Here is a 57,671-nt window from a genome sequence, read left to right on the forward strand (position 1 = left end):
GCGCGGCGTTCCCGCGCGGCTTGTTCGCGCTCGCGCGCGACGTCCTGTTCGCGCGCGGCGCGGACGGACTCTGGGCTGGGACCGGCGTCGGTGCTCGACGTCATGGGGTCGCTCCTGCGGGTGGATCAGGCCTTTACGGCAGGCGGGAGGGGCTGGCTCGCGCCTTCGGTATTCAACGGCCGGGATGTCGGCGTCGAGAATGGACGCCGGAGTCGGAATGCGCCGAGCTACCGGAGGCGATCCGGCAGACAGCGGTCACTGCAGACACGCTTGTAGTCGACGTGGCGTCGCGCCACCAGTCGTACTCCAAGCCCAGTCATGGAGCCTATTGTGCCATGTCAGCGGGGTCGTTCGGACCACGGGCCCATATTTTCCGCAGATTCGGGGGAAATTCCCTGGACGGCCGCTCAGTTTTGTGAAATAGCTCATAGATCAATGCGCCGAAACCGCCGCGGCGGTCTCGGTATTGACCTCGAGTTAAGTTCGGGTTGCAGGATCGTTCGCATGACAACGACACAGACCGATGAGCTCGAGGCGATCCGCGATATCGTCGCCACCGTCGAGCACGCGCAGCAGAACGAACTGGTCGACGAGTTCGTCGCGCTGTTCCATCCCGACGCCATCTGGACGACCGGGCACGGGAAGCTGCTCGACGGCCGCGACGCCATCGCCGAGTTCACCGCCAAGGCGCTGCCCGGTGCCATGCGCGACGGCACCGCGACCTACGAGGTGGTGCTGGTGCGTTTCCTGCGCCCCGACGTGGCCGCGGTCAAGATCCGCCAGCGGTACCTGGACCTCTCGGGCAAGGTCACGGCCGAGGGCTCGCCCCTGTACGTGATGACCAAGGTGGATGGCCGCTGGCTCCTCACCGTGTGCCAGAACACGGTCGTGCAGGGGGACTGACGCGGCTACTGCATCAACGCGACATGCGGGTGGTCCGGGGACTTCGGGCACGTACGGATGATCTGGTCGTAGCCGCCGCGGATATCGACGCCGCTCGGGTGCGCCCAGTTGGGGTCCACGAAGTCGATGATGCCGCCGGGAAGGAGTTCGCAGGGAATCCAGTGCGGGAATTCGGTGCGCCACTCCTCGTAGGCGATCGTCAGGAGCGGTTCGGTCGGGGTGCCGCAGGCCGGGCAGGGCTGGGGATAGGGGTCCTGCATCCCCCACCTGATCCCGCCGCCGACCTTCCATCCGGGTGCGATGCACAGCTCGCGGTATACGCCGGCGCCGTCGTCGAAATCGTCCTGTCCGGTACCGGGGATCGGAGGTGCGATCCACTGCTGTACCCGGTTGTACAGCTCGGTCTCGAGTTCCAACTGGTGGGGGTACTCGACGATCCGCTCCGGGTCGATCACACACGGCTCCGGTACGTAGTCCGGGCTCTGGACCGATGTCGGTTCCGGGGGATCGGAGAGAATGTCGGTGACCGACGCGGCCGACCGCCAGAACAGCACCGTCTTGGGCATACCCGCGTACACGGGACCGTCGTCGTGGTCGAACGGGCACCAGAGCACCTGCAGCAGGTCGGCGCCCGCGGGCGGGCGTAGACCGGGCACGTCTCGCGTGTACAGCTGGGCGACCGGCAACATCGCGATCGGCCCCCGCGGCATCGCGTACCGATAGTCGAGCCCATCGAGTACGTCCTGCTCCTGCGGAGTGCGTTCCCTGCTGCGTGAGGCCACCTCGATCCGCCTCTTCAGCCGTGCATCCGAAGGCGACAGCAACCGGAAGTACCAATCCGGGTGCCCGGCAACACCACCGGGCCCGGCCCCTCGTCGTGCGGGCCGCTGCAATGGGGCCACGGTTCCGACGCGGGCCACAGCAGCGGTCCACCGACCGAACTGTCGTGCGCGGTGGGTTCGCCGGGGCTCGGATGCAGGCGCGTCGCGGGGCGGGCCAGCGGCGCCAGATCGGGGAAGACCGCCTCGAGGTCGACCGGCCGGGGCGGAGTTGTGCGAGTCATGAATTCCGTTCGAGAGATAGCGGGCGGTGGTAGGTTTCCTCCACATTGTGATGAATTGGCGACAGATCATGGGGGCGGCGGTCGATCCCGCTCGAAATCGGTACCGGGAGTTCGTGCGCCGGGGCCGGGCCCGTGTCTCCTGGCAGCTCTCCCGCATCCGTGAAATGAATTCGGTTGCGCGGGTGCGGTTTCCGCGACTGCCGGTCGAGGAGCGGTGGCCGACGGGGCGTTCGGTGCTCGTGACCGTACCGCTGGCCGGGCTGTTGGTCGGCATCGCGGTGACGATCTTCATCCGGGCGATAGTCGTGGTATCCGGTTGGGGCACAGAGCCGCTCGTGGTGACCGCGGGTGGTGTGGGCCTCGCCGTCGCATCGATGGGCCTGCTGACCATGGGGCTGGGCATATTTCGCGAGGTGGTGCCGCGATCGTCGATCGTGTTCGGCCATCCGGTGCGCAGGTGCTCGGATGTGGACCGGGGCGCGGGTGTCCGGGTGAGCCAGCCGACCAGGATCTTTCCGCTGGTCTCGACTCTGCTGGGGTTCATCGTTTTCGGGCAGGCATGCTGGTGGGCGCGATCGGTCGGCGGCGAATTTCCGGCACTCGGCTACGACTGGTCGACCGCCGCCCTGGTCGGCTCGGTGGTGCTGCTCGTCGCCCTGGTACTGGTGCTGTTCGCCGCCCGCTCGCGCATTCATGTCGAGCTGTATCCGTCGGGTGTCGTCCGGCGTAATCCCTTGCGGGACTTGCGGGAAAAGGACCGCTTCGTGTCCTGGGACGATATCGCGGGAGTGGACAGCAGAACGCAGTACGTCGCGAGTTACCTGCGCGAGGGGCCCACCATCGTCCTGCGTCTCACCGATTCGGCGGCACCGGTGGCCAACCGATTGTTCGACAGGGTCGGCGAATTCGGTATCCCGGCCTACACGGCGAGATGCGAGTCCAACCTGCTGCTGACCCTGTTCGAGCACCTGGTCGAGGAGCCCACCGCCCGCCGCCTGCTGGCCGCCGAGGGCGTGCAGAAGTGGTTCGACACGCACCACCATTTCCCGGCGCGGCCTACCGCGCCGGAACCCGCCGCGCTGGGTCGGTAGGCGGGCCGCAGCGATTCACCGCAGGGCCAAGGGTTTTCGGGCTGAGCGGCCGTCGCCGGGCGCGACGGCCTGCCCGGGTCGGCCTACGCAACCGGCGCGGCCGCGTTGTCGCCCTTGGCCCGCAACAACTCCGGACGGTGCTTGCCGTCCTTGAACCAGTGGTGCTTGCCGGGCTTCTGCGCCTCGGTCGCCAGGTGGTTGATACCCGCCTCGCAAGCGAATTCCTTGAGCTTCTTTCCCGTGAAACCCTTGAAGTACAACCGCATTCCGGTCTCGTCCTTATGACCGAGCTGGTAGATCCCGGCGTTCCGGCCGATGCTCAGGCACATGGCGGGGAACGACATGTCGATCGGCGCGGGCTGCTCACCCGCGATCCGGTGCAGCAGGGTGTCGGCGGCATGCGCCCCCAGGCAGTACGCGGTGTAGGCGCTCATCCGGAACGGCAGGTCCGACGGTGCCGACGAGTCGCCCGCCGCGACAATGCGCTCGTCGTCGACGCTGGTCAGCGTCTCGTCGGTGAGCAGACGGCCGACGGCATCGGTGCTCAGCCCACTGCGCGCGGCCAGGTCGGGTACGCCGAATCCTGCGGTCCAGACGGTGACGTCACTCGCCAGCGTCCGGCCGTCGGCGAGCTCCACGGCGTCGCGGGTCACCGCGGTGACGGTCGCATCGGCGCCTTCGATCACGGTCACGCCCAGCTTCGCCAGGTACTTGTGCGCCGTGCGCCGCGCCTTGGGGTGCAGGTACGGGACGAGCGCGCTGCCGCAGACCAGGGTGACCTTGCGTCCCTGCTCGGCCAACTCGGCGGCGGTCTCGATCCCGGTCGGGCCGCCGCCGATCACGGTCACCGCGGCCGTCATGGGCGTATCGAAGAGCGCCGAACGCAGTCGCTGGGCCGCCTCCAAAGTCGCTACGGGATAGGCGAATTCGGCAGCACCCGGTACCCGCGGGGCCGGAGTTCCGCTGCCCACCGCGTAGACCAGGTAGTCGTAGCCGATGCTGTCGCCCTCGGCCAGGATCACCTTGCGTTCGTCCGTGTCGATCCGCGTCACGTTGTCGACCACCAGCCGGACGCCGTCGGCCAGGATGTTCCTGTAATCGACGACGGCGTCATGGGTTCCGCCCACCACCTGATGCAGCCGCAGCCGCGGGACGAAGACCTGGCGGGAGTTGATCACGGTAACCCGCACGTCGTCGCGCTGGGTCAGGCGGTTGGCCGCCATCACACCGGCGTATCCGCCACCGATCACGACGACTTCGTAGGTGTTGCTCATTGTCTTTCCTTCGTTCGGTGAGGCGTTCGGGCACAAGACACCGGGTTCCCCACCGCTGTGACAGGTGGTGACGGGGGTCACAGTTGTCGGCGTTGAAGTCGCGCTGCATCCCCGATGGCGGGGCACGATCGCTGGAGAGGGCGCGAAGCTGAACTAAACCGCCGACGAATGGGACGCGTTCGCCGAAGGTATCGCCGACGGTCAGTTCGACCGCCGCTGAAGGCGGACCGTCACTTTTCATCTCGAGATTCCTGTTCCCGTTCGCCTGAGCCGGGTTTGAACGGGCCGGGCGCCTTGGCTCAGCTTGCTTCGTTCACACGGCGGCACAGGACGTCGGCGTCGTCGGTGCTGGCGAGGATGGTGCGGGCCCGCACTCGCTTCCACCCCTGCGTGCGGGCCGGGACCTCGGTGGCCAGTTCGATGCGCACGAGCGGAGACGACGGGGCGCGGACCACGGTCAGCAGGGCCGATTCCTCGTCGAAGTCGAGACCGAGTTGGGCGGGGTTGCGAAGGTCTGCTTTGTAGGGGCGGATGTTGACGACGGCTGACAGCGGGATGTCAACGGAGGCAAGCCATCCGAACCGGAGTCGCAGAGTGGTGGAGTCCAGGCGGAACGAGCCCCACAGGGGTGAGACCAATGCGGCGATAACCAGCAGGGTGAAGGCCGCCGCGACGGCGTCTACGGCAGTGGCCGGTGCAGGCGGCAGGTATGCGGTTGCGAGGAAGTGCAATACGGCGGCCTCGAGTAGGCCGAGGACAACCACTCCGGCAGCGAGCGCCGCCCAACCACCCCTGTGCCCCAAACCTATTCGCGTCATAGACCTGCATCTCCTGCGCTTGCTGATGATCGATGATCAGCGTTCACGCGATAGCAACTTCACCCACCGGCCACCTATCCGACTCCTCGACCCCCAATTGTCCGGCGAATGCCGCCAAACCGGTACTGAGGGCGGCGCTTCCGCCCTGCTCACTTCGAGCCCGCGAACGTCCACCTACCGGTCGGCAGAGCCGACATTCCCGCACCCCCTGTTCGTTCCCGCACCCGTTGCAAACGCGTGTACGGCGTGCGAGAACCTGTACGGGGTGCGGGAATCGGGTCTCTGCCGACCGGTAGATGCGTGTCGCACAAGTGATCCAGTCGGCGGAGCGAGCGGGACCCTGGATGTGGCTGCGATGGTCGCCCGGCCGGTGATCGACCTGAACAGCCTATCGGTCGAGTCGTTTCCGGTAGGCGCGCTGCTGGCAGGCTCGTGAGCAGTAGATGCGCGGCCTTCCCGAGGTCGGTTGCTGCATCGACTTCCCGCACATCGAACAAGTTTCATCACGAGTTTCGTCACTTTGGCTGGCGATGAGCATTCCGATGCCATCGAGCACCCGGGCCAGCCCGAACTCGAACGGAGTCTCCGGGTCGTCGTAGCCGCCCTCCTCCCACAGGGCCGTGAGCGTCGGGTAGCTGTCGAGCCGCTGGTAGAGCGTGTCGCGAGCACCCCACCAGGCCTGCTCGCTCACCCCGCTCTGCCGTTCCTGCCGTGCCGTTTCCACCAGCGTCCGAGCCTCGGCGTCGACGAACCGGCCCACCAGATTCACCGCGGCGATCACTTGCGCGGTCGTGAGGCCGGTGCCCACGAGCGTGCTGAGCATGTGGTCGTAGTAGGCGATGCCGTTGGGGCCGGGCAGGTGGCGGCTGCCGCGCACCTCGGCCATCCATGGGTGCCGTCTCCGCAGCTCCCATCCGCTGCGGGCACACGACTCCAGTCGCGACCGCCAGCCGTCTTCGGCGGCGGCCGGAGGGTGAATCTCCCCGTACGCGGTATCCACCATGAGATCGACGAGCTGGTCGCGTCCGGGCACGTGACGGTAGAGCGACATGGTGGTGAAGCCGAGCCGTTCGGCGATCTTGCGCATCGACAGCCCGTCCAGACCCTCGGCATCGGCCAATTCGATGGCGGCGCGCACGATCCTGCTCGGGCTCAGTCCAGGGCGCGGCTCGGGTTCATGCTCCCGCCACAGCAACTCCACCCCGAGGTCGGGGTCCTCGGCACTGCCATCGGCCATTGACACTCCTTTCGTCTATAGTGTTATATCGTGTGTACACCATATACACACGAAGGGTGGCTCTATGTCGGAGTTCTATGTCGATCCCCATGGTGACGATTCGTGGCCGGGAACCGAAGGTCAGCCGTTCGCCACGCTCGGCAGGGCTGCGCGCGCCGCCCGAGAGGCCGCCGACACGGCCGTGGTTCAGCTCAGGGCAGGTCGGCACGTCCTGGACGAACCTCTGGAGGTCACCGCGGGGAACGTCGTCTTCCAGGCCTACGGCTACGGGACCGCCGAGCAGGAGGAAGTCGTCGTCAGCGGCGGCCGACGCATCACCGGCTGGCGCGTACGTGACGGGGTCTGGCTGGCCGATGTCGGCGAGCTGGATACCCGCCAGCTCTACGTCGACGGTCGCAGGGCCGAGCGCGCCGGCATCGATATGCTCCCCGGCGCTGTGACCAGTACCGAAGCGGGTTACGTCACGGACATCACGCTGAACTGGCGGAGCCCGGCCGATGTGGAATTCGTCTACCGGGGGATCTATCCCTGGACCGAGGCGCGCTGCGCGGTCGCCACGACCGTCACCGCACACGGCTCCACAACCATCACGATGGCGCAGCCGGCTTTCGCCCGCGCCAAGGACCTGTACAACTTCGCTTGGGAGGGGCACACCTCGCGCGGCCCGGGCTTACCCACCCGGGTCGAGAACGACCCCGCCTTTCTCACCGAACCCGGCACCTTCGTCCTGGACCGTTCGAATCCCGGCCACCACGTCCTGCACTACCTGCCACGTCCTGCGGAAGACCCTGAACAGACCCGGGTGATCGCCCCTGTCCTAGAGGTGTTGTTGCACATCACCGACGCGACGGGCGTCGCATTGCGCGGGCTGGTCTTCGCCGAAGCCACCTGGCGGCGCCCCCGCGCGGACGGTTTTCTGCACTATCACGGCGGCGGCTACTACGAAGGCGGCCCGGTCGACACGGTCACCATCGCGGAAGGCCAGTGGGTGACCGTCCCGCGGGAATCGGCCACGATCCCCGCCTGCGTCCGCGTCGAGGACAGCACGGACGTCCGTGTCGAGGGCTGCCGGTTCACCCGATTGGGCGCCACCGGGCTCGGGCTCACCAAGGGCGCGAACCTCATCGTGCGCGGCTGCGACTTCGGCACTCTCGCGGCCTCCGGCATCACGGCCACCGGCAGCCAGGACGTGCTGATCGAAGACAACCGCGTCCACCAGATCGGTCTGGACTACTCCGGTTCACCCGGCATCGCTGTCAGCGATACCCGCGACTGCACCGTGAGCCGCAACCAGATCACGAACGTCCCGCACTGCGGCATCGTCGGCGGTCCGGCGCGCGGCACTCGCATCCTGCACAACCTCGTCACCGACACCATGACGACTCTGGCCGACGGGGGCGGAATCTACGTGTCCGGCCCCCAGGGCGACGGCCCGGACAACGGCGCGCTCATCCGCGGCAACGTCATTGCGGACACCCGTACCCCTTACAACTTCGGCCTCTACACCGACTACGGCGTCTGCTGGGCGACCGTCGAGAACAACGTCGTCGTGCGCGCCGACAACACCGCTGTCCTGCACGTCGCGCCGCCCCTGGAGAACGTCGTCTACCAGGACAACTTCTGGGACGCCGACCCCTTGGGCAGCGACGACGTGCCCGCGGGCGTCACCTACGAGCGCAATACCACCATCACCGAACCACACGACCTGGACACCGCCACCCACACCATCCAAGCCCAAGCGGGCCTCCTGCACCCCCGCTGAACACGGAGGTACACGGTCGCGTGCCGCCCGGCCGGTGTACCGGGCGGCTCAGCCACCGAGCGAATGTCGAAACGACGTCAGGCATTGGCTTTTCATTGCTCGTTGCTGATGGGGGCAGCCATGAGTTCGATCCGGTCGACGAGGCGTGAGCAGTCGACCGGGCCGGTGGTGTCGACGACCAGGGTGGCTGTGAGTTCGAGTGGCGCAGCCTGCGCGACCCAGGTGTCCCAGTCGTTGACGAGCCGTTGTTCGTCTTGATAGACGGCAGAGCGGTTTCTGCTGGCGTAGCGGGCTTTTGCCGTGTCGGCGGGGACGTCGCACCAGATCTCGACGGCGTGCGAGGCTCCGGTGTTCCGGATTCCGGTCCGGGCGAAGTGCAGGTCGCGTGGTTTGAACCACCAGGAGTCGATGACGACGGTGCCCGGGATGGCTTGTGCGAGAGCCCAGACGGTGTCCATCGCGATTCCGCCGAGTGCGTCCAGATCGGCGGCGTCGTGCATGCAGGCCGCGAGGGCCTCCTTGACGGTGTCCTTCGACAAGAACTCGGCATTCAACGCCCGGGCAAGCGACCGGCCCAGCGTCGACTTGCCCGAGCCGGGAAGGCCGTTGACCAGCACCAGGAGTTTGCCCATCGAATCATCATGACGAACCGACCGGGGGTGGCGCGATGGTCGTCGAGCGTGATCGGGCCACCGCTGCGGACGTCCGGCCCGAATGAGCTCGATCGGTGGCCGGAGGCAGTGACGAACCGCGGGTTCTGCCGGTAATGCGATGGCTCGTTACCTTTGCGCGGCGATGACCTGCCCGGTACCGTCAGATCGAGCTTTGACGGGGGCGGAAAGCCGGTCCGACCCCAGTGGTACGGCACCGGCGCGAGAGGACGAGATGGCGAGCTGGGGGAAGGTAGTGCGGGGCGCGGCTCTCGGGGCCGGGGTTGTCGCACTGGTGGCGGGGTGCAACTCTGACGGCGGCGGGACGGACGGGACCACGAAAGCGTCGGCGACATCGACTGTCGCGGCGGATGTTCCGGCGGGGTTCGATGCGTGCAAGGACATCCCACAATCGGTTCTTCAATCGGAGCAGTTGAAGAACAAGGGCGTCGATAGCAAGGATGGGAACGGTGGGGTCAAATGGCGCGGCTGCATCTGGGTCCAGTCCGGAGGGGACGGCTACGGCGGAACGATCGACACCACCAACATCACGTTGCCAATGGTTCGCGCCAACAAGGAGTTCACGGTTGCCGAGGAATTGTCGGTTTCGGGTCGGCCAGCACTCACGTATGCCCTTAGCGGGCAGGACCTTCGCGCTCACTGCATCCTGAGTGTCGAGATGAAAGGCGGCAGCCTGGAGGTGAGCATCGATAACCCGTCCTCTGCGAAACAAACTGCGGGACAGCACTCCTGCGACATCGCGAAGCGCCTTGCTGGACAGATCGTTCCGGCAATTCCGGCAAGTCTCTAGCTTGAAGCTCGGCACCGGTCGGTCACGACCGGAGGTTACTGGGGAGGACCGCAAATTATGGCTGATGACACCAAGCCGCCGGGCCCGTTGACCGACTTGATCAAGGACGCCCAAGACGGAAACCTGACGGTCACCTTCGGTGGGGGCGGTCAGGGAGCGGACGCGGTTCGAGTCAACGCAGACGAGTTCGTCTACATAGACCGTGACTGTGACGCCTTCAAGGAAGAGATCAGAGCATTGCAGATTCTTGCGCAGCGGATCTCGGATCGGAATCCTTGGGGTCTTGGGGAGACCACGGACGGACTGACGTCGGCGAGCGCTCTGGTCGGCCGTTTCCGCGGCAAGGCAAAGATCGTCGATGGCGCCAAGGATGGTTCCAACAATGTCTACGACATCCTCGAACAGCACTATCAGATAGTCGATGAGATCCAGACCCTGCATAGAACCATCGCCCAGAAATTCATAGAAACCGATCAGGCGTTCGCAGCCGAGTACAACAAACTGATGGCAGACAAGCCTCCAAGTCAGATCGGGACGACGCTGGTGCAGCCAGGGGTCACGGCGCCACCTGCCGTAGGAGCACCCAAGTGACCGGTGAGAACGAGCCTCCGAAGATCACCGGCGGCGGAGAGCATACCGACAGCTGGAAGCACTCGCGGATCTACAACGCGTTCAACCCGTTGGTCACAGACGAGGCGAACAAGAGTGTCGCTGAGTACGCGGAGATCTCGCGGCGCTGGAGTTCGGCTGCGGAGCTGTTTGCCAACAGGATTCGGCACTCCAGCGAGGCCGCCTGGGAAGGCCAGGCTGCGACTAAATCGCGCGAGGCGATCGGCAATTACGCCCAGCGTGCTCTCGACCTATCGCTGCCACTGCACAACCTCGCTCAGCGGATCTCCACTGCGATCGATGGCGTCAACAATACGAAGAACGCCGTGGACAAACCCCCGGATGGCGGGTCCTGGTACAACCCTCGGAGCTGGGCGGTCGGGCCTTTTCACGGCCCGAGTTCCCAGAGTGTGCGCAACGACTGCGAGAATGCCGCGCGGGAGGCGATGAAGAACCATTACGTCGCTAATTTCCTGCAGGCGGATCAGCAGATTCCTGTGCTTCCGGTTCCGGACAGCCCGACGAATCCGCTGTACAAGCCGCCGGAGAAAACGGACCAGCCCTATGTCCCGCCGACGGGGGACGGGACGGACGACCCCGGCGGTACCGGGGGCACCGGCGGGACGAGCGGGACCAGTGATCCGACGCAGCAGACCGGTGAAGAACCCGCGGGAACTACCGAGGACTCGTCGACCACCGACTCGTCGACCACCGACTCGTCGAGCGACGACTCGTCGACGAATCCGGCGAGTGCGGCGGCTACCGAGCCGACCTCGACCACGCCGAGCGGCGCCGGCACACCGACCACGTCCAGCGGCTTCTCCGGCGGCACGGGCGGCTCGGGCGGCGGTGCCGGAGGCGGTGCGGGCGGTGGCATCGGCGGGCTCGGCGGCGGCGTTCCCGGCGCGGGGACGGGCGGGCCCGGTCGCAGCGTGGCCGGTGGGCAGCCCGGTGCGGGTACGGGCCTGGCCGCTGCCGCCGGTGGGGGAGCGGCGGCCGGCAAAGGCATGTCGGGCATGCCGCCCATGGGTGGAATGGGCGGCGCCCGCGGCAAATCCGAGGACGACGAGAAGGACCGCGACATCCCCGAGTGGCTCCGGAACATGGAGAACGCCGAGGAACTGCTCGGCCCCGACCCGAGGACGATTCCCGGCGGCGTGATCGGCGGCGACTACGCCGATCCACCCCCGTCCAGCTGATCGTGGCGCGGTGACCCGCGAGACCGCACCGCCACGAGACCGCGCCCGCCACAACAGTTTCCACGCGAATTTCCTCGTCTCGATGTCCGCCCCACTTCGGTGACATCGGTTCACGCACGATCTGATTGGACGACCACCACGATGGCCGAATGGAGTTGGGACCCGGACGATTTCGCTGTGCTCTGGTACAGCGACGCGAACGACCGCTTCCCGCATCCGCTGCACTACACCAGCCGTCTGGCCAGCAACGACGAGGTCGCGGCGCATCGCAACGCCGTGCGCGCGCGGTACGACGCCGACGAGACCGAGCGCATCACCCTCGCGCTGCACACCCTCACCTCCTGCGACCTCCGCATCGAAATCGGCGGTGAGTCAACGGTTCTCGGTAAGGGTAAGCCCCGGGAGTACCGCATTCTCGGGGCGAGGACGCCGTATCACGCGGTGATGCTCACCCAGACGGCCGCCGACGGCGTCGACGGCCCCATCCGCTGCCGCCTGTTCCGCCCCGAACAGCTCCCGGCGCGCCTGGCCGCCATCCTGCCGTCGGTGCCGCCCGGCAGCGGCAAGCCCGACACCTTCCACGTCGACGAATTGCGTTCCCGCGACGACGGTTACAGCAGCCGCAACAGTCCGCGCGAGCGCTTCGACCGGCTCACTCAGCGCCCGTTCGACGGCAGCGGCGCCGCGGGTCTGCTCGCCGGATATCTGCACAGCCGCCCCGACCCCTGGTACGCCATGGGCTGGTTCGATGTCACCGGCGACGGCCGCTACGTACAACAGCAGACCCGCGAACACATCACGGTCCGCCCCGCCACCACCCAGGACCTCACGAGCCACTTCGAAACTTGGATAGAACGTTCCCTGCAACGCCTCCGCGAAGACGAACCAGCCACCTGGTAGCGGATGATCCGAGGGGATTCTCGCTCCCTGTTCTCGTGCGCCGTTTGTGGCACACGTCATAGGCGGAAACGAACTCCGTTGCCGAGCTGTTGGCGGTGTCGCGTACTTGAGCAGCGTCGGCCGTTGTCACAAAACAGCGGTATCCGGTGTCTGGTGGGTGACACTGACCAGAACGAACAGGAGCCGCCATGCCCGGCACGTCCCAGACCTCGCCCGAACATCGTGAGGGCCCGGACCCCGCCACCGAGGCGTTCGTCACCCACCGCAGGCTGCTGTTCACCGTCGCCTACGAGATGCTCGGTTCGGCCGTCGACGCGGAGGACGTGCTGCAGGAGACCTGGTTGCGCTGGGCGGGTGTCGATCTCGGCATCGTGCAGGATCAGCGCGCCTACCTGGTCCGGATCGCCACGCGCCAGGCGCTGATCCGGCTGCGCACGCTCGGCCGCCGCCGGGAGTCCTATGTCGGCCCGTGGCTGCCCGAGCCGTTGCTCACCACGCCCGACGTGGCCGAGGACGTCGAGCTGGCCGACAGCGTCTCGATGGCGATGCTGCTCGTGCTCGAGACGCTCGCGCCGACCGAACGCGCGGTCTTCGTGCTGCGCGAGGTGTTCGACCTCGGCTACGACGAGATCGCCGAGGCCGTCGACAAGAGCCCGGCCGCGGTCCGCCAGATCGCCCACCGCGCACGGTCACACGTCGCCGCCCGCCGTCCGCGCGGGGAGGTGTCCCCGGCCGAATCCCGGGAGGCGCTCGAGGCGTTCCAGCGCGCGATCGAGACGGGCGACCTGCAGGGCCTGCTCGACCGACTCGCGCCGGACGTGGTGTTCCTGGGCGACGGCGGCGGAGTCGAACAGGCCGCGCTGCAACCGATCGTGGGCGCCGACCCGGTGGCCGGACTGCTCACCGCCGCGCTGCCACGGATCGGCCGCGAGCTGTCGGTCGAACTCGCGCAGATCAACGGCTACCCCGCCCTGGTGCTGCGACGGGACGGCGAGATCGACACTGTCATGGCGGTGCGGCTCGACGACGGCCTCATCACCGGCCTCTACTCCGTGCGTAACCCCGAGAAGCTGTCGCATGTGGACCAGGAGATCGCGCTGGGCCGCTGATACCGCTTCTCTGGCGGACCCGCCCGGGATCGCGCGGATGAGGCGGGAGGCGCCGGGGTGATGCGCCCCCTACGCGGCGCGCGGTGCGGGCTCGGGCTTGCCGAGCAGTTCGGCCCTCAGGTCGCGGTGCGCCGCGCACCGGTGGAACGGCCCGGGCGTGACGAACGCGGGGTCCAGCCGCTGCACGAAGGTGAGATTGTCACGGCGCCAGCAATCGATGCACACCAGCTTGTCCATGTCGCTCTCCTCGGCTCGCGTCGAACATGAATCGTGTGGGTGGAGTTCCCGCTGCGCCGCCGGAATCGGACATCCGTATCCATCAAGCGGCCGGATTGTTACCGACTCCCCGTCCCCGTCGCAGATCACAGTCGGCCGCTGGGCAGACTGGAGAGGTGACTGCGATTGCCGGTGAGCGCGTACCCGAGCCCGACTCGTCCGAGTTCGTGCTGCGCGATTTCGGCGGCGGGCCCTTCGGCATCTACATCCACGTGCCGTTCTGCGCCACCCGGTGCGGGTACTGCGATTTCAACACCTATACGGCCGGTGAACTGGGCAGTTCCGCCTCTCCGCAGTCCTGGATGGCGGCGCTGCGGGGCGAATTGTCCACGGCCGCACGACTGTTCGGCGAGCTGCCGAGCCCGCAGCCGGCGGTGTCGACGGTCTTCGTCGGCGGCGGGACGCCGTCGCTGCTCGGCGGTGACGGCCTGGCCGAGGTGCTCGACGCGGTCCGCGCGGACTTCACGCTCGCCGCCGACGCCGAGATAACGACCGAATCGAATCCGGAATCGACCTCGCCCCGATTCTTCGAGCGTATCCGGGAGGCGGGCTTCACCAGGGTGTCGCTGGGCATGCAGTCGGCGGCCGAACATGTACTGCGGGTGCTCGACCGCACCCACACGCCCGGCCGCGCCGTCGACGCGGCGCGTGAGGCGCGGGCGGCCGGATTCGACCATGTGAATCTCGACCTCATCTACGGCACGCCCGGCGAGACCGACGCCGACCTGGACGCCAGCCTGGACGCCGTCCTCGCCGCCGGTGTCGACCACGTGTCCGCGTACTCGCTGATCGTCGAGGACGGCACGGCCCTCGCCCGCCGGGTGCGCCGCGGCGAACTGCCCGCCCCCGACGACGACGTCCTCGCCGCCCGCTACGAGCGCATCGACGCCCGCCTGGCCGCGGCCGGTCTCACCTGGTACGAGGTATCCAACTGGGCCGCAACCGATTCCGCCCGCTGTCGCCACAACCTCGGCTACTGGGACGGCGGCGACTGGCTCGGCGCGGGCCCGGGCGCGCACAGTCATCTCGGCGGTATCCGGTGGTGGAATGTGAAGCATCCGTCCCGGTACGCGCACCGGGTGCGCGAGGGCGGGCTGCCCGCGGCGGGGTGGGAGGCGCTGACCGCCGAAGAGCGGCACACCGAGCGCGTGATGCTCACCGCGCGGCTGCGCACTGGCCTGCGGCTCGCCGACCTGGAGGAATCCGAACGCCGGTCCGCCGATCGGGTGATCGCCGACGGCCTGGCCGTGCGGTCCGGCGACCACCTGCTCCTGACCGATCGCGGGCGGCTGCTGGCCGATGCCGTGGTCCGCACACTGCTGACCTGATCGTGCCGCCCGCTCTGCACCGATCGCGCACCACAAGGGCGACGGACAGGATCCGGGAGCTGCCACAGGGCGGGTTCGGTTTGGATCGTTGGGCCGGAGCGACCGGGCCCCGGGGTGTAGCGTTCGGTGCAACCCCGAGGAGTCTCATGTCCCAGGCACGTCGCATCACCCTTGTCCACGAGCAGAGCGAGTTCGCCGAAACGCGCGCCGCGGAGAAGGCCGAAGCCGCACGTCGCAGTGCGATGGCCGCCCGAGCCGTCGCCAGTTACGCCACCGACGCCGACGACTGCACATCGCTGCTGGCCATGCTGGGGCTGGACGCCGCCGCCGGCAAGCTCGCCGGCTCCGACTAGACCCGCCGAATCCGGCCGCCGCGCCGTCGCGACCCGACGGGGCGAACGGCCGCGCGCCGGGCCACCGAACCCGCACCGGACCCGCCGAGTGCCCTCCGACGCCGAAGCCACGCAGGTCAGGACGCATGCGCAGGTGATCTGCCCGCGTGCAACTAAACTGGAGTTCGGATGAACCCGGATCCGCGTGATCGTGCTGTGCCCTGACACGACTCACGCACCCGGCGGACCGAGGGCGAGAGCAAGGAGGTGGGGCCGATGCCGAGCACGGAGCAACGGCGGATCGAGGTCCTGCGTGCGATCGTCGCCGACTACATCGCCACCAAGGAGCCGATCGGCTCGAAGACCCTGGTCGACCGGCACAACCTGGGCGTCTCCAGCGCCACCGTGCGCAACGATATGGCCGTGCTGGAGGCCGAGGGCTACATCACCCAGCAACACACCAGTTCGGGCCGCATTCCCACCGACAAGGGCTACCGCCAGTTCGTCGACCACATCGCCGAGGTGAAGCCGCTGTCGCCCGCGGAGCGCCGCGCCATCATGGAATTCCTGGAAAGCGGCGTCGACCTCGACGATGTGCTGCGCCGCGGGGTGCGGCTGCTGGCCCAGCTGACCCGCCAGGTCGCGATGGTGCAGTATCCGACCGTCTCGGCCTCGACGGTCCGCCACCTCGAGGTCGTCGCGCTCAATCCGGCGCGGCTGCTGCTGGTGGTGATCACCGACACCGGCCGCGTCGATCAGCGGCTGGTCGAGCTGGGCTCCGTCGTGGACGACGAGGACCTGGCGGTGCTGCGCGCGATGCTCGGCCAGGCCATGGACGGCAAGCGCCTCGCCGCGGCCTCCGCGTCGGTGGCCGAACTGCCCGAACATGCCCCGGTGCGGTTGCGTGACGTGCTGGTGCGGGTGTCGACGGTACTGGTGGAGACGCTGGTCGAGCACCCGGAGGAGCGGCTGGTACTGGGCGGCACCGCCAATCTCACCCGCAACGTCGGCGACTTCGGTTTCCCCGGCTCGCTGCGTTCGGTGCTGGAGGCGCTCGAGGAGCAGGTGATCGTGCTGAAACTGCTGGCCGCCGCGCAGCAGCCGGGCACCGTGACGGTGCAGATCGGTGAGGAGACCCAGGTGGAGCAGATGCGCGGAACCTCGGTGGTGTCCACGGGGTACGGTGTGTTGCCGGGTACCGTGCTCGGGGGGATGGGAGTGCTGGGACCCACCCGCATGGACTACCCCGGGACCATTGCTTCGGTGGCTGCGGTCGCCCGATACATCGGCGAGGTACTCGCCGAGCGTTGAGCCAGCCGCGGCCGCGCGGCCGCGAACGGAACAGATTCGGAACAGGACTAGAGACACAAGTGGCACGGGACTACTACGGAATTCTCGGCGTCGGCCGCAATGCGAGCGACCAGGAGATCAAGCGCGCCTACCGCAAGCTGGCGCGGGAACTGCACCCCGACGTCAATCCCGACGCCGACGCGCAGGAGAAGTTCCGCGACGTATCGACCGCCTACGAGGTCCTCAGCGACCCGGAGAAACGGCGCATCGTCGATATGGGCGGGGATCCGATGGAGTCCGCGGGCGCCGGCGGCGGCTTCTCCGGTGCCGGATTCGGCGGCCTGGGCGACGTGTTCGAGGCGTTCTTCGGCGGCATGGGTGCCGCCGGTGGTCAGCGGCGGCCGCGCGGGCGGGTGCAGCCGGGCGCGGATTCGCTGCTGCGGACCCGGTTGTCGCTGGCCGAATGCGCGGTCGGCGTCACCAAGCATCTGACCGTGGACACCGCGGTGCTGTGCGACCTGTGTCAGGGCGCGGGCACCAACGGCAACTCCAAACCGGTGCGCTGCGAAACCTGCGGCGGCGCGGGCGAGGTGCAGACGGTGCAGCGGTCGTTCCTGGGCCAGGTGATGACCTCGCGTCCGTGCCCGACCTGCCGCGGCACCGGCGAGACCATCCCGGATCCGTGCCGCAAGTGCGGCGGCGACGGCCGGGTGCGGTCACGCCGCGAGATCGCCGCGCCGATTCCGGCGGGCGTCGCGAACGGCATGCGGGTGCGGCTGGCCGCGCAGGGCGAGATCGGGCCCGGCGGCGGCCCCGCCGGTGACCTGTACGTCGAGATCGTCGAGCAGCCGCACGACACGTTCGTCCGCGACGGCGACGACCTGCACTGCACGATCCGGGTGCCGATGGTGGACGCCGCGCTCGGCACCACCGTCGTCATCGACACGATCCTCGACGGCCCGACCGAGCTGTCGATCCCCGCGGGCACTCAGCCCGGCGAGGTGTCGGTGCTGCGCGGGCACGGCATGCCGAAGCTGCGCTCCAGCGCGCGCGGAGACCTGGTCGCGCACCTGGACATCGTGGTGCCGACGAAGCTGGACAACAAGCAGTCCGAACTGCTGCGCAAGTACAAGTCGACGCGCAACGGTGAGCGGACCGAGGTGCTGTCGGCGCAGTCCGAGCACAACAGCGGCCTGTTCGCGCGGCTGCGGGCCTCGTTCAGCGGACGCTGAATCCGGCGTGGCCGCAACCGTTTTCTACCTCGACGAGATTCCCGAACCGGGTGCGGTCGCGGTGCTGGACGGGCCGGAGGGCCGCCATGCCGCGACGGTGCGTCGGATCCGGGTCGGCGAGCCGATCACCCTGTCGGACGGGGCCGGGGTGGTCGCCGCCTCGGAAGTGGTTGCGGCACAGAAGGACCGCCTCGAACTGAAGATCCTGGACCGGGTCGTGGCCGAGCGGGTGTCGCCGCCGGTGACGGTCGTGCAGGCGTTGCCGAAGTCGGATCGCTCCGAGCTGGCCGTCGAGCTGATGACCGAGGCCGGGGTGGACGCCATCGTGCCGTGGCAGGCGGCGCGCTGTGTCGCCAACTGGGAAGGTAAGGCGCGCAAGGGGGTCGACAAGTGGCGGGCGGCCGCGCGGGCCGCGGCGCGGCAGTCTCGGCGGGCCTACATCCCCGAGGTGGGGGAGTTGCACCGCACGCCGGATGTGCTGGAGCTGGTGCGGAACGCGAAGGCGGACAACGGGGTTGTCGCCGCGCTGCACGAGTCGGGCGAGTCCCGGTTCGTCGATCTGCCCCTCGCGCGGGCCTCGCGGGTCGTGTTGATCGTCGGCCCGGAAGGGGGATTGGACGACGTCGAGCTCGAGGCTTTGACTGCCGCCGGTGCCGAGGCGGTCCTGCTGGGGCCCACCGTCTTACGCACGTCTACGGCCGCCGCCGTCGCACTGGGCGCGCTGGGCGCCCTCACGCCGCGCTGGGCGTGACGGCCGCGAGGTCGTGCACGGATATCGGTTGTCGGGCGTCCGGGCTCGAGCCGTTCATGCTGCCTGACCCGCACTGTGCCGCTGGGCGACTGGTGGACGGCAGTCGGGTGTCGGGCATCCGGGGCCGATGAGCCTGCTGCGGGAATCCGGTCGGCCGTGCGCGTATGTGGTTCACGGCTCGCACGCGCATCGGTATTGCCGTTATCGTTGAGCGTGTTCGTGAATCGGAAGACCCGTCGCCGATCCGGGACGGGGGCGCTCGAGGAGAAGCTCGCGACGACGCTGGCGAGCCTGCCGATACCCGAACCGTGGGACCGGGGGCGATTTATCGAGGGTGTGGCCGAGCTGCGCGGGCGGCCGATCACGGTCATTCCCGCGGGGCGGCTCGAACTGCCCGAGCTCGGCGAAAGCCCTTGCGGCCTGTGGTTACTGCGCGAACACGACGACATCATCGTCCACGAGGACGCCACCTCGGAGTACCACATGGATCAGATCGTGTGTCACGAGATCGGGCATATGGTGCTCGGGCACGGGCAGGCCGAGCCGCCCGCCGACGGCGAACTCGGTGATCCGCGGTACGCCGCCGTCCTGCCCGATCTCGATCCGTCGACGGTCCGCGGTGTCCTCGGCCGCTCACACTACGGAGACGATCTGGAGCGTGAGGCCGAGACGTTCGCGAGCATGCTGCTGGTCGCCGCGGTGTCGCGGCGGCAGGGCGGCGACGTTCGACGACTGTTCTTCGGGCAGCGGTGACTTCGTCGGTACCGGCCGCGGTGGCGTGGCCGATCCTCGGGGTGTCGGCAGTGGTGCTCCTACTGCGGTGGCTGTGGTTCAGCGGCAGTCCCGTCGAGCGCTATCTCAACGGCGGGCTCACTGTCGTCCTGCTCACTCAGTTGTTGCGCGAGGATGCGGTGCAGCGCGCCGTTTCCGGTCGGACGGGGCTGAATGTGGGGTCGATTCAGCAGCTTTCGCTGGCGACCATCGTCTGTTCGATGGTCCCGTTGCTGTGCGTCGTGGGCTTGCTATCCGGTATGTCGCCGAAAGCTGTTGGGCGGCAACGTAATGTGCTGAGTGGGCTGACGGCGCTGAGCCTGGCCGTCATGCTGGTGGCCGGGACTCGGGCGCGCCGTGCGGACCTGCCGATATATGTGAGCGGGGGATGGGACGGCGTGCTGTTCTGGGTCGCCTTCTCGGCGGTGCAGCTCGTATTCGCGTGGGTGGCGATCCGGCAGTGCCTGGTGGAGTTCCGGCGGCCCGGCGCTCCCCGGGGTGTGCGGGTCGTCGCGGTCTTTCTCGCGGTCGTGGTGACGATCATCGGAGTGCAGGTGTGGCTCGAGCCGGTGTTCGCGCTGCTGCAGGAGGTGCGGGTGGTCGACTCCCTCGGATACCGGCTCCGCGCGGAGGCGCAGAACTACTTCTGGAGTGCCACGGCGGGTTTCGCCGTCTCCATGGTGCCGATGGCAACGGCGTTCACTCGATACCTCGGCTGGGACGCGACGACCAGACGATGGCGGCGGCTTTCGGTCCTGTGGCAGGCGATGATCGCGCTGTTCCCCGGCAGTCGGCTGCCGCTGGACACCGGGCGGCGGATGCGCGGAGTCACCACGCTGCAGTTGCAGCGCGCCACGGTCGAGATCCGTGACGGCTTGCTCGAGCTCCGTCCCTACTGCACCGCCGTGGATCCGGCGCGGCTCGCGGAATTCCTGGCGTACGAAAAGGTTCCGCGGTCGGAGCGTGAATCCGCCGAATGGGCGTTGCAATTGGCGACGGCCGCGCGGGACAGGGCGCGGTCTTCGAATCCGCCGAGCGCTGCCGGTGTTCCGCAACCCGTGTCGTCGGCCGCGAACCTGGACGACGAGGTGGCGGAGCTGCTGCGACTCACCGAATGGTGGCCTGCCGCCGAACGTTTCGTCGCGAACAAGGGGAATGGTGTTCCTGGGGGAACACCGGCAGCGACTTCGTCGTCACGAGGCGACCCGGTCGGCAGGCCGTGACGCAGTGGGCAGGCCGTGAGGCAGGGGCGGGCCGTGAGGCAGTGGGCAGGCCGTGAGGCAGTGGGCAGGTCGAGCTCTGGTCGGCAGGCTGTGACCCGATCGGCAGGTGGTGCGTCGGTCGGCAGATCGTGATCCGGTCGGCTCGGGGTTGGGTCGGTCGGCAGATCGTGATCCGGTCGGCTCGGGGTTGGGTCGGTCGGCAGATCATGACCCGGTCAGCCCGGGGTGGGTCGGGCGGAGGTGGCGATCCGGTCAGCCGGGGCGAGCCGTGGCCGGTCGAGGCTGGATGGGCCGAAACCCGCTGTGCGGTAGGAACTGTGCGGTCAGCGACCGTGCCGGGCCGGGCACATCGGTGCCCGGCCCGACAATCCCGTATTCGATGCGGGAGGCGTATCAGGCTCCGGGCGGCGGCGGGAGCGGTTTGCCGTCGGGGCCCATCGGGGGCGGGCACGGCTTGCCGTCGGCACCGACCGGCGGGGGCAGCGGTTTGCCGTCCGGGCCCAGCGGCGGGGGCAGGGGCTTGCCGTCCGGGCCCATCGGGGGTGTCGGGCACCCCTCCGGCGCGGTGTGGTGGTCGGTCTGCACGACATGCGGAGCGGCCGTGGCCGCCCCGGCGCCGACCAGGCCGAAGCCCGCGACCGCGGCGGAAACGAGGATGGTTGCCATCCGAAGCTTCATACAACTTCCTTCTCTCGAACGGTATTGCCCGTCAACGCATTAGACGTGCTGACCGGGACCCGGTTCCGCTTTGCTGCGAGGTGTGGTCCAAACCACAACTGTGGGTGCTCGTTCTCGAGGAGGACAGCCCTCGTTCCCGCGGCCGGAACTGCGGCTCGGTAGGGGAGTCGGGTGCGGGCCGGGGATCGGAGGCTTGACGGACAAGGGAATTCGGGCCGTCAGGAGAATCGCGATGCGGGAATTCGATCGTCGGGCGGTGCTTCGGCACGCCGTGACCGGGGCGGCCGTCGCCGCGGTGGCGGGGGTGGCGGGCGCGACGTTCACGGGATGCGCCGAGCCCGAATCATCCCCGGTAACGCCGCGGAAGACCTATCTCACCGGGGTGCTGGCTCCCGTGGGCGAGGAGACCACCGCCGAGAACCTGACCGTGGACGGGCGCATCCCGCCGGAGCTGTCGGGCCGGTATCTGCGCAACGGCCCGAATCCGAAGCCCGGCACCGACACCGGGCTGTGGTGGAGTGGGGCCGGGATGATCCACGGCGTCCGGCTGCGGGACGGGCGGGCGGAGTGGTATCGCAATCGCTGGGTGCGGACCGTCGACGCGCCGCAGCGGACTCCGGACGGCAAGCGGGACTTGCGGGTCGGCGCCGCGAACACGAACATCATCGCGCACGGAGGTCGGATTCTGGCGTTGTACGAGGTGTCCTACCCGTACCGACTCAGCCCCGATCTGGATACCTTGGGCCCCTACGATTTCGGTGGTCGACTGCACACGCCCATGACGGCGCATCCGAAGGTCGACCCGGTCACCGGGGAGTTGCACTTCTTCGGATTCTCCCAGCGGCCACCGCAATTGACCTACTACCGCGCCTCGGCCGCCGGGCTGCTCGAGCACAGCCTGCCGATCACGCTGCCCGGTCCGGAGTCGCCGTTCGTCCACGACTTCGCGATCACGGCCGACTATGTGATCTGGCCGGACCTGCCGGTCGTCTGGGATCGCGCCGCGCAACAGGCAGGCTTCCCGAACTGGAGCGACACCCACCCCGCCCGCCTGGGTGTGATGCCGCGAAATGCCGCCTCCGACACCGAAATACGCTGGTACCCGGTCGATCCGAGATGGGCCTTTCACATCGGCAACGCCTATCAGCTGCCCGACGGCAGGATCGTCGTCGACGGGATCAGCGGAGACCGCGAAGCATGGCGGGGCGTGGACGCGATCTTCAAGGGCACCGCGGAGCGACGCGGCGCCGGATTCGCCTACCGCTGGATCCTGGATCCCGCGACGGGCACGTCCGCCGAATACGCATTGGACGACACGGCAACCGAATTCCCCACCATCAACGACACCCACCTGGGCCGACCCCACCGCTACCTCTACAGCCCCACCTCACCACTGGCCCCGACCCGCGACAACGTCATCACCAAGCTGGACACCGGCGCCGGTACCCGGTCCGTCCACCGCCTGGCACCCGACATCGTCTCGGGCGAAACGGTTTTCGCACCCGCCGCCCAGCCGACCGGCGAGGACGGCGGCTACCTGATCTCGATCGTCCACAACGCGGCCCGCGACCAATCCGCCCTGCTCATCCTCGACGCCACCGCCCTCACGAGCCGCCCCCTCGCCACCGTCCACCTCCCACACCGAGTCCCCTACGGCTTCCACGGCCACTGGATCCCCGACCCGCAATGAGGATCGAGCGGTCGACACGGACCGCATGCCCGCGGCACCCCATGGTGTGGTATCTGTCCTGGTATCATCTGCTCATGGCATGGACTATGCGCCTTCCCGACGACGAGGATGCTGCCCTCGACAAACAGGCCAAGGTCGAAGGGCGGTCCAAGCACGAGATCACCCGGGATGCCCTGCGTCTGTATCTGCTGCGGAATCGCACCTGGGAAACCCCGCTGTTCGCCGATGACGAGGGCGTCGACCTGGGCGGTCCGATCACCAAGGAAGACATCCGGAACATCATGCACCGGTCCGCATGATCGTCATTGCGGATACCTCCGGAGTTCTCGCGCTGCTGAACCGTAGTGACCCCGAGCATCTGGCGGCGCGCCGTGCGGCAAATGCGGCCAGCACCCTGGTGGTGAGCGCGCTGTCGCTGACAGAGGTCCATCATGTGGCCACCGCGCGTGCCGGGCGCGCCGTTGCGGACCAGCTGTTGCTGCTGCTGGCCGACCGCATCGCAACTACACGCGTCGAGGTCGCCAACACCGACGCCGCACAGATCAGGACGGCGGTCGGGATCCGGAGTCATTACGGCGGACTGGATCTGGACCTGGTCGATGCCGTCTGCGTCGCATTGGCAGCCGAATACGACACCGACACGATTCTGACCCTGGACCGGCGCGACTTCCGCACCCTCCGCCCACTGACCCGTTACCCGGCGTTTCGTGTCCTACCCGACGATATGGACTGAGCCTGCGTGAGTGGCGCCGCCACGAACTGCGCGGCGGCGACATCGAATCCCGCTATCCCGGCGTGCTCACCAGCATCATCGCCGCCGCCCGCGACCGGGTGTGAACCTCTGGGAACCAGATACGGCTACATCGGCGGCGACCGTTCCGCCGCTCGAATCGGCTGCTTTACGCGCGGGCCAGGCGTCGCCCGAGGGCCATCAGCAGAGCTACTTCCAGGCCGATGGTGATCAGTCCGATGACGGCGCTGATCGGCGAGGCGGGCATCATGAACGCGGTGTGGGAGACGAGGATGCCTCCGATGAGCCAGAGACGATGGCCGTCGGTCCAGTTGCCCGCCCTGCGCCAGCGCAGGACCAGCCAGCCGAACGGGATCGCCGCCATCGCTGCGACGATCAGCCGGAGCCCCGGCGACATCATGTCGCCGAACAGCAGGTCCGGCCCGAGACCGAGCGGTAGCAGCGTGGTCAGGAAAGCCATCGTCAAGTACGCCGACACGATGCCGACCACCACGGGTCGCGGCGCCCGCCGATCGCTGCGGACTCCGTCCGGCAACCGGAGTCGAGGCAGCACCCGCAGGGCCGTCCAGGCCAGCAGCGCCAGCGCCACGACGTAAGCAACCGTCAATCCCCACGGGGTTCGGTATCCGGGATCCTCCGTGGCCGAGACGATGCCTCGCAGCCCGAGCACGCCGAGGACTGCCAGTACTCCCGTGACAACGAATCCACCTGTGCGCAAATAGGTTTGATTGCGCAGGTTGGGGAAGAGCAGGTCGGCGATCATGATGGGCAGCAACACACTGAGCACGACATGGACACCGATTTGCGATTCCCAGTAGGTCCAGTTGATGCCGAAGGCGCGCAGGCCCCAGTCGGCGGCGCCATACATCTGCGGACTCGTCAGCGCCTGCAGGCCGAGACCGTCCTCTGCCACCTGGTAGGCCAGACCGAGCACCACCAGGCTCGGCCAGCCGCCGCCGACCCGGACGACCGCCTCCCGAATGACCAGGATCCCCGCGCCGTACATCACCATCAACAGTGGCAGGAGCAGCCAGGTTATCGGGACGGCGACGGCGGTGAAGGTCAGTTCCGCACACAGTGTCGTCAGCAGCACCAGGGTCCACGCGGCACGCAGTCGGCCCCGCTCGAATCGGGTGTGGCCTGGTCGAGGGTCGGCGGCCGTGGCGCGATCGGAGTTCATTCGCGCGCGTCGATCAAGGTTCGGATGTCGATCTTTCCCATGGCGTGGACGGCGTCGAGGACCCGGTCGGCGGCCTCGGGTTCGGCGTCACTCAGCAGTTCACCCAGGGCCTTCGGGATGACCTGCCAACTGACCCCGAAGCGGTCCGTCAGCGAGCCGCCCGGCCCGGGCTTTCCGCCGTCGGTGAGGGCTGCCCATATCCTGTCCACCTCTTCCTGAGTGTCGCAGTCGACATAGAGCGAGACAGCTCCGGTGAAGGTGAACTGCGGGCCGCCGTTGAACGCGATGAATCGCTGGCCGGCCAGTCGAAAGGTGACGGTCGTGGCGCGGCCGTGGCGATCGTGTTGGATGTCGACGATTTCGGAGTCGGCGAACAGGCTCGTGTAGTAGTCGGCGGCCTGCTCGGCACGGCCGTCGAACCACAGGAATGTGCTGACGTGCATGGTTGTCTCCTCGATATCGGGTTCGCGGGTGCCCGGGTTCATCGGTGTGCCGGGGCGGGGTAGTCGTCGAGTTCGACCGTGTTGGCCAATCGCTGCATGCCGCGGCCGGTCAACCGTTTCGGCAGATAGGGCAGCATTCGGATGGATCGGTTGCGCAGCCACAGCTGCACCGGCGAGTCCGGCATCAGGCCGCCGTCGCCGGCGCCGCGGGCGAATTCCTGTGCCTGGCGGGCGAATCCGCGCATCTTGCGTTCGTAGGTGGGATAGGCGAGGTGGTGGTCGCCGTCGGCGGTCACGAGTTCACCGGCGAGGATATACGCTCCGACCAGCGCCAGGCTGGTGCCGATACCGGACATCGGTGAGGCGCAGTAGGCCGCGTCCCCGAGCAATACGGACCGGCCGCGCGACCAGGCCGGCATCTGGACCTGGCTGACCCGATCGAAGTAGAACTCCGGCGCGTCCCAGATCGCGGACAGCATCCGCGGGATCTCCCACCCGCCACCTTCGAAGGCGCGCACCACGATTCGTTTCTGCGCGTCGACATCATCCCGGTCGTAGCGCAGCGGCGCCGAACGCAGGAAGAACCCCGCCAGGGCCGCATCCGTACCGGCCTGCGGGGACAATCCGGCCGTTCGGCCCGGGCGCCCGTCACCGCCGGGGATGGTGTACATCAACTGCCAGCCTTCGAGATCCAGGGACGTGGGCGTGGAGTACAGCGCTATGTAGCAGCCGAGATCGCGAACGAACTGCTCATCGCGACCGAACTGCAGCCTGCGGACGGTGGAGTGCACACCGTCCGCTCCGATCAGCAGGTCGAATCGACGCGGCTCCCCGGTCTCGAACTCGACGTGCACGCCCGTCTCGTCCTGTGCGACCGCGGTGATCGAATCACCGAAGACATAGTCGACATCGTCGCGGGTGACGCCGTGGATGATCCGAGCGAGATCGGTGCGCCGGATCGCCATCTCCGCGATCGGTCCGCCCGAGTCGCCGAAAACCTCGGGACTCATCGTCGCGACTCGCTTGCCCCTGTGGTCGACGAACGCCATGCCGCGGGCTCCGGCGTGCGCCTCGAACACCTGGCCGACGATGCCCATCCGCTCCGCGACCTGCCGGGCGGTGCCGCGAATATCGACCCGGTGGCCGCCGGTACGCGGTGCGGGCGACCGCTCCACGACGGTCGGGTGGAACCCGAACCGGTGCAGCCAGTACGCCAGTGCCGGACCCGCGATCCCCGCGCCGGAAATCAGAACACTTCGGTTCCGCATGAGCTTCTCCTTGTTCGATACGATGTATCGCCGCCGCGTACAAATTATCTGTATCAGGAGATAGACAGCCATTTTATGGCTGGAAAAGTGTACTATTGCACTGGAATTGATCTAGTACACTTCCGCCTCGTGCGGGCCTGACCTGTGGATCGAGGGACTGTGCCGCCGTCGTCGACTCAGCGACCGGATCCGCCGTATCGGCAGATCGTCGCGGACATCCGTGCCCGGATTCTGTCCGGCCGGCTGCGGCCTGGTGATCGGATGCCCTCCATCAGGCAGATCGCCCAGCGGTGGGACGTCGCGCTCGCCACCGCCACCAAGGCGATGGCAATCCTTCGCGACGAGGGCCTCGTCGAAACGAAGGTCGGCTCCGGCACGGTGGTGGGTCCTCGGCGCGGCCGCACCGCCACCGCGCCCCTGCCCCCCTCGGCCCCGCCGCCCGGACCGCGGCCGGGCGGTCTCCCCAAATCGGCGATGACCCGCGCCCACATGCTCCGCACCGCCATCGCGATCGCCGACCTCGAGGGGCTCGACGCCGTCTCGATGCGTCGGCTCGGGGCCGAACTCGGCGTCGGGCCGATGTCGCTGTACCGGCACGTGGCGAACAAGGACGAGCTGGTGACGCAGATGGCCGATGCCGCCTTCGGGCCCGCCGCGCTCCCCGATCCGGGTCCGGAAGGCTGGCGCGCCAAGCTCGAGCTGATCGCCCGCCGGCAATGGCAGCTGTGCCGCCGCCACCTCTGGCTGCCCCGGGCCGTCTCGTTCACCCGCCCGCTGCTCGCGCCCAACATGATGGCCCACACCGAGTGGACCCTGCGCGCACTCGACGGCCTGGGGCTGCCCATGGCGACGCGGATGCGCGAGGCACTCACCCTGCACGCGCTGGTCATCAGCATCGGACTCGCCATGGCCGACGAGGCCGAAGCCGAGCAGAACACCGGCATCACGCTCGACCGATGGCAGCAGGCACAGCGGGCACGAACAGACGAGCTGCTCACCAGCGGCCGCTTCCCGCTGCTGGCGGCGAGCTCAGCGGAAACGGTGTCCGACCTCGACGCACTGTTCGAATACGGACTCGCCCGCCACCTCGACGGATTCGCCGCGCTGCTGGCGCCCCGTCATGTCCCGGACGGTAGGTAATCCGGCAGTCGGATCGTCGAGTTCGCGAATATGCGGTGATTCGTCACTGTGCGGCAACGGTTTCGGGGGAGTGGGTGGCGCGCGAACCGGAGGCGAGAGTGGCGACCAGAACGGCTGCGGCGAGGACGAGTATGCCCACATAGCCCGCCAGTCCGGCCCAGCCGTGCCAGCTGTAGGCGAGTCCGGCGGCGGCGCCGACTATCGAGCTGCCGAGGTAGTAGGCGAACAGGTAGAGGGAGGAGGCGGCGGCGCGGTTGCCGGTGGCGGCGGCGCCGACCCAGCCGCTGGCCACCGAGTGGGCGGCGAAAAAGCCTGCGGTGCAGAGGAGTACGCCGAGCAGGATGAGCGGGAGGTTGTCGGGGATCGTGATCACGAGCCCGACGGCCATGGCGCAGATCGAGATCGCCAGCACCCGCGCGCGGCCGTGGCGGTCGGCCAGGCGACCGGCCGCGGCGGAGGTGACCGTGCCCGCCAGGTACATCACGAATACCAATCCCACTGTGGCGGCGGACAGTCCGAACGGTTCCGTGGTGAGGCGGTAGCCGAGGAAGTTGTACATCGAGACGAAGCTGCCCATCAGGACGAAGGCCAGCCCGAACAGCGGCAGCAGCGTCCGGTGCCGCAGATGGCCGGCGAAATCGGCTGCCAGCGAACGGATTCCGAGCGGGCGCGGCACGAACTGCCGCGAGGCGGGCAGGCAGCGCACGAACCACACCGTGCACAGCGCCGCGGCCACCGCCAGGACCGCATCGCCCCACCGCCACGACCCCAGCTCCAGGGTGAACGCCGGAATGAGCCGTCCCGCAAGGCCTCCGATGCTGGTGCCCGCCACGTACACGCCCATCGCCGCGCCGAGCCCGCCCGCGCCGATCTCCTCGGCCAGGTACGCCATCGCCACCGCCGGGACCCCGGCCAGCGCCAGGCCCTGCAGCGCCCGACCCGCCAGCAGCACATCCAGTGACGGGCTCAACGGCAGCAGCAGGCCGATCACGCTCGCCGCCACCGCCGACGCGATCATCACCCGGGTGCGGCCGAACCGGCCGGACAGCACGCTCACCGGCACGATCGCGATCGCCAGCAGCCCGGTGGTCAGCGATACCGCCAGCGCCGCGTGCGCCGGCGTCGCCCCGAACGCCGCCGACAGGCTCGGCAGCAGCGCCTGCGCGCTGTACATCGAGGCGAAGGTGGTCAGCCCCGCGGCGAACAGCGCCAGCGCGATCCGGCGCTCGTGTGCCGCGGTATCGGTCGAGGTGGCGGCGGCTGCGGTGGACATGACCTCAGCATCGACCCGCCGGGCTTCGAAAGGAAATGCATAATAATCTACAAGTTGATGCACTGACAGCATTAGCGCAGCTCCCGCCCGAAAGGTGCGCCGTGCCGAGTGACGATTTGCACTGGTTCCTGACCCTCGCCGAGCTGGAACGCGTCGGTGCCGCCGCCGACCAACTACACCTCGCCCAGCCCACGCTGTCGCGGATGCTGGCCCGGCTCGAACACCGCCTCGGGGTGCGGCTGTTCGACCGCCACGGAAAACGCCTGACGCTCAACGACTTCGGGCGCGTCTATTACGAGCACGCTCGCCGGGCCCAGGCCGAACTGGACGCCGCCGGTCGGGAGCTGTCCGATCTCGCCAATCCGGCCAAAGGCGTGGTACGGCTGACGTTTCTGCACTCGGGCGGGGCGCGGCTGGTGCCGGAGCTCGTCGCCGGGTTCCGCCGGATTTCGGGCCGCATCACCTTCTCCCTCAGCCAGGACGACGCCGGGGCCGTGACGAGCCGCGTGCTGGACGGGGCCGCGGATCTGGGTCTGGTGTCTCCGAGACCCGCCGCCGCGGGCCTCGGCTGGCGCACCCTGCTGCGACAGCGCCTCGCGTTGGGAGTCCCCGCCGACCACCGGCTCGCGGGGCGGCGCCAGGTCCGCCTGGCCGAGGCCGCCGACGCCGAATTTGTCGCCATGCCCACCGGCTTCGGAATGCGCCGCATCCTCGACGACCTCTGTGCCGCAGCGGATTTCCGCCCGCACATCGACCTCGAAGCCAGCGACCTGGTCACCGTCGCCGGACTGGTGGCCGCCGGGCTCGGGGTCGCGCTGCTGCCGATGGAGGAACCGCCGATCCGGGGCCCGCACACCGGTCCGGTGCTGGTTCCGCTCGCCGATCCGGGTGCGGCCCGCGCCGTCGGCCTGATCTGGTCGGCGAACGCCGTGCCGTCGGACGCCGTGCGCCGTTTCCGCGACTTCGCCTTCGACTGGGCCCAGCGGTGAACGACGCCCCGGTCCGCGGGCGGCACGGTCGGCTACCCGGGGTAGCGGCGGGGGAAACCTTCCGGAACGCGCCTGTGACCTGGTGGTAGCCGCATATTCACTGGGCGGTGTCGGTGGTCCGCGTTAAACTTTCATCACACGACACGACACGTTCGAGACCGGAAGCAGGCCATAGCACCTATTGCGAACCTCAGGCGACATCGGCGACCCGACAACTCCCCAGGCCGGCATCGGAGCCGGCGGCAACGGCTCGGGCCCTGCCGCGCGGACCGTTCGTTCCAGCATCGAACTCGCTCCCGAATCCGTCTTCGGCTTCCTCGGCTCGGCCGACGAGAATCTCCGTGAACTCGAAGGACTGCTCGACGCCGACATCCACGTCCGTGGCAATTCGGTGACGCTGACCGGCCGGGCCGCCGACGTGGCGCTGGCCGAGCGTGTGATCGAGCAGCTGGTGGCCCTGACCGGCCGCAATCGCGTTGTGACGCCGGAGGCGGTCCGGCACACGTACTCCATGCTCACCGAGGGTTCCTCGGACTCCCCGGCCGAGGTGCTGAGCCTGGACATCCTGTCCCGCCGCGGCAAGACCATCCGCCCCAAGACGCTGAACCAGAAGCGCTACGTCGACGCGATCGACGAGCACACCATCGTCTTCGGGATCGGCCCGGCCGGTACCGGCAAGACCTATCTCGCCGTGGCCAAGGCCGTGCAGGCGCTGCAGACCAAGCAGGTCAACCGGATCATCCTCACCCGCCCCGCGGTGGAGGCGGGCGAGCGCCTCGGCTTCCTGCCGGGCACGCTCAACGAGAAGATCGACCCGTACCTGCGCCCGCTCTACGACGCGCTGCACGACATGATGGATCCCGAGGCCATCCCGAAGCTGATGCAGTCCGGTGTCATCGAGGTCGCGCCGCTGGCCTACATGCGCGGCCGTTCGCTCAACGACTCGTTCATCATCCTGGACGAGGCGCAGAACACCACTCCCGAGCAGATGAAGATGTTCCTGACCCGGCTCGGCTTCGGCTCCAAGATCGTCGTCACCGGCGACATCACGCAGGTCGACCTGCCGGGTGGGACCAGGTCGGGCCTGCGGGTGGTCAGCGAGATCCTCGGCGATGTCGACGACATCCATTTCGCCGAGCTGAACTCCAGCGACGTGGTGCGGCACCGCCTGGTGTCGGAGATCGTCGACGCCTACGACCGCTACGAGGCCGAGGACCGCCCCCAGCTGTCGCACTACCCGGGCAACCGGGCGCAGCGCCGCGCCGCAGGGCGGGCCGGTCGGCGCTGAGCGCGAAGTGCAGCCCATTAGGCTGACAGGGTGAGTATCGAGATCGCCAACGAGTCGGGTATGGACGTATCCGAGGAGGAACTGGTCAGCGTCGCACGCTTCGCGATCGGGCGGATGGACGTGCATCCGGCCGCGGAGCTGTCGATGGTGCTGGTCGATCTCGATACCATGGCCGACCTGCACATGCGCTGGATGGATCTGCCGGGTCCGACCGATGTGATGTCGTTCCCGATGGACGAGCTGGAGCCGGGCGGCAGGCCCGATGGCAGCGAACCGGGTCCGTCGATGCTCGGCGATATCGTGCTGTGCCCCGAGTTCGCGGCCGCGCAGGCGACCAAGGCGGGGCATTCGGTCGATCACGAGCTGGCGCTGCTGACCGTGCACGGCGTGCTGCATCTGCTCGGCTACGACCACGCCGAGCCCGAAGAGGAGAAGGAGATGTTCGGCCTGCAGAACCGGCTGCTCGCCGAATGGTACGAGAGCCTGCGCGAGGCGCAGCGCCGTGCCGAACTCGCCGAACGCGACAGGCGGCTGCTGGGCAAGACCGGGTTCACCGCGCCCGGTGATCCCCTGGATCCCGCGTGAATTCTCTGGTCCTGCTGATACTGGCGGTACTGCTGGTCCCGGTGGGCGGCGTGTTCGCCGCCGTGGACGCGTCCCTGGCCACCATCTCACCCGCCCGCGTCGAGGATCTGGTGCGGGCCGACCGGGGCGGCGCCCGGCGGTTGTCCCGGATCGTCGTGGACCGTCCCCGATACGTGAATCTCGTTGTGCTGCTTCGCCTGGCGTGCGAGATCACCGCCACCGTGCTGCTGGCGGCCGCGCTCAGCGACTGGCTCAGCACCGGCTGGGCGCTGGTGCTCACGGCGGTGGTGATGGTGCTGGTCGACTACATGGTCATCGGCGTCGGCCCGCGCACCCTGGGCCGCCAGCACGCCTATTCGATCGCGCTCGGCGCGGCGCTGCCGCTGCAGGCGATCGGCTCGCTGCTGGGGCCGGTGAGCCGGCTGCTGATCCTGATCGGTAACGCCATCACCCCCGGTAAGGGATTTCGCAACGGCCCCTTCGCCTCCGAGGTCGAGCTGCGCGAGGTCGTGGACATGGCCCAGCAGAGCGGCGTGGTGGACTCCGACGAGCGCCGGATGATCCAGTCGGTGTTCGAACTCGGCGATACTGCGGCGCGCGCGGTGATGGTGCCGCGCACCGAGATGGTGTGGATCGAGGAGGACAAGACCGCGGCACAGGCGATGTCGCTGGCGGTGCGGTCCGGGCATTCGCGGATTCCCGTGATCGGCGAGAACGTCGATGACATCGTCGGCGTCGTCTATCTGAAAGACCTTGTGCCGTACGCGGATCGGGGCAAGAAGGTGCGGGTGCGCGAGGTGATGCGGCCGCCGGTGTTCGTGCCCGACTCCAAGCCACTGGACGCGCTGCTGGACGAGATGCAGCGCCGCCGCATCCACATGGCGCTGCTGGTCGACGAGTACGGCGGCATCGCCGGGCTGGTCACCATCGAGGACGTGCTGGAGGAGATCGTCGGGGAGATCGCCGACGAGTACGACACCGATGAGATAGCCCCGGTCGAGGAGCTCGGCGGCGGCAAGTACCGGGTGTCGGCGCGGCTGTCGGTGGAGGATCTGGGCGAGCTGTTCGGTATGGCGATCGACGAGGAGGACGTCGATACCGTCGGCGGCCTGCTGGCGCACGCGCTGGGCCGGGTTCCGCTGCCGGGGTCCAAGGTCGTCGCGCACGGGCTGCAACTGCGCGGCGAGGGCGGTGCCGACGCCCGCGGCCGGGTGCGGGTGCACACGGTGGTGGTCAAGCGCGCCCCGGACAAGTCGGATACGGAGAAGTCGGAGGCCGAGGGCGGGAAGCCGGTCACCGCGGAGACCACGGACGAGCATCCGCCCACCGCAACAGCGGGCTCGAAACGCAAGGGGCGCAACGGGTTTGCCGAGTACGAGGACGGAGAGAGCGATGACTGAAACCCTGGAGGGCGAGGACGGCAAGCTGCTGGTGCTGGCGCGCGGTGCCATGGGGCGCACCGGCGGCGGCAGCGGCGCGGCGGTCCGCGACACCGACGGCCGCACCTACGCCGCGGGCGTCGTGGAGCTGAAGGCGTTGCCGCTGACCGCATTGCAGGCCGCGGTGGCGGCCGCGATCTCCAGCGGCGCCGAGGGCTTCGAAGCGGCCGTCGTGGTCGGGGGCCTGCGGCAGGACGCGGGAATCGCTGCCGTGCACGAGGTTTCGCCCGACGCGCGGGTCATCCTCACCGATCGCAAAGGGACCGTGACCGAGACCGTCCAGGGTGGTGGCGACCCCTACGGGGTCGAGAACCCGATCGGCGGCGAGACGAACACCGGGCACGGCCGCGGCGCCCCGGCGGGCTTCGATATCGACACCGAATCCGAGGTGTTCGAATGAGCTCCGGCTCGTCGAAGGACGAATTCCGTTCCGGCTTCGTCTGTTTCGTCGGCCGCCCCAATACGGGCAAGTCGACGCTCACCAATGCCATGGTGGGCCAGAAGATCGCGATCACGTCCTCGCGCCCGCAGACCACCCGGCACACCATCCGGGGCATCGTGCACCGCGAGCACGCGCAGCTGATCCTGGTCGACACCCCGGGCCTGCACCGGCCGCGGACGCTGCTGGGGCAGCGGCTCAACGACCTGGTGCGCGACACCTATTCCGAGGTCGATGTCATCGCCGTGTGCATCCCGGCCGACGAGAAGATCGGCCCCGGCGACCGCTGGATCGTGCAGCAGGTCAAGCAGATGGCGCCGAAGACCACCCTGCTCGGTGTGGTCACCAAGATCGACAAGGTGGGTCGCGACCAGGTCGCCCAGCAGCTGGTCGCCGTCTCCGAACTACTGGGGCCCGAGGCCGACGTGGTCCCGGTCTCGGCGGTCAAGGGCGAGCAGGTCGAGGTGCTCGTGGACGTCATCGCCTCGAAAATGCCGGAGGGCCCGGCCTTCTACCCCGACGGCGAGCTGACCGACGAGCCCGAGGAAACGCTCATGGCCGAGCTGATCCGCGAGGCCGCGCTCGAGGGCGTGCGCGACGAGCTGCCGCATTCGCTGGCCGTCGTCATCGAGGAAATCCTCCCGCGCGAGGAGAACGAAGACCTGCTCGACGTGCATGCCCTGCTCTACGTGGAACGCCCCAGCCAGAAGGCCATCGTCATCGGCAAGCGCGGCACCCGGCTCAAGGAGGTCGGCACCGCCGCCCGCAAGCAGATCGAGCACATCCTCGGCACCCGCATCTACCTGCACCTGCACGTCAAGGTCGCCAAGGATTGGCAGCGCGATCCGAAACAGCTGGGCAAGCTGGGCTTCTGAGGAGATCCCCTGCGGCGCACCGGTCGCGCCGGTAACCTCTGGCGATACGCATCTCGATCACCGACGTGGGCCGTGCGAACCGCGCTGACGGGCAAGGCCTTTCGGTGCCGCATCGGTGCCGAGTCGAGGTGCCACGGGAAACGATGCGGCCGGACGGCGCGATATCAGGGTGTCGCCGGTTGATGACGGAGGGGGCAACGTGCCGGTCGTCACCACCTATTTGAGCCTGCTACGCACCCTGTTCGTCCCCGACGAGCGTCCGCGGGTGCTGCCACACCTGCGCGATACCGTGCTGCGCCGCAACCGTCCGCTGCCGCCGCCGATCGTATGCCTGGTGTCCGAGCGCGCCGCGACGGGTGAGTTGCTGAGCAGGACTTCAGCGTGGCTCGAGGCCAGCCGCCGCCGCGCGGCCCCGCGCATGTATGTCGATATCGCCGAGATCGCCCCGGGAACAGGCGATTCCGGTGCCGACGACGTCGTCGCCGAATGCAAGGGCGTGCTCGACCGGCTGCGGATCGGTCTCGCCCGGGACAACACGGGCATGGGACGCATCCGATTTCGGCGGTATCGCACGGTGGCATGGCTGGTCGATCAGGACTTCGGTGATGGCCACGACGTCCGGGCCGACCTGAAACAACGGCTGCCGGACCTGATTCGCGGCCCCGGCCAACCGGTGAGTGATCAGGTACCGGCCGATGATGCCGGGATCCCGTTGATCAAGCGCGTGCTGAACCTGGTTCTGCTGCTGCAATGGGCTGTCCGGCAGTGGATTTCGCTGAGCTGGCGGATCTCCTGGCTGTCGTCGAACAACCGGTGGTTCATGAACCAGCGGTACCTGAGTCCCGAGTTGTCGGACAGCTTCCTGGGTTTCGCCAGCCGCCTGGTGCAGCCCAACCGCCGCTACGAGGATCCCGAACAGGTGGCGAAGCTGCTGGTGCACGCGTTCCTGGAGGACCTGCGGCGCACCTACCGGCGTCGGCTGTGGCGGCCTTCGAGCTGGCGTCGCACCGCGTATCCCGTTGTCCTGCTGGACCGTTCGGGACCTGGCACACCCGGTGCCGCGGTGATGCGGCGACTGAGCGATATTCGCAACGAGGCCGGTATGTTCGACCCGCTGCTGGTGGTCGCCACCATGGCCCGCCCGCTGGACGACCGGGAGCCGGGCGAGCTGGAGCACGTCGGAACCGGGAAACTCGAAGGCGCACAGGCCGACCCGCTGGCACAGTGGCGCGACACGATCGGGGAGGACCGCCGCCGGCGGGTGCCCGGCGCCTGGTATCTGCGGTTGCGGCTGCCGGATCGGCTGGCGACGCTCGACCGCGAGCTGCGCCCGACTCCCGACCCGCGGCCGCCGAAACCGCCGCCGGGCGGCCGGAAATGGGTGGTCGCGACCGTGACGCTGGCCCTGCTCGCCGCCGTCGTCGTGCCCACCACGCTGTGGACCGTATCGGACCGCGCCCGGCACTGCGGGCGCGGATGGTGGAAGTCCGACCGCGCCGCCGCCGTCGTCCGCGCGGGCGGCGAATGCGTCGGTTACAGCACCGACGGCAGCTTCCTGTTCGGCGACGACGAGACGCTGACCACGTTGCAGCGGCAGGTTTTCGAGCAGAATCGGAAGGTCGAGCGGAACCATCGGGACAATCCGCGGCGGCCGGTGGTGTCGGTGGTCTACTTCGCGGGCCTGACCTACTCCGACACCAATGTGCGGTATCCGCGCGCGCAGGCCGAGGAACTGGCCGGGCTCGCCATGCGGCAGCACGAGATGAACCGGATGCAAAGCACATCCGAGCCGCTGCTGCGGGTCATCGTGGCCAACGGCGGATCGAATATGGCGCGGGCGGGGTGGGTGACCGACAACCTGCTGCGCGATCTCGTGCATACCGATCCGAGCATCGTCGGGGTGGTCGGATTGGACCGCAGCAGCACCGACACCCGCGGTGCCATAGCGCGACTCGGCGAATGGGGTGTGCCGGTCCTGCCGACCATGCTGTCCGGGGAGGGGCTGAGCGAGGCGTCGCCCCTGTACCTGCAGCCGGTGCCGAGCAATCGGTCCCAGGCTCGGCTGGTGGCCGATTATGTCGCGGGCGCGCGGTATTCGAGTACGGAGGACCGGGCGGGGCAGTCCCGCTACGACTCACTCGTGCTCTACTACCCCGTCGACCGGGACGACCTGTACGTCAACAGCCTGGTCGACGCCCTGCGCGCGGAGCTGACGCGGCGGCGCATTCCCTTCCGGGAGCAGTCCTGGACCGAACAGCAGGAGCTGAACCGGGTGCCCGCGCCGTGCTCGGGCGGGGCGGCGAACCCGCGCGAGGTGCATTTCTTCGCGGGCCGCAACCACGACTTCGTCTCGTTCCTCAAGGCCATGACCGTCGGCTGCGGCGGTGCGGCGCTGCCCACGATCGTCGCCGACGACGCGGCCACGCGGGTCATCGCCGACCCGCACGGCCTGGATGTCGTCCCGATCGGGCTGCCGGTTCGCTACGTCACCAAGGGCGCCCCGGTGGTGCTGGGCGGCAGGGACTGCGTCGACGGGGTGGGTCGGCTCGGAAACCGGCCTACGGGACCGGGTTTCAGCAATTTCTGCAATCTGCTCGCCGAGCTGGTCTCCCGGACCGGGGGCGGGTACCGGCCGGTCTGGCCGGCCGACCGCACCGGGCTGGCCTTCGAGGTCGCGGGCCTGTTCCTCGACGCGGTCCGGCAGAACGGGGGCCGGTTCCACCATCCGGACGGGGCCGAGGCCGTGCCGAACCGCGCGGCCATCGCCATGGAACTGCGTGAACGCGACTATCCGGGAGTGACCGGGCGGCTGCGGTTCGGCGGCGAGCGGGTGGCCGAGGACGCCACGCTCGGGATCCTGCGCACCGGCAATGTGCGAGATCAGAAGGAGGCGCAGCGCTGTGTGCTGCTGATCGGCGACATGGTCGACAGCGGCGCGGATCGCGGAGCCGACGGCTGCCCGGTCGGCACCCGCGTCGAGGACGAGGCGTGGGCGCCGCCGCGGTGAGTCGGCGGTGCGTCAGGCGGGCCGTTCCCACCAGGCGTCGGGGCGGTGGCGCTCCCAGCGAAGTTCGGATTCCAGTTGGGACGCAACCGAAACCAGCATCGCTTCGGAATCGGCCGGGCCCATGAGCTGGGCGCCGACGGGCAGTCCGGCGTCGGTGAAACCGGCGGGGACGTTGATGCTGGGCCAGCCCAGTACATTCCACGGCCAGGTGTAGGGGCAGGCGGCGGTGATGAGGGCGTCGGTGGCGGTGACGCCGAGGCCGTCCATGGCGTCCACGGGCGGGGGCGGGGTCGCGGTGGTGGGAGCCAGGACCAGGTCGTAGTCGTCGAAGAAGCGGCCGATCTGCCGGTGCAGCAACGGTTCCGCGGCGCGGGCGGCGAACAGGGCCGGGCCGCCCAGCACCAGGCCCATCGCGGCGTTGAACCGGGTGCGCGAATCCACTTGGGCGCCTGGTCGTTTCGCCAGCTCGGCGCGGATGCCGGTCATCGAGCGCGGCAGGAAGCTGGCACCCATCACGATGCCGTAGTGCAGGTCGGCAACGGTGACCTCGTGCCCGAGCCCGCGCAGCGTATTCGCCGTGGCATGTACCCGGTCGGCCACCTCGGGGTCCAGTGCGGTCCTGGTGGCGGTGAACGGGATGCGCAGCGACAGTGCGATTTTCAGCTTTCCGGGATCGCGTCCGACGGCCTCCGACACCTGGAGCTCGGGCGGCGTGTGCTTGTCGCCGGGATGCGGCCCGGCCGCGACGTCGAGCAGCAGCGCGGCGTCGGCGACGGTGCGCGCGAGCGGGCCGTTGACGGTGAGCCCGTTGAACGATTCGGCCCGCGGCCAGGTGGAGATGCGGCCGCGCTGCGGCTTGATCCCGACCAGATTCGTCCACGAGGACGGGATGCGCACCGAGCCCGCACCGTCGGAACCCAGTGCGGCAGGCACCAATCCGGCCGCGACCGCCGCCGCGGAACCGCCCGAGGAGCCGCCGGGGGTGCGCCCGGCATTCCAGGGGTTGCGGGTGTAGCCGAAGGATTCGGCATCGGTGAACGGCCACTGGCCGATCTCGCAGGTGTTGGTCTTGCCGACGATCACCGCGCCCGCGGCCTTCAGCCTGCGCACCGCCTCGGCGTCCTCGGTCTGCGCCGGGAAGTCGCCGCCGCAGCCGAATGCCGTTGGCTCCCCGGCGATATCGGTATCGTCCTTGATCGCGATCGGCACGCCCAGCAGCGGCAGCCGGGCCCCGGCGGCCACCTGCCGGTCGGCCTCCGCGGCCTCGGCGAGGGCACGCTCGCGGCGAATCACCCGGAAGGCGTTGAGCTTCGGCTGACTCGCCTCGATCCGGTCGAGGGCGTCGGTGGTGGCCGCCACCGCGGTGGTCGCGCCCTGGGCGATCGCGGCCGCCATCTCGGCCAGCCCGAGGTCGCGTGTCGAGGCCGTGGTCATGGTGATCTCCGTCTCCTCCGTCTGCTGGAAAGGTAGCGCGCATCTGGTCGTACGTCCAGGATGGGTGTCCCTTTCCTTGCGACGTGGGCCCGGATAGCTCGCTGACCTGGGCTTGGAGAGTCCTGCTCGGAAGGCGGGCGGGCACCGGACTCCGGTGGCCGCGAGCCGTAGTCGAATTGTGATGTCGCGCGGTCTGCATTTTCGCAGGTCGGCCGTCCAGTGCCATCGACGCCGAGGGTGCAAGCGCCCTACGATGCTTCTTCGTGAAGTGGATGTCCCGAGCGTTCGGCTCGAAAGAGCTACCGCTACAACTGCGTTCGGATCTGGAGTCGGAAGGGATCGTCGTATTCGGTCCCATCAGCGGATCGGTCGCGCACCGCAGTTATCGGACAGCGCTGCACTACGCCTCGTCGAGCTGGGAGAACATCGATACCGGTGCCGTCGCGATGAGCCGGCGCCGCCTGATCGTGTGGGGCAACCGCACCGCGCTGATCGACGTCCCGCTCGGTCACCCCGCCGTCACGATGGAGCCGCAGGGCCCCGAACGCATGCTGCTCGAGTCGGACAACTTCGCCATCGACCGCGCACGCAGCGGCTGGACCACCCTGCTCCTGCGCACCTTGCACGCCCCCCGCATCGCCCAGGTATACCGCGAGGGCGTCGGCGTCCAGCCGTGAGCCGGGGCGTGGCGGTCGGGCGCTGTCGTCCGGGCGTGGGAGGATAGGGCCGTGCGTTTGTATCGTGATCATGCGGTAGTGCTGCGCCAGCACAAGCTGGGGGAGGCCGATCGCATCGTCACGCTGCTCACGCGTCAGCACGGGCTGGTGCGGGCGGTGGCCAAGGGGGTGCGGCGCACGCGGTCGAAGTTCGGGGCGCGGCTGGAGCCGTTCGCGTACGTCGATATTCAGCTGTATCCCGGGCGCAATCTCGACACCGTCACCCAGGTGCACACGGTCGAGGCGTTCGCGGCCGATATCGTCGCCGACTACGGCCGCTACACCACCGCGTGCGCGGTGCTGGAGACCGCCGAGCGGCTGGCCGGCGAGGAGCGCGCCCCGGCGCCGCGGCTGCACACCCTCACCGCCGGTGCGCTGCGCGCGATCGCCGCCCAGCAGCGCCCGCACGAACTGATTCTGGACGCATTCCTGTTGCGCGCCATGGGTTTCGCGGGCTGGGCGCCCGCGCTGGACGACTGCGCCCGGTGCGCCACCCCCGGCCCGCACCGCGCCTTCCACGTGGCCGCCGGGGGAGCCGTGTGCGTGCACTGCCGCCCGCCGGGCTCGGCCACCCCGGCGGTGGGTGTGCTGGACCTGATGAGCGCCCTCTGCCGCGGCGAATGGTCGGGTATCGACACCGTCTCCGAATCGGTGCGCCGCCAGGCCAGCGGCCTCACCGCCGCCCACCTGCAATGGCACCTCGAACGCCAGCTCCGCACCCTGCCCCTCATCGAACGCACCCGCCCGCACGGCGCGGTACCGGAGCCGGAGGAGAGCCGGGTCGGCTGAGCGGATCGTTTGCCAGGCAACGGAATTCGATTCGGCGCCCCGGCGGCGACCTTCGACCGGTGAGCGTGTCTCCACGGCGGACGGTGGGTACCTGCCGAACGGTTACCACCGTGCGATCAACGACGACAACAACTCTCCCAGCCAACCCCCCGCGGACATCCTGGACCCGGTTCGCGCAGATCGGCCCGGACCGGGCTCGCCCGCCGCTCCCTCTCCCGCACCGCGCACAGCCAGCCGGCCCACACGGTCATGTTCGAACTCATCACCGTGACCGCGCCGCCACAGCCAATCGATATCGTGCTCCTGGATCAGTTCGTCCAGCCGCCGCCACAGATCGACATCCACAATCGCCTGCCCGTCACCGGTCAGCGAACCGTCGACCCGCCACTGCGGCAACGACCTGGACACGCCGAGCACCACATACTCACTGTCCGTAGACAATCGGACCGCGGCCCGACGCGACAACTCTTCCAACGCGCAGACCACCGCCATCAGCTCCATACGGCTGCCGGTGGTAGACGGTTCGCCTCCGAAGATCTCCCCTTCACCGTGCCCCGAACGCAGTAGCGCGCCCCATCCACCGGGCCCCGGACTACCCCAGCACACGCCGCCGGCGAAGATCTCGACGACGTCCTCCCCGCCATTCGCCATACCGCACGACGTTACGCCTCCGGTCACCTCCGGTACCACCATGGCGTGAAAGCGACGCGACACCGCGGCCCGATCACGTCACTCGATGTGAGGACGGGAAACCCGAACCGTGTGGTCCGGGTCGTTCAGGAGTTCGCGAGTCAGGGCTTCGGTCCACCAGCGTTCGACCCGATCCGGGAGCCAGGCGCGTTCGACGGTCAGGGTGAGGTAGACGTCGATATTGCACAGGGCGGCGAAAATGTCTACGGCCGTGGGGATGTCGAGTTCCGGGCGCAGCGTGCCCGCGGGCCACGACTCGAAGACCTGGATGCGGGTTTCGTCGGCGAGGCTGCGGCCGCGGCGGTAGGCGTCCGCGAGGTCGGGCTCGGTGCGGCCCGCCTCGCGGATCAGGCCGATCAGATCGCCGGAGTGTTCGAAGAGGCGGCGGTCGTATCCGGCCATCGCGGCGAGCTGGCGGCGGGGATCGGTGGCGCCCTCCAACTCGGTGAGCATTCGCGACATGTCGGCGGTCAGGTCCGCCGCCTCCACCAGCGCCCGGACCAGGCCGGTCTTGTTGGTGTAGGCGGCGTAGACGGTCGGGACCGAGACCCCCGCCTCGCGGGCCACATCGCGCACCGTGGTCGTCGCCCAGCCCTGGGCGACGAACAGGCGGCGGGCGGCATCGGCGATATCGGCGCGGGTGCGATGGGCCTGCGCCTGCCTGCGGAGCGAGTCGTAGCGCCGCCGTTCCGGTTGTGCGTCCGTCATTGCCCTCCAGTCTACTCATGCTTATATTGAATATAGGACGCGTTAAATCAATTCCGGGACGTCCTCCCGGCTGCCTCCGACCGGGTCGGCGGCAGGATCCACCTCGGGAAGGGGTGCCGGATGAGTCTCACCGATCTGGCCGGACTGGGCGGTATCGGGTTCGTCGTGCTGGCGGTGGTCGTCAACGTCTTCTATGTGCGCGGGCGGCTGCCCATGCCGATGTCGGGCCGGAGCCTGGACGAGGTCGTGGAGTCCTTCGCCGCCGTCGGCGACGCGCTGCGGCGGCCGTCGGTATTGGCGCCGCTCACGTGGGTGTGCACGACGGTGTTCGCGGCGGGCCTGCTGGCGCAGCTGTGGCGCGGCGGGACGGGGGGCGGGGCGTGGGCGCTGGTGGGGTTTGCCGGGGTGCTCATGCAGAACGTCACCTTCGCCTGCGTCGAGGCGCTGCGGTTCGGCATGGCCGCGGCCGCGCGGCACGACCGCGGCTCGACGGTGGCGCTGTGGGCGCTGAGCAACGTGCTGTTCGGATTCAACCAGCTGTTCCTGGCCGTGGCGCTGCTCGGCTTCACCGTCGCCGGCGACGGTTCCGGGTTCATTCCCGGCTGGCACGCGTGGCTCGGATACATCAGTGCCGCACTGCTTTTCGTGTCCTCGTCGGCCAGCCCGTACAACGTGGACGGGACCAACCGGATCGCGGTGGTGGGCCTGGTCGGCTGGCTCGGCTGGATCGCGTGGATCGTCGCCTACGGCATCGCGCTGCTGGGTGTGTGATTCGCGCGCGACATGCTCCGAACGGCCGCGGGCCCGCGGTGGCGAGCGTTCGGCCGCCGGAATCGGCCTGGCGGGTGACAAATTCGGCTGCCCGGTCGCGGGACCTGCACTACGCTCGCTCCATGCGTGTCCTCCTGCCGTATCACCTCGACGAGTATCGGCCGGAGTTCGATGCCCCGATCGTGCCGGATGTCGTTGTCACCCAGGAACTTCCGGACAGTGATGATCCATGGGCACGGATGGCGGTGCTCTACGAAGCCGTCGCCGAGCGAGTGGCCGAGGCCGTCCGGGGTGGCGATCGGCCGGTGGTCGTGTCGGGGGACTGCACCACCTCGCTCGGCACGGTGACGGGGCTGCAGCAGGCGGGACTGGATCCGGGCATCGTGTGGTTCGATGCGCACGGCGATGTGCAGACGGTGGAGACCTCGGCGTCCGGGTATCTCGGCGGGTTCCCGCTGCGGATGCTGGTGGGCTACGGGCGGGAGCTGATGGCCGACCGCATAGGGCTGCGTACCGTCCCCGAGGAGCGGGCGGTCCTGGTAGACGGCCGCGATCTCGACCCGCCCGAGGTGGAGTACCTGCGCACTGCGGCGATCCGGCAGCGTCCGGTGCACGATCTCGGCGAACTCCCGGACGCCCCGCTGTACCTGCACTTGGACTGTGACGTGATCGACCCGCAGGACCTACCCGGCCTGCTCTTCCCGACCCCGGGCGGGCCCAGGCTGCCTGCTGTCGCCGAGGCCGTTCGCCGTGTCCTGGACACCGGCCGCGTCGCCGCCGTCGGCATCGCCTGCACCTGGCGCGACGGCGCCGGGGCAGCCGACCGGGTGCGGGCGCTGACAGGTCAGCTGTGAGCCGAGTGCTCGACTCGACCGGCCTCCGCGCCCACTTTCCGCCCCGAGGTGTCGATGGTTGCCGTGGGCGAGCGAATGGTGGATGCGCAGGCCGGATCGGTGCGGCGCCCGTCGGCCCCGCAGGCCCGAACCGTGGTCGTGGACCGGCCCCGGACCCGGTGATGCAGGATGGAACCCGTGATCGGTAACCGCACCCAACCCACAGCACGGCCCGCCCGCACGATTCGCCCGCCGTCACCGCATCCGTCGGGCGCCAAGGCGCCGGACCTGCCGGCCCAATTCGTGCCCAGGCATGTGGCGCTGGTGATGGACGGCAACGGGCGCTGGGCGCAGGATCGCGGATTACCCCGTACCGCCGGGCACGAGCGCGGCGAGGCGGTGCTGATGGACACCGTCGAGGGCTGCATCGAGATCGGCGTGAAATGGCTGTCGGCGTATGCCTTTTCGACCGAGAACTGGCGCCGCAGCCCGGATGAGGTGCGCTTCCTCATGGGCTTCAACCGCGACGTGATCCGCCGCCGCCGCGACGAGATGCACGAGATGGGGGTGCGCGTGCGCTGGGCGGGACGGCGACCGCGATTGTGGCGCAGCGTGATCAAGGAGCTCGAGATCGCCGAGGAGCTCACCAGGGACAACACGGTGATGAACCTCACCATGTGCGTCAACTACGGCGGACGCTCCGAAATCGCGGACGCCGCAAGGGAAATCGCGCGCCGGGTGGCGGCGGGGGAGCTGGACCCGGAGAAGGTCGACGAGACGACCTTCGCCAAGTATCTCGACGAGCCGGACATGCCCGATGTGGACCTGTTCCTGCGGCCGTCCGGCGAGCTGCGCAGCTCGAACTTCCTGATCTGGCAGTCGGCCTACGCCGAGTTCGTCTACCAGCACACCCTGTTCCCCGATTTCGACCGCCGCAACCTGTGGGAGGCCTGCGTGGAGTACGCCAAGCGCGATCGACGCTTCGGTGGGGTGAAATGACCGAACTGACCGCGGCGCAGGAACTGCAGGTGCGCGCCGGCGCCTGCCTGGCCCACTACGACATCGATGTGCGGATCGAGGACGGCGGTTTCGGCTTCGAGTACGAGGGCGCGCTGTGCTCGCTGCGCGGGGTGAACCTGTCACCGGGGCTGGACGTGCTCACCCTCACCTGCGTGCTGGCGTGGGATCGTCCGCTCAAGCCGCAATTGCACAAGCGGGTCGCCGACCGCAACAGCGCCCTGCAGTTCGGCTCGATCACGATCTTCGGCCACGAGAAGCTCGCCGACGTGATCCTGCGCTACACCTTCCCGGCCGCCGGGCTGGACGACGAGGCCCTCACCACCATGCTGCTGCTGGTGTTGTCCGGCGCGGGACGGGCGCGGCAGGGACTGGTGCCCTGAGCGCACGGCAGCCATGTCCGGCCCGGACGAACGCGGCGGGAATTTGGTGCCCTGACCGCTGTGGGCGTCAGCGACTACCTGAACCGGTGGACCGGGGCTCCGCGTGCGGGCCGGAATCATCCGTGCGCCGATAGCCGGGCAGCAGCAACTCGACCCCGTGCGCCATCGATGCGGGCGTGACGTCGCCGAGGATCAGGTGCTGCAGCACGAACCCGGGCAGGACACCGAGGAGAACCTGGGCGACGGCACCCGTGTCGGCATCGGCAGGCAGCCATCCGGCGTCGCGCATGCGGTCGGCGTATTCGCGCCAGCGTTCGCGCAGCATGCCCATGGCGGTGCGGACGTACCCGTTGACGGTGTCGTCGGTGAGGGCCAGCGCCCAGGCGTGCGGCGCCAGCCGAACGCGGCCACCGGCCTCGGCCAGCCGCGCGATCTCCTCGGTGAGCGCCCTGACCACCGCCACGGGTTCCGGCAGCGGATCGTCGTGGATGACGCCCTCCATGACGCCGCGCAGTAGGGCGGTGGCATCGGCGGCGAGGGCCGCGATGAGTTCGTCCTTGCTCTTGAAGTACCGGTAGACGGCACCGGCCGACATCCCTGACTCGGCGAAGACGTCCTGCATCGACGTCGCGTGGAACCCCTTGCGGGCGAAACACTGCTGCGCGGCGTCGAGGATTTGCTGGCGTCGGCGTTCGAGGTGTTCCTCGCTGACTCGGGGCATGTTCCCAAAATAAAACGAATATCCGTTCTTGACAAGGTGGTCCGCCGATGCGACCGTAGGGGCATCAAAAAGAACGATCCTCCGATTTTTTGGGAGCACGTCATGAACGCCACGTCGCGCGCCGTCGCGGTGGGCCTCGCCGCCGCGTTGATCCAAGCCGTCATGCTGATCGCCTTCGCTTGGCCGGCGGCGAATATGAAGCCGCACGATCTACCGCTCGTGGTGGCCGGTCCGCAGGCGCCGATGGTCGCGGGCAAACTGGCCGAGCACGATCGCGAGGCATTCGCGATCACCACCGTCGCCGACGAGGCGGCCGCCCGCACGGCCATCGACGACCGCGATGCCTACGGCGCGATCGTCACCGGTGGCGGGGCGCCGCGGGTGCTGGTCGCTTCCGCGGCGAGTCCCGTTGTGGCGCAACAGCTCACCGCAATAGCGCAGCAGCTGTCGGGAGCCCCGGCCGCGCCGGTGCAGGACGTGGTGCCCGCCGATCCGGACGATCCGCGCGGCGCCGCCTTCGGTGCCATGGTGCTGCCGCTGGTGATGGCCGGTATCGCGGCCGGTGTACTGCTGAGCCTGCTGGTGCCGACGATCGGCACGCGACTGCTCGGGCTCGTCACGTTCGGCATCGCGGCGGGACTGTTGAGCATGGCTGTGGCACAGGGCTGGTTCCAGGTGCTACCGGGCTCCTACCTCACCCTGTCCGTCATCGCGGGATTGGTGTCCTTCGCGGTCGCGGGCACGATCGTGGGGCTGTTCAGCGTCATGGGTGAGGCGGGTATCGGCCTCGGAGCGCTGCTCATGCTGCTGATCGGCAACCCGTTCTCCGCCGCCACCTCGGCGCCCGAGATGCTGCCGCAGCCGTGGGGCGAGATCGGCCAGCTGCTGCCGCCGGGCGCCGCCGCGACCCTGCTCCGCTCGGTCGCCTTCTTCGACGGCAACGGCGCCATGGCCCCGCTGATCGTGCTGCTCTGCTGGGCGGGAGCCGCCCTGGCCCTGCTGGGCGTCGCCGCGCTGCGCCCCCGCCGCGCGGCCCTGTCCCCGGAGCCGGTCGCAGCCTGACCGCTTTCCTCGCGCCCCGTCCGCAACCGGACGGGGCGCGCTCTCGTTTTTCAGGCGCGGGCGGTGTGGCCGTCGCGGACGGCGGCGCACTGGCGGCAGGTGCCGAAGACCTCCATGGTGTGGCTGATGTCGGTGAATCCGTGCGCGCCGGCGACGGATTCGGCCCAGGCCTCGACGGTCGGGCCCTCCACCTCCACGGTGCGGCCGCAGTGGCGGCAGACCAGATGGTGGTGGTGGCCCTTGGAGCACTGGCGGTAGACCGACTCGCCGGTGTCGGTGCGCAGCACGTCCACTTTGCCGGCCTCGGCCAGCGACTGCAGGGTGCGGTAGACGGTGGTCAGGCCGATACCCTCGCCGCGGCGGCGCAGCTCGTCGTGCAGCTCCTGGGCGGAGCGGAACTCTTCGATATCACCGAGCAGCGCGGCGATCGCGCTCCGCTGGCGGGTGCTGCGAATCCCGACAGTCTTCTCGGCTGTGCCCGTGTGGTCCGGCACGAATCACCCTTCCTCGGCATGTGCGACGGCGTCGACGACGATACGCGCCAGGTGGTCGTCGACGAGTTCGTAGATCACCTCGCGCCCGGTGCGCTCCCCGCGCACCACGCCCGCCGACTTCAGGATGCGCAGGTGCTGGCTCACCAGCGGCTGCGTCACGCCCAGGGTATCGACCAATTCGTGCACGCAGCGCGGAGACTCGCGTAGCTGCAGCACGATTGCGATGCGCACCGGGGCCGCCAGCGCGCGTAGCAGCTCGCCCGCGTTGTCCAGGATGCCTCGCGGCGGCACCTCGGGAGCGCTGGGAGCCCGGTACGGATACGGGTCGTGCGGGATCGGGGTGGGTGCCTCCACGGCGACGCGGCTGCGCCGTGCGGGGACACCGCTGTCGGCGGTCATCGAACCAACTCCTTATTGGAAACCGATGCCATTATTGGTATGCACAGGTGCGCATGTCAATCTTGGCTGCCCCGTGTCTCCCGTATGGTGCGAAATCGTAGTTTTCGGCGGGGTGGGTATGGGGGAGGCCACAGCCGTGCGGCGGGTGCGGATACTGCTTCGACCGCGCCCGGGTGCGGCCGATACGCTGGACCGAATCGCTTATCGCACCCATCCCAGAGGGAGAGCTTCAGTCGTGGCACCCAAGTCGAAGGTCGACACCGTCGCCAATCTCGCCAAGCGCCGGGGTCTCGTGTTCCCCAGTGGTGAGATCTACGGAGGCACCAGGTCGGCGTGGGACTACGGCCCGCTGGGTGTGGAGCTGAAGGAGAACATCAAGCGGCAGTGGTGGCGGTCCATGGTGACCAGCCGCGACGACGTGGTGGGCCTGGACTCCTCGATCATTCTGCCGCGTCAGGTGTGGGTGGCGTCGGGCCACGTCAACGTGTTCAACGATCCGCTGGTCGAATGCCTCAACTGCCATCACCGGCACCGGCAGGACCACCTGCAGGAGGCGTACGCGGAGAAGAACAAGATCGAGGATCCGGATACGGTCCCGATGGCCTCGGTCGCGTGCCCGGACTGCGGCACCGTCGGCCAGTGGACCGAGCCGCGCGACTTCAACATGATGCTCAAGACCTACCTCGGCCCGATCGAGTCCGAGGAGGGCCTGCACTACCTGCGCCCGGAGACCGCGCAGGGTATCTTCGTCAACTTCTCCAACGTGATGACCACCGCGCGCAAGAAGCCGCCGTTCGGCATCGCGCAGATCGGCAAGAGCTTCCGCAACGAGATCACGCCCGGCAACTTCATCTTCCGCACCCGCGAGTTCGAGCAGATGGAGATGGAGTTCTTCGTCAAGCCGGGTGAAGACGAGCAATGGCACCAGTACTGGATCGACACCCGCCTGGCCTGGTACACCGACCTGGGCATCGACCCGGAGAACCTGCGGCTCTACGAGCACCCGAAGGAGAAGCTGTCGCATTACTCGACCCGTACGGTCGACATCGAGTACCGCTTCCACTTCCAGGGCAGCGAGTGGGGTGAGCTGGAGGGCGTGGCCAACCGCACCGACTTCGACCTGAAGACGCATTCGGAGCATTCGGGCCAGGAGCTGAACTACTTCGATCAGGCCACGGGCGAGCGCTACATCCCGTACGTGATCGAGCCCGCGGCCGGTCTGACCCGCTCGCTGATGGCCTTCCTCATCGACGCCTACAACGAGGACGAGGCGCCGAACGCCAAGGGCGTCATGGAGAAGCGCACCGTGCTGCGGCTGGACCGCCGCCTGGCGCCGGTGAAGGCGGCCGTGCTTCCGTTGTCGCGCAACGCCGATCTGTCGCCGAAGGCCCGCGATCTCGCCGCGCAGCTACGCAAGAACTGGAACGTGCAGTTCGACGACGCGCAGGCGATCGGCAAGCGCTACCGCCGCCAGGACGAGATCGGCACCCCGTTCTGCATCACCGTCGACTTCGACACCCTCGAGGATCACGCGGTGACCGTGCGCGAGCGGGATTCCATGGCACAGGAGCGGATCGCGCTCGATCAGGTCGAGGGCTACCTGGCGCAGCGGCTGCTCGGGGCATAGCGCACCGCGTGGGCGATATCGATACCGTAAGAATCATTTTCAGATTTGTGGTCGCCGTTATCGGTTAAGTCGTCCTTTAGCGCGGCTCACGAAGCCCCGTGAATTCGGGTCCCCGGTAATTGGGGTAGCCGACTACTCATGAAACATCTCCCTCCTCTCGGACAATATGAATATTGCAGGGGTGCATCGCCGTAATCACGGCGTCAGTCGTCGCACCCTGCCGCGAGGTGGAAGCAATGAGCGAGAGTGTTGTCGGCCCCCGGTCGGGGATGCGGTGGGCCTCGTTGTCGGAAACCGAAACGGTCGGTTCGACCGAGAGCCGAACGGCCGGGGTATTCCGAATGTGGGCGGAGCGGTTCCTCACCCTGTCGTGCGATGAGCTGGGCAGAGACGGGCCGGTGTGCCCCTTCGTGCGGCCGTCTATGACGCGAGATCTGTTGTGGATAGGGCACATTCCCGGTCCGCGGCCGCGGCTGGAGTGGATGCGCACGATAATCACCGATGCGCTCGAGGTGTATCCGATGCTGCCGACCGGCAACGGAAGTTCCACCTCGGTGCTGCGCGCAATGATCACGGTATTTCCGGATCTGGTCGACTATTCGGCGATCGATGTGATCCACGACGAACTCAAGAGCAAATTCGTCGAGCAGGGGAACATGCTCGGTCAGTTCTATCCCGGATGTGATCAACCGGGATTGTGGAACAAGGACTTTCGACCCCTTGACGCGCCGCTGCCGATGCTCGTGGTGCGGAGCATGATGACGACCGATTTTCCCTTTCTGCTGGAACGACCGGAGTGGATGAACTCCTACGTCCGGAAGTTCGCGCCGTCGCTGCCCGCGCATGTCCGCGCGGTCGTGGTGGGGCGCTTGACATCCCGGCCGGACGTCGAGGTTCCGGCCTACCACGCGCAGCCCGAGTGATTCGCCGCTGCCGGTCCCGGTGAGCAGTCATGTCCGTAGATGTTTCGCATTCCGCGTCGGTCGCGGTGTTTCCGCTGTCGCCCGCGCAGCTCGGGCTGTGGTACGCCCAGCAGTTGGATCCGGCCGTGCCGCTGTCGGAGGCCCAGTACATCGATATGCGCGGGCGCCTCGACTTCGCGGCGCTGCGTCATGCCGCCATCGTCGCCGCCCGGGAATTCGGTTCCGGCGTCCTGCGATTGGCCGAGATCGACGGTGTGCCCCAGCAGATCGTCGATCCCGCCGTCGAACCGGCCGTGGAGTATCTGGACCTGCGGGACCGGCCGGATCCGGTGGCGGCGGCGCTGGAGTGGATGCGCGCGGACGTCGCGGCGCCGGTGGATCTGCTGGGCGACGGGCTCGGGCTGTCGATGGTGATCCGCGTCGAGGAGCAGCGCTACCTCTGGTACACGCGGGTGCACCACATCCTCCTCGACGGATTCGGCTCGATGACCATGCTCTACCGGGTCGCCGAGCTGTACAACGCGCGGATGCGGGGCGAACCGACGCCGCCGGGAAAGGCGTCGTCGCTGCTGGAGGTGCACGAATCGGAAGTGGCGTACCGGGATTCGAGCCGGTTCGGCACCGACGCCGAGTACTGGCGGGCGCATACTGCGGGCATGCCGAGCCGCTGCAGCCTGGTCTCGGCGACCGCCCCGGCGTGCGCGCTCGCCCGCGAACACCGCTACGAGCTGCCCGACCGGGTCGCGGCGCGGCTGGCCGCGGCGGCGGACCGATTGGAGACCGGGTCGGCGGCGCTGGTGATGGCGGCCGTCGCGCTCTACTACGGACGCCTCACCGCGAGTGAGGATGTCGTGCTGAGCCTGGCGGTGTCCGGGCGGACCACGGCGCTGCTGCGCCGCTCCGGCGGCATGGTGGCCAATATCGTGCCGCTGCGGATTCCGGTGCGCCGCAACGCGACCGTGGGCGAGGTGCTGGAGGCGGTGCGGCTGGCGGCCTCGGGGGCGCTGCGCCACCAGCGATTCCGTTACGAGGACATCGGCAGCGGCGGGGCGCCGGACTTCGGACGCGGGATCGTCGGGCCGGTCATCAATGTCATGATGTTCCCGGGTGCCATCGATTTCGAGGGCCTGGACTCGGAGCTGCACGTGGTCACCTCCGGTCCCATCGAGGACCTGTTCGTGAACTTCTACCAGCACGGAGACGGTGCGCCGATCCATGTGGACTTCGCGGCCAATCCCCGCCTGTACGACGGGGATTCGCTGTCGCGCCATCACCGGCGGTTCCTGACCGTCTTCGAGTCGCTGCTGGCGGCCCAGCCGGACACCCCGGTCGCCGACCTCGACTACTTCACGATGGACGAGGCGCTGCTCACCGTCGGTCTGCGCGGTGCGCCCGCGCCGCCGCCGCGGCTGCTGCCCGAGATCCTCTCGGCCGGTCGCCGACTGGCAGGTTCGCATGCGCCCGCGGTGGTCTGCGGCGAGCGGACCATGACCTACCGGCAGCTGGACGAGGCATCGGACCGCCTGTCGCACTTGCTGACCGGCCGCGGCGCCGGACCGGAGTCGGCGGTGCTGGTGGCCATGCCGCGGTCTGTGGCGGCGACGGTCGCGCTCTGGGCGGTGGCCAAAACCGGCGCGGCGTATGTACCTGTCGGGCCCGCGATGCCGCCCGAGCGATTGGCGCGCATAGCGGGGGAGTGTGGTGCTCGGCTCGGGATAACCAGCGCGGCGGTCGCTTCCGGTATGCCCGATGTGCTGTCTTGGGTCGTGCTCGACGAGTCCGGGAGGCCGATGAGGGAGCGGAAGGAAGATGCCGCTCCGGCATCGGCGATCGGCTCGGGGCAGATCGGTGGCTCGGCTCCGGCAGTCGATTCGGAATCGGCTGACGTCTCGGAATACGCGGGCGATACGGTGCCGACTTGGCGCGGTCGCGGTCCTGTTCACCGTGAGGGCGGACGGGGCCGCGGGGCGGCGGGCGATGCCGCGACGAATGCCCCGTACCGATCCTCCGCGAAGTCGCGTGATCGCGATGCGGATGTGGTCGGCCACGTCGATCCGCGTGTCGACAATCCGGCGTACATCGTGTTCACCTCCGGGTCGACCGGGGTGCCGAAGGGTGTTGTGGTCACGCATCGGGGATTGGCGGGGCTTGTTGCGGCGGTGGTGGATTCGTATGGGGTGCGGCCCGGGGCTCGGGTGCTGCAGTGCTTGAATCCGAGTTTCGATGCGGCCGTGCTGGAATGGCTGATGGCCTTCGCGTCCGGGGCGACACTCGTCATCGCGCAGGGGGATCCGGTGGTCGGGGAGGAGCTGGCGAGGCAGATCCGCGAATACGATGTGACGCAGCTGTGTTCGACCCCTGCCGTGCTGGCGTCGCTGCCTCCCGGTGCCTTGGACGGCGTGCGGGCCGTCTCGTCCGGTGGCGAGCCGTGCCCGCCGGAACTGGTGGCGCGCTTCGGAACCGGGCGCACACTGCTGAATTCGTACGGGCCCACCGAGACTACGGTCGCGGCCACCTTCACCGGCGCGTTGGCGACGGGCACGGCAGCGGGGTTGGGAAACCCCGTGCCCGGCGCGGCGCTGATGGTGCTCGACCGCTGGCTGCGGCCGGTGCCGAAAGGCGTTGTGGGCGAGCTGTATGTGCTGGGGGAGGGCCTGGCGCGCGGATACGCGGGGCGGGCGGGACTGTCGGCGGAGCGATTCGTGGCCGCGCCGTACGGCCCGCCCGGCGGCCGGATGTACCGCACCGGCGATCTGGTGCGCTGGAGCAACGGGCATTCGGCCGGCGGCAGCGTGCTCGAATACGTGGGACGCAGCGACTTCCAGGTCAAGTTGCGCGGTGTGCGGATCGAACTCGGTGAGATCGATGGGGTGCTCGCCGAGCATCCGGCGGTGGAGATCGCCGTGACGGTGGCGAGATCGGCGCCCGCGGGGTCGGCGCTGGCCGCCTACGTGGTCCCGGTCGCCGGGACGGCGGTTACCGAGGCGGACCTGCTCGAGCACCTCGCGCTCCGGCTCCCGCCCTATATGGTCCCGGCGACGGTCACCGTGCTGGAGGCGCTGCCGTTGACGGTGAACGGCAAGATCGATCGCGCGGCGTTGCCGGAACCTGTTGCCGGGCAACCGGTCCGGCGGGCAGCCACGGCCGTCGAGGATGCCCTGTGCTCCCTGTTCGACGAGGTGCTGGATACCGAGGGCACCGGCCCGGACTCGTCGTTCTTCGCGCTGGGCGGGGACTCGGTGCAGGCCATCCGGCTCGTCGCCCGCGCTCGGCAGGCCGGGTACGTCTTCTCGGCGCGCGACGTATTCGACCACCGGACGCCTGCCGCGCTCGCGATAGTCGCCGAACGGCCGGAGGATGTGGATGTCCGGGCCGTAGGCGGGCCGTTGGCCGAAGTATCGCCGGAACAGCGAGAGGCCTGGGAGCGGCGGTATGCCGGGATCGATGACGTGTGGTCACTGGCTCCGTTGCAGCGGGGCCTGTGGTTCCATGCGCGCCTGACCGAGGGCGGGCCGGACCACTATGCCGTGCAGGCGGTGATCGACCTGTCCGGCGACCTCGATCCGGACCGGCTGGCCGCGGCCGCCGCGGCGCTGGTGCGGCGGCACGACGTGCTGCGGGCCGCCTTCGTCCCGTCGTCCGATTCGGCTGTGCAACTGATCGTTTCGCAGGTGGAGGTGCCGTGGCGGCACGTCCGGCTGCCTTCCGACGCCGACACGGAGGCGATGGCCGCGGCCGAGTTGCGGGAGCCGTTCGCGGTGGACCGCCCGCCGCTGATCCGCTTCCTGTGCCTCGAGCGCGGACCGGGGAGATTCCGGCTGGTGATCACGAACCACCACCTGATCCTGGACGGCTGGTCGATGCCGCTGCTGTTCGGCGAGCTCATCGCGCTCTACGAAACCGGCGGCGACGACGCGGGATTCGCCGACCCGGTGCCCTATCGCCGCTATCTGGAATGGCTGTCCGGACACGACGCGGAGGCCGCGCGGTCGGCCTGGGCGCGGGCGCTGGAGGGGATGTCCGGGCCCACTCTGGCGGCGCCGCGCGCGTCGCGCGGAACCGCCGCGGCGGCCTTCGTCGATGTGGAAGTGCCGCTGCCGGAGGGATTCTCGGACCAGGTCCGGCGGTTCGCGGCGGCACGCGAGCTCACCGCGAATACCCTCGTGCAGGTGGCGTGGGCTGTGCTGCTCGCCGACCTGACGGGATCCGGCGACGTGGTGTTCGGCGCCACGGTGTCGGGCCGCCCGCCCGAACTGCCCGGCGCTGAACGCCTGGTCGGGATGCTGGTGAACACGATTCCGGTCCGGGTGGCGCTGGACCCGGCCGAATCCGCCGGGTCCCTGCTGACCCGCGTGCAGCGGGAACAGGGTGCGCTGGCCGACCGGCATGTGCTCGGACTGGACGAGATCCAGGCGGCGACCGGTATCGGCCCGCTGTTCGACACCACGACGGTGTTCGAGTCCTATCCGGTGGACGAGACCGCCCTGTCGGCCGCCATCGGACGGACCGCGATCGAGGTCACGGACATCCACTGGCGCAATGGAACCCACTATCCGCTGTCGTTGGCGGCCTACGCGAGCGGCGGCCTCCGGCTCGTCGTCACCTATTCGCCGCAGTACTTCGACGCGGTCGACGCCGAGTCGATCGCCGACCGGCTGGGGACGGTGCTGACAGGGCTGGTGCGCGACCCGGATCAGCGGACAGCCCGGCTGCTCGCCGGAGATCCACCCGCGAATTGCGGTGTCTGGCAGGGCCCTGCGGGTTCTCCCGCGCTCACCCTGCCTGACCTGCTGACCCGGAACATCGACCCGGCCGCGACCGCTGTCGTCGGTGTCGACGGTGAGCTGACCTACGGCGAACTCGACGCCCTGTCGAACCGCCTGGCACGCCACCTGATCCACCTCGGCGCGGCCCCCGAATCGGCAGTCCTCATCGCCCTGCCACGCTCGGCAGCCTGGCTCGTCGCGGCCTGGTCGGTCGCCAAAACCGGCGCCGCCTTCGTCCTGCTCGACGTCACCGCCCCCGCAGCACGCATCGCCACAATAGCCACGGAAAGTGGTGCCGTACTGGGCATCACAACCGCATCCCTGCGCTCCCGCCTGCCGGAAGGAATCGCATGGACGCTGCTCGGCGATGCGCGAGACGGCATGTCGGAACCCGGTGACACCGTTGTGGGCTCCTCAGCTGCCGAAGCTACCGAGCGGCGCGGCGTGCTGCGGCCCGATCATCCCGCGTACATCGTGTTCACCTCGGGCTCTACGGGGACCCCGAAGGGGGTTGTGGTGACGCATCGGGGATTGGCGAATCTGGCTGCGGGGGCGCGGGATCGGTGTCGGATCGAGGCTGGGGCGCGGGTGTTGCATTGTCACAATCCCGGGTTCGATGCTTCGATTCTGGTGTGGCTGGGGGCTTTTGCGGCAGGGGCCACGGTGGTGGTTGCGCCGCCGGAGACGCACGCCGGTGACGAGTTGGCCGCGCAGTTGGTCGGCAGCGGTGCCACGCATGTGTTTTCGACGCCGGCCGTGCTGGCGACGCTGCGCGATGAGGCCCTGGCCGGGCTCGAGGTCGTAGTGACCGGCGGCGACGCCTGCCCGCCCGCGCTGGTGGACCGCGTCGGCCGCGACCGGCTGCTCGTGAACTCCTACGGGCCCGCCGAGACCACCGTCGCCGTGACGTTCACCGGCGCCATGACCTCCGCGACCACGGCCGCGCTCGGCGCGCCGGTGCCGGGCGTGCACCTGGCCGTGCTGGACCGCTGGCTGCGGCCGGTGCGCTCGGGCGTGGTCGGCGAGCTGTACGTGCGCGGGCCGGGGCTGGCACGCGGATACGGCGGGCGGCCGGGACTGTCGGCGAGCCGGTTCGTCGCGGACCCGGGCGCGACCGGTGGCCGCATGTATCGCACCGGCGATCTGGTGCGCTGGACGTGCGAGGCGGGACGCGAGCCGATGCTGGAGTACCTGGGGCGCAGTGATTCTCAGGTGAAGGTGCGCGGAGTGCGCATCGAGCCCGCGGAGATCGACGCGGTGCTGACGGCGCATCCGGGCGTCGCCGCCGCGGTGACCGTCTCGCGTCCCGCCCGCACGGGAGCGGCGGTGCTGTGCGCCTATGTCGTTGCCAGACCGCAGCATCCGCCGACGGCCGCCGAGCTCACCGCCTGGGCGGCGGATCGTCTGCCGCGCTACATGGTGCCGAGCTCGATCCGGGTGCTGCCGGAGCTGCCGCGGACCGCCAGCGGCAAGGTGGACCTGCGGGCCCTGCCGGAACCCGAATTGCCGGAGACCGAATACGTGGAGCCGACCGGGACCGCGCGCATCGTCGCCGAGGTCGTCGGGCGGCTGCTGCACAACGACCGTGTCGGCGCCCGCGACGACTTCTTCGCCCTCGGCGGCGATTCGCTGTCGGCGACGCAGGTCGCCGCCCGGCTCGGTGCCGCGCTGCACACCGAGGTGCCGGTGCGCGCGCTGTTCGAGACGCCGGTCGTCGCCGACCTGGCGCGGTGGCTCGACGAGCGCGGTCACGACAGCGCACCTCTGCTGTTGCGTCCGGGCCCGCGACCGGAGCCGGTGCCGCTGTCACCGGCACAGCAGCGAATGTGGTTCGTCAACCGCTACGACCCGGCCTCACCCGCCTACAACATCCCGGTCGTGCTGCGGCTCACAGGAACTCTCGACCGTGCGGCGCTGCGGACCGCGCTGCGCGATGTCATCGACCGCCACGAGACGCTCCGCACGGTGTACCCGGATCACGGCGGCACGGGCCGCCAGCACATCCTCCCCGCGGACACCGTTGTGCCGGAACTGGATCCGATACCCGTCACCCCGGACCAACTACACGACGCAATCCGCGGCACTATCGAAACCGGCTTCGACGTCACCGCCGCCGTACCGGTCCGAGTCCGCCTCTTCCACGTCACCGAGGTCGACGGCCCCGACGCCGAATCACCGAACACCGCCGCCGATTCCGTCAGGACCGTTTCGGGACCAGGTGGCGCCGCCGAGCCCGACGGTCCCGTCGCTGAGTCCGATGGTGTCCTTGTCGAGTCCGGCAGCGCCACAGCCGAATCCACCACCGAGCACGTGATCGCGGTGGTCATTCACCACATCGCCACCGATGGCTTCTCGATGGGGCCGCTGGCTCGTGATGTCGCCACCGCCTACGAGGCACGTCTGCGAGGGGAGGCGCCCGGGTGGCGGCCGTTGCCGGTGCAGTACGGCGACTATGCGCTGTGGCAGCGGGCCCGGCTCGGCAAGGAGGACGATCCGGATTCGCTGATCGGCCGCCAGCACCGGTTCTGGAGCCGGACGCTCGCGGATCTGCCCGACCACGTGGCCCTGCCGTCGGATCGCCCGCGACCGCCCCGGCCGTCGTATCGGGCGGACGAGGTGCGCTTCGGTGTGGATTCCGATCTGGTTGCGCGCGTGGAGGATCTG

The 57,671-nt window shown here is 68.9% G+C and carries 54 protein-coding genes (1 of these 54 running past the window's edge); 36 read left to right on the top strand and 18 right to left on the bottom strand.

Annotated elements, in window-relative coordinates:
- Nucleotides 1-504: 504 nt before the first annotated feature.
- Nucleotides 505-903, top strand: coding sequence for an SgcJ/EcaC family oxidoreductase (locus tag NM1_RS07135; protein WP_068015397.1), 399 nt, complete (start codon nt 505-507; stop codon nt 901-903).
- Between the two features lie 5 nt (nt 904-908).
- Here NM1_RS07135 and NM1_RS07140 read toward each other — a convergent pair whose 3' ends face one another.
- Nucleotides 909-1,685, bottom strand: coding sequence for a hypothetical protein (locus NM1_RS07140; protein WP_211339333.1), 777 nt, complete (start codon nt 1,683-1,685; stop codon nt 909-911).
- 14 nt (nt 1,686-1,699) lie between these two features.
- Nucleotides 1,700-1,966: a hypothetical protein gene (locus NM1_RS43510; RefSeq protein WP_211339332.1), complete on the bottom strand. Its 267-nt coding sequence runs from the start codon at nt 1,964-1,966 to the stop codon at nt 1,700-1,702.
- A gap of 164 nt (nt 1,967-2,130) precedes the next feature.
- Here NM1_RS43510 and NM1_RS07145 point away from each other — a divergent pair, with 164 nt between their 5' ends.
- Entirely contained in the window at nt 2,131-3,057 is a 927-nt protein-coding gene (locus NM1_RS07145; RefSeq protein ID WP_147288863.1) for a hypothetical protein, read from the top strand.
- An 83-nt stretch (nt 3,058-3,140) separates the two neighbouring features.
- Here the strand turns inward: NM1_RS07145 and NM1_RS07150 are convergent, their stop codons facing one another.
- From NM1_RS07150 to NM1_RS07160, 3 genes are all read right to left on the bottom strand, one after another.
- Nucleotides 3,141-4,331: an NAD(P)/FAD-dependent oxidoreductase gene (locus tag NM1_RS07150; protein WP_068015406.1), complete on the bottom strand. Its 1,191-nt coding sequence runs from the start codon at nt 4,329-4,331 to the stop codon at nt 3,141-3,143.
- Between the two features lie 299 nt (nt 4,332-4,630).
- Nucleotides 4,631-5,149 (bottom strand): hypothetical protein, encoded by a 519-nt coding sequence (locus NM1_RS07155; RefSeq protein ID WP_147288862.1) that lies wholly within the window; start codon nt 5,147-5,149, stop codon nt 4,631-4,633.
- A 388-nt stretch (nt 5,150-5,537) separates the two neighbouring features.
- The gene (locus NM1_RS07160; RefSeq protein ID WP_068015411.1) at nt 5,538-6,386 is read right to left on the bottom strand and encodes a TetR/AcrR family transcriptional regulator; all 849 of its coding nucleotides are present in this window, start codon (nt 6,384-6,386) and stop codon (nt 5,538-5,540) included.
- Nucleotides 6,387-6,450: 64 nt separating this feature from the next.
- On the opposite strand from NM1_RS07160, the gene NM1_RS07165 reads away from it, so the two are divergent.
- A complete protein-coding gene (locus NM1_RS07165) occupies nt 6,451-8,148 on the top strand; it encodes a right-handed parallel beta-helix repeat-containing protein (RefSeq protein ID WP_068015413.1) in 1,698 nt (565 codons plus the stop codon).
- Between the two features lie 92 nt (nt 8,149-8,240).
- Here the strand turns inward: NM1_RS07165 and NM1_RS07170 are convergent, their stop codons facing one another.
- Nucleotides 8,241-8,780 carry a P-loop nucleotide/nucleoside kinase family protein gene (locus tag NM1_RS07170; protein WP_084519238.1) on the bottom strand — a complete coding sequence of 180 codons (540 nt, stop codon included), beginning with the start codon at nt 8,778-8,780 and terminating at the stop codon, nt 8,241-8,243.
- Between the two features lie 253 nt (nt 8,781-9,033).
- On the opposite strand from NM1_RS07170, the gene NM1_RS07175 reads away from it, so the two are divergent.
- The 5 genes from NM1_RS07175 to NM1_RS07195 all read left to right on the top strand — a co-directional run bounded on the left by NM1_RS07175 (nt 9,034) and on the right by NM1_RS07195 (nt 13,426).
- Complete coding sequence (locus NM1_RS07175) at nt 9,034-9,609, top strand: DUF3558 domain-containing protein (protein ID WP_068015415.1); 576 nt, start codon at nt 9,034-9,036, stop codon at nt 9,607-9,609.
- 57 nt (nt 9,610-9,666) lie between these two features.
- Entirely contained in the window at nt 9,667-10,200 is a 534-nt protein-coding gene (locus NM1_RS07180; RefSeq protein WP_068015417.1) for a hypothetical protein, read from the top strand.
- The gene (locus tag NM1_RS41995; RefSeq protein WP_068015420.1) at nt 10,197-11,417 is read left to right on the top strand and encodes a hypothetical protein; all 1,221 of its coding nucleotides are present in this window, start codon (nt 10,197-10,199) and stop codon (nt 11,415-11,417) included. Before NM1_RS07180 ends, NM1_RS41995 begins: the two co-directional genes overlap by 4 nt.
- 141 nt (nt 11,418-11,558) lie before the next feature.
- The gene (locus tag NM1_RS07190) at nt 11,559-12,317 is read left to right on the top strand and encodes an ESX secretion-associated protein EspG (RefSeq protein WP_068015426.1); all 759 of its coding nucleotides are present in this window, start codon (nt 11,559-11,561) and stop codon (nt 12,315-12,317) included.
- Between the two features lie 188 nt (nt 12,318-12,505).
- Complete coding sequence (locus NM1_RS07195; RefSeq protein WP_068015429.1) at nt 12,506-13,426, top strand: RNA polymerase sigma-70 factor; 921 nt, start codon at nt 12,506-12,508, stop codon at nt 13,424-13,426.
- A 69-nt stretch (nt 13,427-13,495) separates the two neighbouring features.
- On the opposite strand, the gene NM1_RS42000 is transcribed toward NM1_RS07195, so the two are convergent.
- Complete coding sequence (locus NM1_RS42000; protein ID WP_157123866.1) at nt 13,496-13,663, bottom strand: hypothetical protein; 168 nt, start codon at nt 13,661-13,663, stop codon at nt 13,496-13,498.
- Between the two features lie 164 nt (nt 13,664-13,827).
- On the opposite strand from NM1_RS42000, the gene hemW reads away from it, so the two are divergent.
- From hemW to NM1_RS07230, 7 genes are all read left to right on the top strand, one after another.
- Entirely contained in the window at nt 13,828-15,030 is a 1,203-nt protein-coding gene (hemW, locus tag NM1_RS07200; RefSeq protein ID WP_084519248.1) for a radical SAM family heme chaperone HemW, read from the top strand.
- Nucleotides 15,031-15,176: 146 nt separating this feature from the next.
- Nucleotides 15,177-15,383 carry a hypothetical protein gene (locus NM1_RS07205; RefSeq protein ID WP_068015432.1) on the top strand — a complete coding sequence of 69 codons (207 nt, stop codon included), beginning with the start codon at nt 15,177-15,179 and terminating at the stop codon, nt 15,381-15,383.
- A gap of 255 nt (nt 15,384-15,638) precedes the next feature.
- Entirely contained in the window at nt 15,639-16,673 is a 1,035-nt protein-coding gene (gene hrcA / locus NM1_RS07210) for a heat-inducible transcriptional repressor HrcA (protein WP_068015435.1), read from the top strand.
- Between the two features lie 59 nt (nt 16,674-16,732).
- Entirely contained in the window at nt 16,733-17,884 is a 1,152-nt protein-coding gene (dnaJ, locus tag NM1_RS07215; RefSeq protein WP_068015437.1) for a molecular chaperone DnaJ, read from the top strand.
- A 7-nt stretch (nt 17,885-17,891) separates the two neighbouring features.
- Nucleotides 17,892-18,635, top strand: coding sequence for a 16S rRNA (uracil(1498)-N(3))-methyltransferase (locus NM1_RS07220; protein WP_068015440.1), 744 nt, complete (start codon nt 17,892-17,894; stop codon nt 18,633-18,635).
- A gap of 219 nt (nt 18,636-18,854) precedes the next feature.
- Entirely contained in the window at nt 18,855-19,388 is a 534-nt protein-coding gene (locus tag NM1_RS07225; protein ID WP_246010804.1) for a hypothetical protein, read from the top strand.
- Nucleotides 19,385-20,629, top strand: coding sequence for an MAB_1171c family putative transporter (locus tag NM1_RS07230; protein WP_068015443.1), 1,245 nt, complete (start codon nt 19,385-19,387; stop codon nt 20,627-20,629). The genes NM1_RS07225 and NM1_RS07230 overlap by 4 nt, the downstream gene beginning before the upstream one ends.
- 393 nt (nt 20,630-21,022) lie before the next feature.
- Here the strand turns inward: NM1_RS07230 and NM1_RS07235 are convergent, their stop codons facing one another.
- Nucleotides 21,023-21,307 (bottom strand): hypothetical protein, encoded by a 285-nt coding sequence (locus NM1_RS07235; protein WP_068015445.1) that lies wholly within the window; start codon nt 21,305-21,307, stop codon nt 21,023-21,025.
- A 232-nt stretch (nt 21,308-21,539) separates the two neighbouring features.
- On the opposite strand from NM1_RS07235, the gene NM1_RS07240 reads away from it, so the two are divergent.
- The 3 genes from NM1_RS07240 (at nt 21,540) to NM1_RS07250 (ending at nt 23,730) form a co-directional block, all read left to right on the top strand.
- Complete coding sequence (locus NM1_RS07240; RefSeq protein ID WP_084519240.1) at nt 21,540-22,997, top strand: carotenoid oxygenase family protein; 1,458 nt, start codon at nt 21,540-21,542, stop codon at nt 22,995-22,997.
- 74 nt (nt 22,998-23,071) lie between these two features.
- Entirely contained in the window at nt 23,072-23,296 is a 225-nt protein-coding gene (locus tag NM1_RS07245) for a ribbon-helix-helix domain-containing protein (RefSeq protein WP_169814210.1), read from the top strand.
- Nucleotides 23,293-23,730, top strand: coding sequence for a PIN domain-containing protein (locus NM1_RS07250; RefSeq protein ID WP_068015450.1), 438 nt, complete (start codon nt 23,293-23,295; stop codon nt 23,728-23,730). The genes NM1_RS07245 and NM1_RS07250 overlap by 4 nt, the downstream gene beginning before the upstream one ends.
- A gap of 166 nt (nt 23,731-23,896) precedes the next feature.
- On the opposite strand, the gene NM1_RS07255 is transcribed toward NM1_RS07250, so the two are convergent.
- Genes NM1_RS07255 through NM1_RS07265 form a run of 3 tightly spaced genes read right to left on the bottom strand, consistent with a single transcriptional unit; the run spans nt 23,897 to nt 26,639 of the window.
- Entirely contained in the window at nt 23,897-24,928 is a 1,032-nt protein-coding gene (locus NM1_RS07255; RefSeq protein WP_068015453.1) for a hypothetical protein, read from the bottom strand.
- Nucleotides 24,925-25,371: a VOC family protein gene (locus tag NM1_RS07260; RefSeq protein ID WP_068015597.1), complete on the bottom strand. Its 447-nt coding sequence runs from the start codon at nt 25,369-25,371 to the stop codon at nt 24,925-24,927. Before NM1_RS07260 ends, NM1_RS07255 begins: the two co-directional genes overlap by 4 nt.
- Before the next feature lie 38 nt (nt 25,372-25,409).
- Nucleotides 25,410-26,639 carry an FAD-dependent monooxygenase gene (locus NM1_RS07265; protein WP_068015456.1) on the bottom strand — a complete coding sequence of 410 codons (1,230 nt, stop codon included), beginning with the start codon at nt 26,637-26,639 and terminating at the stop codon, nt 25,410-25,412.
- Nucleotides 26,640-26,798: 159 nt separating this feature from the next.
- On the opposite strand from NM1_RS07265, the gene NM1_RS07270 reads away from it, so the two are divergent.
- Nucleotides 26,799-27,779 (top strand): GntR family transcriptional regulator, encoded by a 981-nt coding sequence (locus tag NM1_RS07270; protein WP_068015459.1) that lies wholly within the window; start codon nt 26,799-26,801, stop codon nt 27,777-27,779.
- Nucleotides 27,780-27,822: 43 nt separating this feature from the next.
- Here the strand turns inward: NM1_RS07270 and NM1_RS07275 are convergent, their stop codons facing one another.
- Complete coding sequence (locus NM1_RS07275; RefSeq protein WP_068015461.1) at nt 27,823-29,052, bottom strand: MFS transporter; 1,230 nt, start codon at nt 29,050-29,052, stop codon at nt 27,823-27,825.
- A 101-nt stretch (nt 29,053-29,153) separates the two neighbouring features.
- On the opposite strand from NM1_RS07275, the gene NM1_RS07280 reads away from it, so the two are divergent.
- From NM1_RS07280 to NM1_RS07310, 7 genes are all read left to right on the top strand, one after another.
- Entirely contained in the window at nt 29,154-30,041 is an 888-nt protein-coding gene (locus tag NM1_RS07280; protein ID WP_068015465.1) for a LysR family transcriptional regulator, read from the top strand.
- Between the two features lie 229 nt (nt 30,042-30,270).
- Nucleotides 30,271-31,329: a PhoH family protein gene (locus NM1_RS07285; RefSeq protein WP_068015599.1), complete on the top strand. Its 1,059-nt coding sequence runs from the start codon at nt 30,271-30,273 to the stop codon at nt 31,327-31,329.
- A 30-nt stretch (nt 31,330-31,359) separates the two neighbouring features.
- Complete coding sequence (gene ybeY / locus NM1_RS07290; RefSeq protein WP_068015468.1) at nt 31,360-31,914, top strand: rRNA maturation RNase YbeY; 555 nt, start codon at nt 31,360-31,362, stop codon at nt 31,912-31,914.
- Nucleotides 31,911-33,314, top strand: a complete 1,404-nt coding sequence (locus tag NM1_RS07295; RefSeq protein ID WP_084519244.1) for a hemolysin family protein — start codon at nt 31,911-31,913, stop codon at nt 33,312-33,314. The genes ybeY and NM1_RS07295 overlap by 4 nt, the downstream gene beginning before the upstream one ends.
- Nucleotides 33,307-33,753, top strand: coding sequence for a cytidine deaminase-like protein (locus NM1_RS07300; protein ID WP_246010803.1), 447 nt, complete (start codon nt 33,307-33,309; stop codon nt 33,751-33,753). Before NM1_RS07295 ends, NM1_RS07300 begins: the two co-directional genes overlap by 8 nt.
- On the top strand, nt 33,750-34,667 hold the full coding sequence (era, locus tag NM1_RS07305) for a GTPase Era (RefSeq protein WP_068015470.1): 918 nt from the start codon (nt 33,750-33,752) through the stop codon (nt 34,665-34,667). Before NM1_RS07300 ends, era begins: the two co-directional genes overlap by 4 nt.
- 199 nt (nt 34,668-34,866) lie before the next feature.
- On the top strand, nt 34,867-37,674 hold the full coding sequence (locus NM1_RS07310) for a type 1 periplasmic-binding domain-containing protein (protein WP_068015474.1): 2,808 nt from the start codon (nt 34,867-34,869) through the stop codon (nt 37,672-37,674).
- A gap of 12 nt (nt 37,675-37,686) precedes the next feature.
- Here the strand turns inward: NM1_RS07310 and NM1_RS07315 are convergent, their stop codons facing one another.
- A complete protein-coding gene (locus NM1_RS07315; protein WP_068015477.1) occupies nt 37,687-39,108 on the bottom strand; it encodes an amidase in 1,422 nt (473 codons plus the stop codon).
- Between the two features lie 263 nt (nt 39,109-39,371).
- Between NM1_RS07315 and NM1_RS07320 the strand changes: the two genes are divergently transcribed.
- Both NM1_RS07320 and recO read left to right on the top strand, forming a co-directional pair.
- Nucleotides 39,372-39,785, top strand: coding sequence for a hypothetical protein (locus NM1_RS07320; protein WP_068015479.1), 414 nt, complete (start codon nt 39,372-39,374; stop codon nt 39,783-39,785).
- Nucleotides 39,786-39,836: 51 nt separating this feature from the next.
- Nucleotides 39,837-40,613 carry a DNA repair protein RecO gene (gene recO, locus NM1_RS07325; protein ID WP_068015481.1) on the top strand — a complete coding sequence of 259 codons (777 nt, stop codon included), beginning with the start codon at nt 39,837-39,839 and terminating at the stop codon, nt 40,611-40,613.
- Between the two features lie 102 nt (nt 40,614-40,715).
- On the opposite strand, the gene NM1_RS07330 is transcribed toward recO, so the two are convergent.
- Together NM1_RS07330 and NM1_RS07335 are read right to left on the bottom strand one after the other, a co-directional pair.
- Nucleotides 40,716-41,306 carry an RNase H family protein gene (locus NM1_RS07330; RefSeq protein ID WP_211339331.1) on the bottom strand — a complete coding sequence of 197 codons (591 nt, stop codon included), beginning with the start codon at nt 41,304-41,306 and terminating at the stop codon, nt 40,716-40,718.
- A 36-nt stretch (nt 41,307-41,342) separates the two neighbouring features.
- A complete protein-coding gene (locus NM1_RS07335) occupies nt 41,343-42,011 on the bottom strand; it encodes a TetR/AcrR family transcriptional regulator (protein WP_068015489.1) in 669 nt (222 codons plus the stop codon).
- A 120-nt stretch (nt 42,012-42,131) separates the two neighbouring features.
- Between NM1_RS07335 and NM1_RS07340 the strand changes: the two genes are divergently transcribed.
- From NM1_RS07340 to NM1_RS07355, 4 genes are all read left to right on the top strand, one after another.
- A complete protein-coding gene (locus NM1_RS07340; RefSeq protein ID WP_068015492.1) occupies nt 42,132-42,782 on the top strand; it encodes a hypothetical protein in 651 nt (216 codons plus the stop codon).
- A 122-nt stretch (nt 42,783-42,904) separates the two neighbouring features.
- On the top strand, nt 42,905-43,636 hold the full coding sequence (locus tag NM1_RS07345) for an arginase family protein (protein WP_068015601.1): 732 nt from the start codon (nt 42,905-42,907) through the stop codon (nt 43,634-43,636).
- Between the two features lie 168 nt (nt 43,637-43,804).
- Entirely contained in the window at nt 43,805-44,614 is an 810-nt protein-coding gene (locus NM1_RS07350; protein WP_114699431.1) for an isoprenyl transferase, read from the top strand.
- Nucleotides 44,611-45,015 (top strand): hypothetical protein, encoded by a 405-nt coding sequence (locus tag NM1_RS07355; RefSeq protein ID WP_068015495.1) that lies wholly within the window; start codon nt 44,611-44,613, stop codon nt 45,013-45,015. Before NM1_RS07350 ends, NM1_RS07355 begins: the two co-directional genes overlap by 4 nt.
- Before the next feature lie 67 nt (nt 45,016-45,082).
- On the opposite strand, the gene NM1_RS07360 is transcribed toward NM1_RS07355, so the two are convergent.
- Entirely contained in the window at nt 45,083-45,736 is a 654-nt protein-coding gene (locus tag NM1_RS07360) for a TetR/AcrR family transcriptional regulator (protein WP_068015498.1), read from the bottom strand.
- Between the two features lie 102 nt (nt 45,737-45,838).
- Here NM1_RS07360 and NM1_RS07365 point away from each other — a divergent pair, with 102 nt between their 5' ends.
- Nucleotides 45,839-46,798: a hypothetical protein gene (locus NM1_RS07365; RefSeq protein ID WP_068015506.1), complete on the top strand. Its 960-nt coding sequence runs from the start codon at nt 45,839-45,841 to the stop codon at nt 46,796-46,798.
- 50 nt (nt 46,799-46,848) lie between these two features.
- On the opposite strand, the gene NM1_RS07370 is transcribed toward NM1_RS07365, so the two are convergent.
- Complete coding sequence (locus tag NM1_RS07370) at nt 46,849-47,292, bottom strand: Fur family transcriptional regulator (RefSeq protein WP_068015515.1); 444 nt, start codon at nt 47,290-47,292, stop codon at nt 46,849-46,851.
- A gap of 3 nt (nt 47,293-47,295) precedes the next feature.
- Nucleotides 47,296-47,691 carry an ArsR/SmtB family transcription factor gene (locus NM1_RS07375; RefSeq protein ID WP_246010802.1) on the bottom strand — a complete coding sequence of 132 codons (396 nt, stop codon included), beginning with the start codon at nt 47,689-47,691 and terminating at the stop codon, nt 47,296-47,298.
- Between the two features lie 235 nt (nt 47,692-47,926).
- Here NM1_RS07375 and NM1_RS07380 point away from each other — a divergent pair, with 235 nt between their 5' ends.
- The 3 genes from NM1_RS07380 to NM1_RS07390 all read left to right on the top strand — a co-directional run.
- Nucleotides 47,927-49,318, top strand: coding sequence for a glycine--tRNA ligase (locus tag NM1_RS07380; protein ID WP_068015518.1), 1,392 nt, complete (start codon nt 47,927-47,929; stop codon nt 49,316-49,318).
- 236 nt (nt 49,319-49,554) lie between these two features.
- The gene (locus NM1_RS07385; protein ID WP_147288861.1) at nt 49,555-50,241 is read left to right on the top strand and encodes a DUF6875 domain-containing protein; all 687 of its coding nucleotides are present in this window, start codon (nt 49,555-49,557) and stop codon (nt 50,239-50,241) included.
- Nucleotides 50,242-50,270: 29 nt separating this feature from the next.
- Nucleotides 50,271-57,671 carry the 5' portion of a non-ribosomal peptide synthetase gene (locus NM1_RS07390; RefSeq protein ID WP_068015522.1) on the top strand. Its footprint extends 3,564 nt past the window's final position, so 7,401 of the gene's 10,965 nt are visible here — the first part of the coding sequence; it begins with the start codon at nt 50,271-50,273; its stop codon lies off the right edge, out of view.

This window comes from Nocardia mexicana NBRC 108244, from assembly GCF_001613165.1.
GTDB lineage: Bacteria > Actinomycetota > Actinomycetes > Mycobacteriales > Mycobacteriaceae > Nocardia > Nocardia mexicana.

Bases quoted from the DNA above. Each gene is read 5' to 3' on its own strand.
- NM1_RS07135 (WP_068015397.1), top strand. From the start codon at position 505: ATGACAACGACACAGACCGATGAGCTCGAGGCGATCCGCGATATCGTC.
- NM1_RS07235 (WP_068015445.1), bottom strand. From the start codon at position 21,307: ATGAAGCTTCGGATGGCAACCATCCTCGTTTCCGCCGCGGTCGCGGGC.
- NM1_RS07350 (WP_114699431.1), top strand. From the start codon at position 43,805: ATGGAACCCGTGATCGGTAACCGCACCCAACCCACAGCACGGCCCGCC.
- NM1_RS07275 (WP_068015461.1), bottom strand. From the start codon at position 29,052: ATGTCCACCGCAGCCGCCGCCACCTCGACCGATACCGCGGCACACGAG.
- NM1_RS07355 (WP_068015495.1), top strand. From the start codon at position 44,611: ATGACCGAACTGACCGCGGCGCAGGAACTGCAGGTGCGCGCCGGCGCC.
- era (WP_068015470.1), top strand. From the start codon at position 33,750: ATGAGCTCCGGCTCGTCGAAGGACGAATTCCGTTCCGGCTTCGTCTGT.
- NM1_RS07255 (WP_068015453.1), bottom strand. From the start codon at position 24,928: ATGAACTCCGATCGCGCCACGGCCGCCGACCCTCGACCAGGCCACACC.
- NM1_RS07340 (WP_068015492.1), top strand. From the start codon at position 42,132: ATGAGTCTCACCGATCTGGCCGGACTGGGCGGTATCGGGTTCGTCGTG.
- NM1_RS07170 (WP_084519238.1), bottom strand. From the start codon at position 8,780: ATGGGCAAACTCCTGGTGCTGGTCAACGGCCTTCCCGGCTCGGGCAAG.
- NM1_RS07195 (WP_068015429.1), top strand. From the start codon at position 12,506: ATGCCCGGCACGTCCCAGACCTCGCCCGAACATCGTGAGGGCCCGGAC.
- NM1_RS07180 (WP_068015417.1), top strand. From the start codon at position 9,667: ATGGCTGATGACACCAAGCCGCCGGGCCCGTTGACCGACTTGATCAAG.
- NM1_RS07265 (WP_068015456.1), bottom strand. From the start codon at position 26,639: ATGCGGAACCGAAGTGTTCTGATTTCCGGCGCGGGGATCGCGGGTCCG.
- NM1_RS07375 (WP_246010802.1), bottom strand. From the start codon at position 47,691: ATGACCGCCGACAGCGGTGTCCCCGCACGGCGCAGCCGCGTCGCCGTG.
- NM1_RS07205 (WP_068015432.1), top strand. From the start codon at position 15,177: ATGTCCCAGGCACGTCGCATCACCCTTGTCCACGAGCAGAGCGAGTTC.
- NM1_RS07145 (WP_147288863.1), top strand. From the start codon at position 2,131: ATGAATTCGGTTGCGCGGGTGCGGTTTCCGCGACTGCCGGTCGAGGAG.
- NM1_RS07160 (WP_068015411.1), bottom strand. From the start codon at position 6,386: ATGGCCGATGGCAGTGCCGAGGACCCCGACCTCGGGGTGGAGTTGCTG.
- NM1_RS07190 (WP_068015426.1), top strand. From the start codon at position 11,559: ATGGCCGAATGGAGTTGGGACCCGGACGATTTCGCTGTGCTCTGGTAC.
- NM1_RS07345 (WP_068015601.1), top strand. From the start codon at position 42,905: ATGCGTGTCCTCCTGCCGTATCACCTCGACGAGTATCGGCCGGAGTTC.
- NM1_RS07150 (WP_068015406.1), bottom strand. From the start codon at position 4,331: ATGAGCAACACCTACGAAGTCGTCGTGATCGGTGGCGGATACGCCGGT.
- NM1_RS07330 (WP_211339331.1), bottom strand. From the start codon at position 41,306: ATGGTGGTACCGGAGGTGACCGGAGGCGTAACGTCGTGCGGTATGGCG.
- NM1_RS07175 (WP_068015415.1), top strand. From the start codon at position 9,034: ATGGCGAGCTGGGGGAAGGTAGTGCGGGGCGCGGCTCTCGGGGCCGGG.
- NM1_RS07365 (WP_068015506.1), top strand. From the start codon at position 45,839: ATGAACGCCACGTCGCGCGCCGTCGCGGTGGGCCTCGCCGCCGCGTTG.
- NM1_RS43510 (WP_211339332.1), bottom strand. From the start codon at position 1,966: ATGACTCGCACAACTCCGCCCCGGCCGGTCGACCTCGAGGCGGTCTTC.
- NM1_RS42000 (WP_157123866.1), bottom strand. From the start codon at position 13,663: ATGGACAAGCTGGTGTGCATCGATTGCTGGCGCCGTGACAATCTCACC.
- NM1_RS07385 (WP_147288861.1), top strand. From the start codon at position 49,555: ATGAGCGAGAGTGTTGTCGGCCCCCGGTCGGGGATGCGGTGGGCCTCG.
- NM1_RS07250 (WP_068015450.1), top strand. From the start codon at position 23,293: ATGATCGTCATTGCGGATACCTCCGGAGTTCTCGCGCTGCTGAACCGT.
- NM1_RS07155 (WP_147288862.1), bottom strand. From the start codon at position 5,149: ATGACGCGAATAGGTTTGGGGCACAGGGGTGGTTGGGCGGCGCTCGCT.
- NM1_RS07245 (WP_169814210.1), top strand. From the start codon at position 23,072: ATGGCATGGACTATGCGCCTTCCCGACGACGAGGATGCTGCCCTCGAC.
- NM1_RS07165 (WP_068015413.1), top strand. From the start codon at position 6,451: ATGTCGGAGTTCTATGTCGATCCCCATGGTGACGATTCGTGGCCGGGA.
- NM1_RS07360 (WP_068015498.1), bottom strand. From the start codon at position 45,736: ATGCCCCGAGTCAGCGAGGAACACCTCGAACGCCGACGCCAGCAAATC.
- NM1_RS07240 (WP_084519240.1), top strand. From the start codon at position 21,540: ATGCGGGAATTCGATCGTCGGGCGGTGCTTCGGCACGCCGTGACCGGG.
- hrcA (WP_068015435.1), top strand. From the start codon at position 15,639: ATGCCGAGCACGGAGCAACGGCGGATCGAGGTCCTGCGTGCGATCGTC.
- NM1_RS07260 (WP_068015597.1), bottom strand. From the start codon at position 25,371: ATGCACGTCAGCACATTCCTGTGGTTCGACGGCCGTGCCGAGCAGGCC.
- NM1_RS07335 (WP_068015489.1), bottom strand. From the start codon at position 42,011: ATGACGGACGCACAACCGGAACGGCGGCGCTACGACTCGCTCCGCAGG.
- NM1_RS07300 (WP_246010803.1), top strand. From the start codon at position 33,307: ATGACTGAAACCCTGGAGGGCGAGGACGGCAAGCTGCTGGTGCTGGCG.
- NM1_RS07315 (WP_068015477.1), bottom strand. From the start codon at position 39,108: ATGACCACGGCCTCGACACGCGACCTCGGGCTGGCCGAGATGGCGGCC.